This is a genomic window from Saccharobesus litoralis (genome assembly GCF_003063625.1).
GTDB classification, from domain to species: domain Bacteria; phylum Pseudomonadota; class Gammaproteobacteria; order Enterobacterales; family Alteromonadaceae; genus Saccharobesus; species Saccharobesus litoralis.
Genome location: NZ_CP026604.1, coordinates 461371 through 519041 on the forward strand (window position 1 = coordinate 461371; position 57671 = coordinate 519041).

The window sequence follows — 57671 nt, forward strand, 5'->3', positions numbered from 1 at the left end:
CTTTACTACCCAAGATGAATGTACAGGCTTGCTGTTTATTAATAACAAGTTAATAATTTGGGGAGATGAAGCGTACAACCAATACCTAAACAGTACATAGCTAATACATTAGATGCAATTAACTCAAGATAGCTTTACCAAACTCGTTAAACAACACCTTTTACTTGCTAAGCAATACCCCAACTTAACTGCGCAAGAGGTAAAAGCCGCTTTAACGGTTCAAGCTGAACAATGGCTTGAGTTGGTTTTGAACAATCCGTATGCGTTAAAACCTTTGCTATTAGCCCCAGCGCTTAGCACACCTAATATCAGTTATCGTGTGATTAAATCATGTACTACGCTGTCTATCATCAACCAATATCAACCAATTGCTAAAACCGAGTTAAAAGACCTTATTTTCTGTCTTTTAGTGCGTGAAATTGGTGCTGCGAGTCTTATTAATTCTGGCCAACTAACGCGCCAACATCTTGCTCAAGTCGCCATTAACCAACGTAAATTAGTTGGCCAATACGCACGAACGAGTATTGTTACGCCGTCGCAACAACAAATATTATCTAGCCTGTATCGATTAAATAAACGAGCCGAGTTCAATGACAATAGACTCAACCCGTTAGAAAACCTTTACTATTATTTAATTAAAGTGACTGATGTGCTGGCTCCTATATGCAAAGAAATTAAACCTGCACAATCGATTAACCAATTATTTCAGCGTTTGAGCCAGTCTGAAATCACCAGCCATAGCCATTTTAACAATCATTTGTATGACTCATTAAATAATCACTTTGCTACAGTTTACAAACTACCACCTGAGACGATTGCCAAAGGCCGCTTAACCTGTATTGAAGCCGAACGTAAAACCGCAATTGAAGATGGCTTATTTACATTGATTCTAGTTAATCAAAAACAAGCCTGGTTAGTAGCAGGAAAAAGTGCTGTAGCAAACCCAATAACCTTACTCAATATTGATAAGCGTTACTTAACAAACAAACAAAGCTCACCAACAAAAAATACCCTGTTTGGCACTGCGCCAGTATTACTTAAGTTAACTGACGCGATACGTGATTATTGTGAGCCTAACAAAACGGACTTTAAAGGCAAAAAAGCTATCGCCGATCTCTGTAGCCAAGACTTATCATTATTAAGCAATAAGAAGTGGATTGAGCGTTTAGCTTGTGTGACGGACTTACCGGCAAAACTGTGTCAATATGCCAACGAGTTTATAGTCGATAGTGAGCTGAAAATTAGTGACAGCAAACATGCGCTAGCTTATTTAGGTATAGAAACAGCGCAACATTGGTTAGATAGAAATTATATACATAGTATTTATCAACTGCCCTACTGCAGACATGCCGATTGGTTTAAAACTATTAACCAAAGCGCCTATAGTGTCGTCAACTTATTACCAAGCAAAGAAACCTCTAACCATGAACAAATTAAACTGTTAATTGACATAAGCTTTCTTGCTATTTGGCACTCTTCACCAAAGTTAGGTAACAAATCATTTAAAGGCTTAAACATCAATACATGCGTTATTTCAACAGTGTTCGAAATTGATCGTAATCAATTTATCGGTAATCTCACTCAGTATGCAACTGATAACCCCAACGTCACAACCTTAAGCAAAATATTAAAAGCACAATCGATAACGGCTTTGCGCTCGCCGCTGCATCAGCAATTGTACGCTTTAAATCAAGTCGCTATTTTAATGATTGTATTGGCTAATTTTAATTTACAAGCAAGTGACTTTGAGCAAATCATTGAATTAATACAAACGCTCGCCCACAGAGTTAACTTTCCTATTATCAATAAACAAGATATTGTTCTATCTATACTAGAAAAAAGTTATTCAAATATACCAATTCATTATTCGAGCTAAGTCCACTATTTTTGCTAAACTACAGTGGTTAACTTACGTAGGCTACTCCTTTACTTATTCTCCGCACTTCTTCGCTCTTTAATATATTTTTCAGCGACTTAACCTAGTTTAGCGGTAGCGACACACACATTTTAGGAAATAAAATATGACGAAAAGAATAACAGTAATTCCTGGAGATGGTATAGGGCCAAGTATCGTCGATGCCGCTTTGCAAATACTCGATAAAGTCGGCTGTGAATTTAAATACGATTTTTGTGATGCAGGCATAGCAGCTTTAGAAAATGAAGGTGAGTTGTTGCCACAGAAAACGTTAGATTTGATCAATCAAAATAAAGTCGCGTTAAAAGGCCCATTAACCACCCCTATTGGCGAAGGCTTTACTTCCATTAATGTAACCCTACGTAAAAAATTCAATTTGTACGCCAACATGCGGCCCGTTAAGTCGATCAAAGGTACCCGTTCACGTTACGAAAATGTTGATATAGTTACCATACGTGAGAATACCCAAGGGCTATACTCTGGCGAAGGTCAAATAATTAATGACGAAGACACAGTTGCAGAAGCAACAAGTGTCATTACGCGAGAAGGCGCCGAGCGCATTGTTAGATTTGCTTTTGATCTTGCAATTAAAGAAGGTAGAAAAAAGGTAACTGCGGTTCATAAAGCCAATATATTAAAGTCGACTTCTGGTTTATTTTTACGTATTGCCCGTGAAATTGCGGCTCTGGATAAATACAGCCAAATCGAATTTCAAGAAATGATTGTCGACAATGCTTGCATGCAGCTTGTTATGAATCCCAAACAATTTGATATTATTGTCACAACCAACCTATTCGGCGATATAGTATCCGATTTATGTGCAGGATTAGTAGGTGGACTTGGCATGGCTCCTGGAGCCAACATAGGTAAAGATATCGCTATATTTGAAGCTGTACACGGTAGCGCGCCGGATATCGCCGGTAAAAATTTAGCTAACCCAACTTCTGTCATTCTTGCTTCAGTTCAAATGTTAGAGTATCTAAACATGAACGACAAAGCGCAGAAAATCATGCAAGCATTAAAACAAGTGATTGAAAGTGGTGAAAGTGTTACGCGGGATTTAGGTGGCAAGGCAGGAACAACAGAGTTTACCCAAGCGGTATTGTCCAAACTCTAATTTACCCCCATTTTAATCTAGCCTCTACGTACTTGTTGAGGCTATTGGCTTTTCACTATAGTTTTGTATATTTTCAGGAACTTGGCAAATCCATGTTTAATATTGGGTCGCACGCATTAATTTGATAGCAGTGCTCACTTCACCTTGCTTCAAACTATCAACAATTGCACTGTGTTCATTAACAATGCTTGCTTCGTGCTTACCCGGCTGAAAATTAAGGCGCATGCGCATTACAATAGGCATCCAAATATTAAGCAGTTGTTCTCCCCCCGCCTCTTCCACTAAATATTGATGAAACTCAACATCTTTTAATGTTGCCTTTGCATAATCATTATCAATAAATGCTTGTTGTAACTCAGCCAATATAAAATCTAAACGATTAATTTGCTCAGCCGTTATTTCATCTTTTATTAAAGATAATGCGTAAATTTCAATTTTTTTACGCATTTCAAGTAGCAGTTTTTGTAATGATTTAGGTAAGATTTCGGCAACAGACACCCCTTTATTATTTTTAGATATGAGCAAGCCTTCTTTCGCTAATTGAACTAAGACTTCTCGAATAGGTCCTCGAGAAACGCCAAAACGCTCTGCTAATGCCTGCTCATTTAATTTACTTAAAGGCGTTAAAGCACCTGAAATAATGTCATTTCTCAGTTGCTGAGCTATTTGCTCTTTTACGGTTAATATGGGTGCCATTGTATTCATTGTAATCCTCCAGACTGTGCCTATTATCTATTGACACAATATTTTGTCAACATTTCACAGTTAATAATACAAAAGGCACAAAAAGCAAATTCAAGTTTTACCTATTTATCAACGGCTTAGTTATTTTAACTAAAATTTTACAATTTATACTTGATAATGTTAACAATATACACCAAACTATACTCAAAGGTTAAACGAGAACATAGAAATGAACTTAAGAATTTCAACTTTATTGCTTTTATGTAGCGTTGTAGTAAGTACCTATGCAAATACCGTTGTCACTTTCGCAACAGGTGTGAAAGGTGAACCAACAGATTTATATGAATATCAACTGTTAAAATTAGCATTAGAAAAAACCCGAAATACGCACGGTAATTTCACGCTAAATATTCACCCAAATATCGCAAACTTAAGCTACACAAGACTAAAAGTCGAAGTTGAAAATAACGCCTATGAGAACCTTATATATAAAGAGTCAGCATCAAACGAAGTGATTGACAATTATGCAGCGGTCCAATTTCCTGTTGACTTAGGGGCTGTTGGTTACCGAATAGGCCTAGCTTCAGAAGAATCAAAACAAAAACTAAAAAATATCAACAATAAACAAGATGTGATGGATGTCAGTATTATTCAAGGTCGTGGTTGGTTGGACGGTGAAATATTACGAAATCACGGATTTAAAGTACACGAAGGACGTTCAATTGAAGGGTTATTCTATATGGCAGCGAATAACCGTGCCGATATTTTCCCAATTGGTTCGTATGAATTAAAACGAGAGTACGATAAATACAAATATATTGAAGGGTTAACCTACGACGAAAGCATTTGTATTTACTACCCGCTACCTAAATTTTATGTCACAAATAAACAAAATACTAAACTTGCTCAACGAGTTTTAACTGGCTTACAAGCCGCTTATGCAACTGGTGAAGTTAGAGCGCTATGGGATCAATTCTTTTTAGAAAAAATAAAATTTGCCAACTTAGGACAACGTAAAATATTTAAATTCGACAACCCGATGATCAGTAAAGTAAGCCCAGACTACGAGCAGTACTTGTTAGATCCTCAGGCGCTATAATTTTGTGTGTGTGGCGTTAATTAACAACCTCTTTATGGTTAATTAACAGAAGTGTCACTGTGTGTTTGGCCGCTTAAATATAAATAAGCGGCCATTTTTTATTTTAGCGTTACCAATAAAGGATTGATGCAGTGCTATTAAAGCGATACCTCTGTTTTACCCTACCCCTATTTTTCCTAATCAGCTGTCAATCTACTCAAATAAAAAACATGAAGCTATCACCATTGAATTTTGAACAAGAAGTGATGTTATTGCAGCAGCAATATAACCCTGTAGTGCTAAGTGAAGGTAAAAGGCAACTGATAGTATTACCTGAGTTACAAGGGCGTGTCATGACCAGTACAGCAAAAGGCAACACGAGTCAGAGCATAGGCTGGATTAACTATGAGTATTTATCTAAACCACATCATGATAATAACGCAATTATTGGTGGGGCTGATCGTCTTTGGTTTGGTCCAGACGCCAGTCGTTTTTCTTTGTTTTTCGAACCGGGTGTAGAAACCACAGGTGAAAATATTCGTGTACAAGATGCAATGTCAACAGTTGGCTTTGAGACAACAAAGCAAACACAAACCCATATAAGCATGCAACAGGCATTAACCTTGATTAACTATCAAGGTTTTACATTTGAATTTGAGCTTGAACGAGAGGTTACCCTACTGTCAAAAACCCAAACAGAGCAACAATTAGATATTGATATTCCACCAACAATTGATTTTGTCAGCTATGCCACTAGCACTAAAGTCACTAATACCAGTCATCAGGATTGGAGTAAACAAACTGGCCTTTTTTCAATTTGGGATCTCGGTGCCTTTCACCCCAGCAATAGCACCACAGTCGTGATACCAATGACACAAAATCTTGATCAAGCGACTTGGTACTTTAGCGATGTAGTAGACAGTCATACGCGCATTAAAGATAAGGTGGTTTATTATAAAGCTGATGCCAAATACATGAATAAAATTGGTATTCCGCCACAGCATACTTTACCTTTGTTCGGTAGTTACGACGCTAGTCGTAACCTTTTAACTATCATAACCTTTGCCATGTCAAAAGAGCCACACGCGAGCTATGTTAACGCAACATGGGACTTTTCAGCCGATCCATACGCGGGGGAAATCATTAATGTTTTTAATGATGGTCCCAATGAGCAAGGTATACCATTTGGTCCATTTTATGAAATGGAAACAAGCTCGCAAGGACTAGAGCTAAAGCAAGGTCAAAGTCACTCACACCGACACAGTACCTATCATTTTATCGGCGAAGAAAATCAATTAAATTTGTTGTCTTCACAATTACTCGGTGTGGATATTTCAATGATTAAATCTATATTCAATTAACCTGCTGCCAATCCGTCCAAAGCGATTTATCTTCAAGTGGTGTTTCAGGCGGTAATAATGGATTACCAACATTGATAATACGCCTATTTTTCAAATTTGCTTTCTTAATATGCTGACCGTAATATTGATGTAATTGCTGCTCAATAAACCCATTATCAACTAGTTTTCGTAAACCCGTTTCTAATCTCTCTGCCAGATGAGGTGTTTTTTTAGAAACAAACATATAAAAAGGCGCAGGAATATAAATGGCAATGTTAGGTGCAACAGTTATATCCGGTAATTCATGCTGGCGTAGTAACACTTCATCGTAAATTTCGTGAATACCTCGTGGCACATAATCGTAGCGTTTAAGCTGGAGCATATTGAAAATAGCATCGTACGAAAAAGCATTAACAATATTGTAGTCTTGCGCAGCCATGACTTCATTAGTCGCCCAATTTCTGCGTAAACCCACGCGCAACTTTTTTAGTTCTTCCACTGAGGCAATATTAGAAAACTTAGTGAGATTATCTTTATGGATCAATAAAAGGCGGTAATTCAAAATACCTCTACGCAGCGGTATGCGGATGGGGATAGTACGACGCTCCCACTCTTGGGTTGTTAGTGCCATAGCAACATTAATATTTCGGCCTTCCTCTACTTGTTGTAACTTACGGTAATTAGGTAAAGAGTAACCTATGACTTGTACCTCATAATCACCAAATTCCATTTTTGTTTGATCAAGCGCTTCGTACATAATTGAGAACGTATATTCTGCTCTAATATCTCTTGAAGACGCGCCTGTATTCACTTTAATACGATCAGCGGCACATAATTTGAAGCAAACAATACAAACGAAAAAATAAAATAAATTTTTTAATCGAAAAAAATATAACATCAGTTGTACCCAATCATTCGATACTATTTATTTTTGCTTACAAAAATATTAGACCATCAAAAAACCATCTATAAAATTATAGAATGGGTTTTACCGAAAATCACCTTTGGATTTACCAATAATCAACAGGTAATAATTAAGCACTTGTTTTTACTGGGGATTTAATTTTTCAATAAAGAGGGGGACAAAATATTGTTAATTTAATAATGGGAAAATGGGTTGATAAAACAAATTGGCATTACAAAAATAAGACGATTAATTACCAAAAAGTTTTGCAAATTTACAACGATTATCGAATCAGACAACATTTCATCCATATGCTTAAGCATTTAACACTTGAACAAGACAAAGATAATTAACAGACAAGTTACGCCGAATTGAGTTTTAAAAAGAATGAGGTTTTAACAAAACTCAATGGTTAACAACGTTAAGGAAGTTAACCATGAAGCTGTAAAACCTCAATTATAGAAGCTATTACCAACAATGAATCGAGAACAAGGATGCAGGTACCTGCTGCGAAGGATGTTCAAATTCAATAATGAGTGTATCGGCACTGATAGGTTTTTCAAATGCCACATTATTAATTGTTTGATAGTTATCCGTTACTTCTGCAATTACGCTACCGTCTGCTAACTTAACACGGTAGTTTTGCACTGTATAAGGCATGCGTTTTTCAGGATGAACCATCAACACGGTTTCCAATGCATGGTCTGTATCAGTGTCAAAATATAGTTGTATGCCTGAAATCTCTTGCGGAGTTGGCCATTTGACAGTCAGTGTTGGCTGCTCGTCAGTTAAATCAGCAACCCAAGCATTAGCTTTTAACCATGGTCGTAAATGACCATTTGTTAAACTTTCCGTACTATAAGCTTGAATAGCAGGAGTCACAGTCATCGCTAAATTTTGTCCTTTAGGGCGACGTTCAGGAGTCCAAAACTCAAATTCATCTATCCCCGAATTAGCAGGCGCTTCTTGTTTACCTGTATTGGATACAGCCTTGTGCACTTTCTTAAATACGCTACAAGTACCTGTCAATAGCTGGTCTGTTGTTTGAACCGATATAGCTTCATTGCCTAATAAAGTCACAAATCCATACTGCTCACCTATATTGACATCAGAACAATCAAACTCAATAGATTGCTCTCCAGCCTGCAATTGCAACGTTTGTGATTTAAGCACCACTTCTGGCGTATAGTTAAAAGCTTTATCACTTACTCGTAACTCTAGGGTCAGCTCGGTCGCTTTTTCAGCGTTTACAATAAAGCTAAATGTCGGCGCCTTACCTGCATTAAACGGTAATAGTTGAGCGACAGGTTGAGCTAGGTTCAACCACTCATCACTTGCTGGTAAACGAGTAATTTCTAGCGTAGAAGATGCAGAGATTTTGGCATTTGAAATAATATTTGTCGAAAGGTCTAACTCTATTCCTGCCAAACCATGCCCTTTGCTATTGAGTCGATTTTGCAAGGTTTTCATATTGCTTGTTTCCAATATGTCTTTTGGCAACAAAGCTAAATCTTTACACATAGCCGCAGCTTCACCGACGGCTTGACCACCATGAGCACAGGTTATCATGACACGAGTCGAACCAAATGCCATATGCGTTGCACTGATTATTCGCCCTGCATAATATAAATTATGAATATCGCGACTGATAAAACAACGATACGGTATTTGGTATACCCCTTTGGAGTGAAATTGACTACAGGCTGGCTTATTTGAATAAACGCCTTCAGCGGGGTGAATATCGATTGCCCATCCACCAAAAGAAATCGCATCTTCAAATTGCGTTTGTTCCACAATATCACGCTGAGTTAGCATATACTCGCCTTCAAAACGGCGACTTTCACGCTTACCCGGTACGGTGCCAATCCATTCTAATGTTAAATCATCAACATCCTCAAACTCACCACTATTCTTGATGTAGTCCCAAATGCCATAAACAATTTTCCATAATTCCCATTTAATATCTTCTGTTTCATAAATAGTGTCACGAACACCGCCGTATTCAATCCACCAAAATTTACAACCAGAATCTGTTTCGCTTAAGTTTTTACAACGCGGTATTGCACCAATTTCTTCTTGCGTGTAGGCAAATGAAGGCGCCTTATACTCAACAGGAGCATCAGCTCGCTTGCTGTAAAAAAACAAGGTATGCCCTAATAGGTCGTCATTGGCCTCTTCTGGCGCCAACCCTTCATCGAATTCGTGTTTAGCTTCGGCACCAATTCTAAACGCGGCTCCTGCATTAAACGCAACTAAGCCATCACCGGTAGCGTCACAAAACAATGATGCGTTAACCTGATAATGGGTTGAATTTTGACTACAAAACGCATCAATACTTTTAATCGTGTGATCGTCTATTTTATTGACTTGGTAAGCCGCCGTGTTTAATAACAAAGTGATATTGGCTTCACTTTTTACCTTATCTAGTAAAATAGCATCAAATATGAGAGGGTTACCTTGATGATTTTGTCTAAGGTTATCTAACATAATCTCGTCAATTACCCCGCCTTCGCGAGACCAACGATTATTATTTCCCATGTGAGAAGTTGCACCTAGCGCCCATAAGCGAACTTCACTGGATGCATTACCACCCAATACTGGACGATCTTGAATTAACACTACGTTAGACCCTGCTCGAGCTGCTGATATTGCAGCGCAAACACCCGCTAAACCACCACCAGCAACAACAAAATCTGTATTTATTGTCTCGACTTTATTTTGTCGAGTTACCTGACTAAAACTTTGTTTAAACATACTTTACACCGAATTAAAATTTAGCTTCATTTTTCAGGATAAGAAGCAATAAACCACTTTGTATCTATAATTAAAACAATTTAACACATTCGTATCTATATTTAAAACATTTGATGAGTAAATCAGCTAATTTAAGTACAAGTCTGTACTAACTAGGTGAGTTTATTGGTATTATTAAAATTCAAGCGGGAACGAATTAATAAGTTTCCGGCAAATTCAAAGCTATATAATTGAAAACGTAATTAATCATGTCTGATGCCCCTAAAACGCAATTAAATCAAAGCTTAATTGATGGCATAGCCACCTTGCAGGAACTGGCTCTGTCTAGTAATCCCGTTGGTTGCCGCGAGCTCGCACGTCAATTACAAATGGATCCCACTCGTGTTAATCGCTTACTGCAAACACTAGAGCATATTGGTATAGCCCGAAAAACGGCCAAACGTAAGTACATGCCAGGCCCTGGAATGCACGTATTAGCAGCGCAAAGCTTGTTTGCATCAGGTTTAATCAATCATTGTATTGAGCCACTTGAAAGCCTAAAAAAATTCGGCCATATAGTTGCTTTAGGTATGCAATGGCGTGACCATATCAGCTATTTATATCATGCCCTGCCAGGTATGAGTTCTGACCAAGCTCTAGGCAGAATGGGACTATACCCTGCAAGTGCGGGCGGTATTGGCATGGCTATTTTTTCAACACTCACTGACAGCCAAATACGCGCTATTTATCAACACATGGATGAAATACCTGCCTATCCAGAGGGTATAGAAGCGTTACTAGCCGAGGTAAACAAAACTCGTGAAAACGGTTATGCATATGTCGAAACAGTTGAAAACACTCGTCAAACAGTAGCTGTGCCTGTGGGTAATCCTGCGTTTTGTGCTATTGGTGTATCGGGTTGGATCCCCGCAACCGCAGTTCCAGAGATTTATGCAGAACTTAAAATTGTCGCAGAGAAAATTGACGAACAGACTCTCTAACGCTTAGTTCAACAACTATGTACTCATCAAAAGTTAAAGGTTTTATTACAGGGGACGATACTATTTAGGAACATTTTAACAATAATAAGGAATTACGATGAGTACTTGTTCATTTTTAATTACACAAATCGATACTGAGTTCGTTAATGATGGTAGCCAAGGTTCGCCGTTAGTTTACGCTTATAATACAGCGAATATTGAATGGGGAGCCATATGTAACAAACCCAGTATCCCTGTAAATAACTTCCCTATACTCTATACAGACAGCCCCATACCGACTATTAGCTTTTTACAGGTTGCGACCTTACGAGGCCAATATCAACTTTATTGGAATGACGGTGTCGACGACCAAGCTATTATTTTGTTGCAAGATTTAACAAGCACTAAGCCTTATCCAAATAACCAAACAGCATTATGGACAGGGCCGAAAACTAATCAAAATTTTAAACTCGTCATTGACCAAACAGCGCCTGAAAATGAAAGTGGAATTAAATTAGTCGCTCTTTAACCAATACAACCAAGATCATTATTTATGATCTTGGTTTTCTTTTATTTTGTTTTACTGCTTTATATTATCTAGGTAAGCAAACCATTTCGATTACCCATTATTATTTGAATAAAAAACGTAACTACTCAGCGTGTTTATAAATAGAATTGAATTTCTCCCGCTGGTATAAAAAATTACCGTCATACCTGAGTATTCAGGTATCCAGCGCCTTTATTAAAGTAAACGGAGCTCACGTTTACTAAACAAAGTCACTAGATTACCGCATTCGCAGGTTTCTTGTTCCAGACGAAACCTAAGTACCTACGTCCTGTAGGCACGGCAAAGACGAGGTAATTAGCAATACTAAGGCGCGTAAAACAAATTACGCTGAGTAGATACTAAAAAAACAAAAAATGTCTCAACTTTGAAATTGTTGTTTACACTTTAAATAGGTCAACAAACAAGGTAGCAAAATTGAATATTGGCATTTACATCTATGACTATGCAGAGGTTTTAGATTTTTCAGGGCCTTATGAAGCATTTAGTACCGCCAGCCGTATTGAAAGCGAATCTTTAATACAAATTGCAGCCATTAAATCAACAAAACTCACTCGCTTGATGGCCAGTGAAACGGCTTCACCATTTAACCCAATACTCATTGCTGAGCAGGAATCAGCAGTTCGAGCCCGCTCAGGGTTTAAGGTGCTGCCTCATTACACTATTAAGAATCATCCAAAGCTTGATGTACTCATTGTAGTAGGTGGTATTCACGACAACGAAATGTCTAATCAGACTGTCATTAATTGGATTAAAGCCCAAGCAGAACAAGTTGAAATTTTGGCGACTGTCTGCACCGGTGTTTTTATTGTTGCACAAGCCGGATGTTTAGGTGATCACAAGGTAACAACGCATTGGCACGACATTGATCAACTCCAAAACGAGTTTCCGGATTTAAAAGTCATTGGCAATCATAGATGGGTAGACGAAGGAAAACTAGTGACATCTGGCGGCATTTCGGCAGGTATTGATATGAGCCTACATTTAATTGCTAGACTACATAACAAAGAGCTCGCAATACGCACGGCCAAAGAAATGGACTACCAGTGGCAAGATAGTGATTAAACAACCTTTATGTCTGCTGCTTAATGGCCCTTGCTGGGTTGCTTTCTCGCATAGGTATTATGGGTTATTGTGAAGTGATCATAGTCAGCGCTCATAAGCTTGATAACTTTTTGGCGTTTGCCCAACTAAATCACGAAAATCCTTAATAAGGTGAGATTGATCTGTGTAACCTAACCTCTCGACTAAATCCAAAATGTCCAACAGTCCCTGATCTAACATGGTAAGTGCTTGGTGTAAGCGATATTTGCGTATCAATAATTTAGGGCTAATGCCAAGAAAATGCCTAAAAGTGCGTTGGACAGAGCGGACCGATAGACCAAAATGATTAGCTAAACTGACAACACTGTCTATACCTTGATCACTTTTGATAACAGATAACATTGCTATTAATTGCGCTCTACTTCGCGAAACAGGCTTAGATAGAGGCAACAGTAATTTCTCAAGCAACAAAATAACTTGCTGATCACACAGAGTCATTTGCTCCTTAGTTTTAGCTGACGGTTCGCTTAACACATTAATTTCATGAATCCCTTGTATTTGCTGCGCGACTAGCTGGCTGTTAAATCCAAATTTAGCATCAGGTTTATCAACTTTATCCAGCCAATCTAGGCTGTTTAAACCTAAAGCGTCCACAAGCGCGCCAGATTGAAATTTGACCCCAACAATATATCCGCTACCTTGCATGATATATTGGTATTTTTTGCTTACTGGGCCCATTAATCTCATACCTGACACTCGGCTCGAATATTCAAACACAAGGTGGCTATTGGGATCCGGCAAATTCTCCTGTGCATGTTGGGTACCATCTAACAAGGACCAATTAACAAACCAATACTGCTCGACTAAGTTAGACAACGCATCGCTAGGTAAATAACGCCGTAACGTATAATGTTTATCACTTGTATGTTTGTGTAAAACACCCTTTACTTCAAGTGGATTAGTTTTAAACGCCATAACATTGTTGATTATCCATCATTAATCCAGTGTCGTGTTTTTACAATAGCTCTGTCAATATCAATGTTAAGCTTCAGCAACAATTCAAAAACAACAGGACATCATCATGCTTTCAGGTGAATTTCAAATTACGCACTGGCAAGAAACAACAGAAAAAACATTTAGCGACGGTCGTAAACAAACTCTGGCCAAAGTTAATCAAACTTATAGCGGAGACATAATTGGGACAAGTGAATTACTATATCAAATGCACTATTCCGCTAATGGTAATGCAATATTTATTGGGCTTGAAACCCTTACTGCGCAGATACAAAATAAAAATACTGAACTGGTAATTAAACATTGTGGAACGTTTAAACAAGGAATTGCCAGCAGCGACTTTGAAATTATTGAATGTCTAACTCAAGCCAATTTAATGGGTAAAAAAGGGCAATTCACCTCAACCTCAGAAGGTAAAGCTAATTATCAATTGCTCTAACTCACCAATATTTGTCGTTTAACCTTGGACATTATGTCGAATTTAAACAAAAACACGGTAAAGTGTGTTAACTTGATATTTAATTAATCGCTGCAAAAAATTAATATAAGGACACACACTTTTCCGATGAAAATCAAACCATTACATGGAATAGAAAACATAAATTTTGGTGACACTAAGCAACAAATCATCGATTTTTTAGGCGAAGCCGATTCGGTTCAATTATTTAGCGGCCAAGCGACACAAGAACAAAAGACGGCACAATCTGAAATTCATTATTATGCAAAACACGCACTAACTCTATATTATGACGGCGACTTAAACGCAAGATTATTTGGGATTTCAACCAGCCATGCGCAAGTACAATTCAAAGATATAAAGCTAATAGGGCTTACAGAACAAAATCTGCTAACGCAATTTCCTCAACTCGAACTTGACGCTACTGACGGCTTTTTTAAAAATTATGTTGATAAACCTAATGAGTTGACGTTTTTAGTACGTAGCGGAGTCGTCAAGCGCATTGATATTGCACCTAATTTAATCACATTTTTTAAAACTTATGGCGAATGTTATTCCGCTTAACGTTCAACTTGAGTATTGAATAAACTTAGTTAATTTATTACCCAATATAACCCGTTATTTTAACCACAGTTGTTGGCTTATTTACCTTTGTTCCACTTGGCCTTGAGTAATTTGATCATACCATGCACCTTTTCTATTCTAATCAAATTATTGCCCATTCTGCCTTTACTAACAAACCAATTTAAATTACCAATTTGACAAACCAATTATTATTGATAATGTATTAGATAACTATTGTTTATTTTTAAAGAGTTTTGTCATGTCAAGTAACACACCACTAACTGATTCTGAAATTAGTCAATTGTCTGATACGCTATTTTCTGCCCGTTCTCAAAAACAAGTGCTAGAGAGTTATCCCGGTAAAGTTCCTTCTACCTTAGAAGAAGCTTATCAGGTACAAGATTTATCTATAAAAAAAGCAACAGAACAAATTGTTGGTTGGAAAATTGGTATGGTCCCTCCTGAATTACGTGAGCAAATGCAATCAGAACGTATTATGGGACCTATCTTTAGCAATGTTTATCATTACGTTGGTAAAGCACATCAAGATGGTGAAAAAGTGGATCTTCCCGTTTTCGACGGCGGCTTTATTGCTATTGAAGCTGAGCTTGTACTTGAAATTGCACAAGATATTACACCAGGAAGTGTTGATACATCACAAGGTGTTGAGCACTTAGTGAAAAATGTTTATACCGGTATTGAAATTGCCAGCAGTGCGGTTCCCGATTTAAATAGCTATGGCCCTGCAGCAATCATTAGTGACTTTGGTAATAACTACGGTATGGTGGTTGGTAACCCTATTGAAGATTGGCAAAACGTCATTGCCAGAACACAAACGTCTTTATACATAGATGGCGAGCTGATAAATCAAGCACCAACTAACGGTGTATTAAATGGCCCAATGGCTGCGTTGGCATTTTTAATAGATTGTAGTGCGAAACGTGGTATCACACTGCCAGCCGGAACGTTTGTTTGCTCAGGCGCGATCACCGGCGTACATGAAACCCTAGTTGGGGCTAAATCAACTGCCGATTTTGCTGAAGCTGGTAAAATAAACTTGGAATTGGTTAGTTTATAATTGCGGCACCATAGGAAGCAAAACTAAGCATTTTGCTTCCTCATATTCTTCATAGCCTTCAAAGTAATTCTCTCTCCTTTTTAACCATACGTGCCACTATTTTCGTTCTTAACACTATTATGGCCGTTATGTGTATATTGAATGCGCTGTTCTTTCCATAGACAGTCCCCACAGATAGCCCACAAAATTTAGCAACAAAACTTTATCTTTTAACAACAACCGCTGTGTTTACCACCTTAACGTACCAGCATTTCACCTTATAATTATTATAAAATTCAAACTATTACTCGACTGGAACCAATTTGTCGCTATGCTGTCTATATAAAAACAATAAACATACAACCCTAAAACTGTATTTAAAACGTTGTATTAAGCAAAAAAGTAAAAAAACTAGGACAGCAAGGTAAAAATATGCAAAGGAACTTTTTCACAAACACTCCGCTATTACGTATCATCAGTGCTTTCGCATTGGCTTTTCTCATTTCATCCTGTGCCTTATCTCCGAAACAACAGGAAACGGTTAATTGGAATAAAACCATTAAACGCGTTTCGAGCGGTGTGATCAGTATCAATGTTGATGCGCCGATCAGCTTTGATGGCAAGTCCAACAGCAGTACTGAAGCAACAGGCTTTATCGTTGATGCACAACTAGGCTTAGTATTAACTAACCGCCATGTAGTGACGCCCGGCCCGGTAACGGCAACAGGGGTATTCGTTAATAACGAAGAGGTTGAATTAACGCCTATCTATATTGACCCTGTACATGATTTTGGCTTTTATCAATACCAACCTAGTGAATTAAAGCATATTCAACCCCATGAATTTACCCTTAACCCAAGTAGCGTTAAAGTAGGTTTAGAGATCCGAATAATTGGTAATGATGCTGGACAAAAAATATCGATCCTTGATGGTACGATTTCCCGCTTAGACCGTTCAGCTCCACTGTATGGTAAGTACAAATACAACGATTTTAATACCTTTTATATTCAAGCTTCGACAGCCTCTACAGGCGGATCGTCTGGTTCACCTGTCATCAATGCTCAAGGGGAAGTGGTCGCGCTGAATGCCGGATCAAATCGCAAATCATCCAATGCCTACTATTTACCGTTAGACGATGTCAGCAAAACATTAAGTAAATTACAAAACAGTCAAACGATAACGCGTGGTTCATTATTAACTACGTTTGAACAAACGTCATACGCTGAGCTCGTTCGCTTAGGGCTAACCCAAGAATTGGAGCAAGAATATCGCCAGCAATTTCCAGATGCCAAAGGGTTATTGGTGGTTAAATCTATTATCCCGCACAGTCCGGCTGCAGCAAAACTGGCTGTAGGAGATATTTTACTAAGTATTAATCAGCAAGCTATTGTCGACTTTGTCAGTGTCGATAACCAGCTCAATACGCATGTCAATCAAACGGTCAACATCAAGCTGCAAAGACAGAACGAACAAATCAATGTATCTGTACCGGTTAGCGATTTGAATCAGCTCACACCAAAAAGCTTCTTGTCATTCGAAAGCGGTATTTTTCACGATTTATCTTATCAGCAAGCACGCCATTTTAACTTACCATTAAAAGGTGTTTATATTGCCCAAGCCACTAACTCATTTAAATATGCTGGCGTAGCGGATCGCAGTGTTATTGTAGAATTTGCCGGTCAGACCATAGAAAACGTCGATCACTTTAAAAAAGTTATCTCACAGCTAAAAACTGGTGATAAAGTCCATGCTAGGTATGTCAGTCAACGTGAACCATCGGTTATCAGCTACGCGTTAATTGAAATTAATAAACGTTGGAATCAAACCAATTACTGCCAACTTAATTTAACGACTCATAGCTGGCCTTGCCAAAAAGTTGAGCAGCAAACAGCTTCTGCCGGTATTCAAATTGTAGATAGCTCAAATAGTTATGAAAGCTATCAAATGCCTTCTAGTGGCAATATGGCTGTTGATAAAATAAGTCCTTCTTTAGTTATTGTGCAGTATTTAAGTCCGTTTGCTGTTCAAGGCCGTGGTGCCAATACGCGTTTATTTGGCACAGGTGTGGTTGTAGACAAAGAAAAAGGATTAATTGCTATTAGCCGAACTACCGTACCGAGTGTACTCGGTGAAATCAAACTGGTGTTTAACAACACATTGGAAATTGACGGAAAAATTGAAGCCGTTCACCCAATCCACAATGTTGCCCTTATCTCGTACGATCCAGCGTTAGTTAACGGAAAAGTTAAACAAGCGAAGCGCGCTAAACATAAAGTCGAGCGTGGCGATAACGTGATCCAAGTCGGATTTAATTGGGATGGCGAAGTGGAATATCGAGCAACTCAGGTCGACAATATTCAGCCAATTTGGTTAAGTCTAGGTAAAGTACCTAAGTTCATGGATATGAATATTGAAGGCATTGACTTAGTAAACGCTAACGATGCAATAGATGGCGTATTGATTACTCCAAATGGTGAACTGGCTTCACTATGGCTTAACTTTGATCAGGAGATCTCAGGGGGCAGCTCCGCTGGCCGTGGAGTGAGTTTAGCCTTTGTCGATGAGCTCATTCAATTAGTTGAAACAGGAAAACCACTTTATTCACTGGAAATTAGCCTTTATCACATTAGCCCGGTTGATGCGATACGACGCGGTTTACCGCAAAAGTGGCTTGAAAAACTCAGTAATCAAAAGCAAAAGAAAGTATTAGTTGTTGACCGTTTCGCCGCCAGCTCAGACAGCGCAAACAAATTTAAACGCGGTGATTTATTGCTAGCCGTCAATAATCAAACCGTAACGCAATTTCGCCAAGTAGAAAAGTTGTCACAACAAGCCGAAGTGCAAGTCACCTTATTTAGAGACGGCCAAGTGATCACTGAGCAAATAACAACGACAGCGTTAACCGGTACAGATATTGACCGCGTACTATTTTGGGCTGGCATTACATTACACGAACCACACCGTGCAGCTAAAATTCAAAAGAGTGTAGAAGGTTCAGGTGTTTATATTGCTTATTATCGAAGTGGTTCTCCTGCTCGGCGTTATAAAGTCTTTCCTGTTCGACGCATTATCGAAGTAGATGGACAAACTATTGCCACAGTTGATGATTTTATTAAGGCAGTAAAAGACAAAAAACATCGCCAAGCAGTAAGAATTAAAACCATGGACACTAACAACAAACCTGCGGTTATCACGCTTAAAATGGATAACTTGTATTGGCCATTTTATGAATTACGCAAAACAGGTGATACTTGGCAACAAATTGATTACGCCAAAGAAAATAACTAATTGGCTAGACGAACGGTTGGCTGGTCGTGAAATAATAAAACCAAAAACGTTGAACGGTTGTATCTAAAACCATCTGCTTAACATCAGGTCAAAATTACATCGGCAAACCTTGTGTTTGCCGAATTAAATTCGACCCTACATAAAAGATCGTTTTTATTAATATTTATTTATAAGTAACTATTCAGCCTGTTTGTAAATAGAGCTAAATTTTTACCACAGGTATAAAAAATTACCGTCATACCTGAGAAATCAGGTATCCAGCGCCTTTGTTAAAGTAAATTCAACTCTGTGTACAGCACAAAGTCGCTAGATTACCGCATTCGCGGCAAAGACGAGGGTAAATAGCAAAACCATGGCCTGTAAAACCAATAATGCTGAATACTTACATTTATAAGCAATAATTTTTACCAACTATAAAGCTAAAAAGTCTCAATCGCCGCCATGGCAGATTTTACTTTGGCGCTATTAAAAAAGTTGACTAAGTCTTGCATTTGACGAGCTTGTTCTGCCATTGCCGAACTCGCCGCGGTTGCCTGTTCAACTAAGGCGGCATTTTGCTGAGTCATTTCATCCATCTGAACTACAGCTTGGTTAACTTGCACTATCCCTCGGCTTTGTTCATTAGCCGAATGACTAATGTTTTGTACTATGTCATTAACCTGACGCACGGTGTCAATGATTTCACTAAGCGTACGCCCTGACTCATTTACCATTTCAGATCCCTGAGCGACTTTAGTCACGCTATTTTGAATTAACTGTTTAATTTTCTTGGCTGACTCTGCTGAGCGCTGGGCAAGATTACGAACCTCTCCTGCTACTACGGCAAAACCTCTACCCTGTTCACCAGCTCGCGCGGCTTCAACCGCTGCATTCAATGCAAGTAAATTGGTTTGAAATGCAATTTCATCGATAGTGCCAATAATGTCGACAATTTCATTACTCGCCTGATTAATTTCATCCATCGCGTGGATCGCATTTTGAACCACTTCCCCGCCTTTTTCAGCTCGTTGTTGAGCTAGCCTAGAAAGCTGATTGGCTTCATCGGCATGGCTAGCACTTTGTTGTACCGATGAGGTCATTTCATCCATACTGGCCGCGGTTTCTTCCAAACTAGCTGCTTGTTGTTCTGTGCGTTGACTAAGGTTTAAATTGCCCTGAGCAATTTCATTAGCCCCATTACTCACTGACAAAGCTGATTGACTGATACCTTGGGTAATTTCAGTTAACTTTTGCGTTGTCATATTTGCGTCCTGCTTTAATTGTCCAAATGCGCCCTGATAATCTTTATCAATAGATTGACTTAAATCCCCCTGTGCCATCCCAGCTAAAACTCTACCGGTTTCATTGACAACATCTTGCGCAATCGCAACTAACTCATTTAACCCCGTACCTAATTTTAAGAAAAACGTTTCTTTATTTTGTAAATCAATACGTTGCTCTAAATCACCTCTTGCCGCAGCCGCGATCAAAGTATCAATTTCTTCTTCTATTGCCACCTCGTCTGTACGATCGAGCCACTCTAATACCGAACCAATTCTCTCGCCTGATTCAGTAAATACGGGGTTAGCCGTTAACTCAAAAGTCAGGCCATTAACAACAATTTCCGATTGATACTCAGCTGTTAATGATTGCAGTAATTGCTCCTGATGCGCAGGGTTGCGATGAAAAACATCAATGCTTTGACCAACTAAATTATCAATATCAAATTCAGGTAAAACCTGTTTTAACTTCTGTTGATTGCGCGTAAACATATTCATCATAGATTTATTTAGATAAACAATATTACGTTGATCATCAGCTACCATGGCATTTGTCGACACATTATCCAATGCAGCTTTGATCCTTGCATTTTCATCGGCAATACGCCGCTCAATAACTTGTCGAGCCAATTGTTTTGTTAAATCGCGCCATTCAATTACCGTCCCAATACGCTCGTTATCTTGATTAATGATAGGCGCGGCAGAGATAGCAAAGGTTAAATCACTCACTTCTACTTGTGTTTGATAAGTATTTTGTAAAGCCATTAGCATCTTATGTTGTTCGGCTACCTCACCGCTAAATAAATTAACGGGGTGTCCCAACAATTGCTTGGCATTAAACCCCTGAACGGCATTGGCTAACGAACTTTCAAGCTCCAGCATCATATGTTGTAATGATTGGTTGGTATAGATGACATTTAAATCGTTGTCGGCAACCATAACAGCCGTATTAGCCACATCTAATGATTGACGAATACGGGCATTTTCATTAGCTATTTCTCGTTCTTTTGCTTGTCGAGCGAGTTCCTGAGTTAAATCCTGCCACTCAACAACGGTACCGATCCGCTCGCCATCATCACTGGTGATTGGCGTTGCCGTAATTGATAATGTTAAGCCATTCACTTCAACCTTAGTCTGATAAGTATCAGTCAACTGGCTAATAATAGCTTGTTGATGAGCAGGCTCCGTATGAAACTTATCAATATGGCTGCCGAGTAACGATCGCGGATCAAAATCTTTTATCACTGATTGTAATTGGGGGGCAATATTTAACATCAAGCTATCAATCGAGTGATTGGTATATATAATTTCATTGTCGGCATTAGCCACCATCACAGGCGTATTGGCAACATCAAGTGATTGGCGGATGCGGGCATTGGCATATGCCGCTTCGCGTTCTTTGGCCTGCTGTGCCAATTCAGCCGTTAAATCATGCCACTCGACAACAAAGCCTAGCTTTTCTCCTTGTTCATTAAATATGGGGGCTATATTTACCTCTAACGTATTACCCGCAACCTCTATAATTTCGTTGTGGACTTGGGTTAAACCTTGTAATAAGGCCAACTGTTTTTGTGGCTGCCAACTAAATTGATTGAGTTGATAACCCTCTAATTGATTAACCTGAAAACCGGCAACTAACTGCGATAAAGCATGTGTCAGTTTACTCATTAATTTGGCCATTGACTTGTTATGATAAATCACCTGCAAATTATCATCAGCAACCATTACACTTGTACTGGCAACGTCTAGCGATTGGCGAATTCGGGCATTTTCATTAGCAAGAATACGCTCTTGTTGCTGTTTTAGTTTCTCAAGCTCTTGAAGTCTAAGCTCCTCTGTTTTATCTAGCCATTCATAAACAGTACCTAATTTCTGTTGATTTTCACCGATTATTTCAGCGGTATTAATAGACACTGTATATTCTCCAAATACCACAGCTGACTGATCCTGATGTGAAGTTTCTGAACTTGTATGAATAAGTTGGTTTATATTTGAACCAAGTAAATTTGCCGCGCTAAATTTAGATGAAAAAGCTTGGATCGCCGATTCAAGCTTTATCGCTAACTGAGAAAACGACTGGTTAAAATAAATGACTTCAGCTTGTGTATTAGTCAGCATAACTGGCGTATTAGCAGTATCAAGCGCTTGTTTAATGCGCGTTGTTTTTGCATGTTCTTGTGCAATTTGCTCGTATAACACTTCGATTTCATGACCTAACTGAGCGGTTTTACTACTGATTAAGGCAAATTCATCTTTACCTGCCATTTTAAGTTGACCTAAACCACTAAGTTGTTTACTCGCTACTTTTTGTTGTAATTCAGACACCAACTTAGACGCCAGTTGAGAACGGTTAATGATGTGACGACTAATACTAATCATCACAAACATCAGCAAACCACATATACTGACAAAGGCAATCGTCGTTTGTTGATTTAACGAATTAGCATGAGCTATGGTTTCACTTTCTAACCTAGCAATTTCTTGATTTAAAATACTCTCAAGATTGTGCACAGCACTGCGCATCTCACCTTTTAAACCTGAGTTACTATCTAAACCAACTTCTTGTGTCGCCTTGACTAAGTTTTGAAATTCTTGTTGGTAGGTAAATAAACCAGCAATCAAAGCTTGGCTGTTAGAGCGGTTAAGCTGCTTGATATCATCAACTGTCGCTAATATTTGCTTATCATGTCGGCCCAAGTATTTAATATCATTTCGCAGTAAAAAATCTTTTTCGTGGCGACGTAGCATAAGAATATCAACTAATAATTTGGCATTATTTTCAGCCTTAACACTGGCTTCGACTTGATGAATAGCAGCCCTTAATGCACCTCGTAATCCTGATTTTTCATCTAAGCCAATTGCCACATAATTTGCAGACATTTTGTCAAACGACTGATAATAACGATTAAATTGTTCAACGACTTTGTCTTCTGGCCATACTTCATCCAGTTCGCTCGCTAAGCGATCGATTTTCTGTAACTGTAGAGTTACTCCTTGACGCATATCTTGATGGCGCTTTTGATATTTAACAGAAAGCCGAGCTAAAAAATCTTTTTCATGTCGACGGAACATCAACATAGAAGATTCAATATCTTTTAAGTTTTGTACCAATGACTGATATTTAGCCTGCGCTTGTCCATTGCGCTCAACAAGAATAAATAATGTAATCAATGCCACTATAATTAAACCTGCCACAAAGTTCATGGCAATACGTAACGTCAAATTTTTCACTGCTATTCTCAACAACAAATGGATAAATTTGAGTATAGAAGGTAAAAATAATGTTACAAATACATGACACCAAATGATTGTTTTTTATACAAACTTAGCGATAACTACCTAGTTGTGTTTAGTTATTAATCTATCAATTTAATATATAGTCAAAGCGATCAGGTTTTAGGGGAAGCCGTCAAGCTTCGAGACCCCATGAGCATATGCTCTACTATGTGATTGGGGCTGCCTAAAGGGATTTAGGTAGTAGGACGACGCAGGAGCCAAAGTCGAGAGTAAGCGCTGACAATGAACCATAAGACCTGAGCGAGAAGACTATAGCACTGAAAATTTAACAGCCTCCTGAGTGTTCAATCCTCACTGCCACTTCAACATAGTTAAGCCAATATCCAGCGTAATATCATGACTAGAATGCAAACAGAAATGTCATTTATAAATAAAGCTTAGGTCAATTTAACTTATCAAATTATTTTCTATTCGTGACAAAAAACAGTCCTCCCTTTAACAAAAAAACAAAACATCAAAAAACATACCTCCAGTATAAAATAACCAACCCATTTAACTTTAGACAGCGGCATATTGTGGTGATAACATCAAATCAATATACAAATAAAAACATTTACATGTAAATATGCCACACCGTAAATTAACACATATCAGAATTATCGCGTTTACGCTGCTCACCGCATTGAGTTATCAAAGTCAGGCGCAAAGTACTGACCAACACACTGACCAACATTTTCAAGCACTTTTACAAAACAACAAAATATTAAAACAAGGCGAAAAGCAGTTTGCTATGCACTGTGCCGGTTGTCATAAAAAAGACTTAAGCGGGGCGGTTGGCTTTAACTTAAAAGATGGTGAATGGGTCCATGGTGGCAAACCATCTCAAATATTAGCTAGTTTACAAAATGGTTTTGACAAAGCTGGCATGCCTGGGTTTGCCCGTATATTGAGTCAAAGTGATCAAGAAGCCATTGTCGCTTACATTCTTTCAAAACGTGAAGGTTTTGAAAGCTTAACCTACAAAATTTACCAACTCGAAAGTGACGAAGATAAGTACTACGGCCAAAACGATTTAATCGCTAGCGGTAAACTCAACAAAAATATCGCGGATTTTGAATTACCTGAAATTAAGCACTACGCAATTGAATTTTCGGGAGATTTTCACGTTCCTCAAACAGAGAAAACTTACCTATTTGCTGAGCATGTCAACGGCTTAAATCTAACGCTTGAAAATAACGGCAAGCCAGTTGAATCCGAAGGCTGGAAAGGTATTGTTAAATGGCCTTTAAAATCGGGAAAACAACATCTAAAAATCACTTACATTGCAGGCAAAGAAGGTGCATGGTTACGCAACATCGGCTTTTATGTTGTAAACAAAGACATGTCCATCAAACTTTTTCCAGTCTCAACCAAGGCGTTAGCTGAAAGTAAAAAGAGTACCTATGATATTAAAGCTTTAGCTGGCTATGTGGTTCAACAAAAGAAAATAATCAAACTGCCGCCTTATTCCATGGCAATTGGCGCCCCTCAACAAGTGAACTATGCCTTTAATACCAGAAGCTGTGCCGTTAATGGCCTATGGCACGGCGACATGTTAAATATTGGTCCTAACATTGGAGGGCGAGGTAAAGATGGTAGTATTCCTTTAGGTGATTGGCTATATCACTATCCTCAACAACTCATGCCAACTTTAACCAAAGAGCAAACCTGCTCATTTATTAAATATCGTATTAATGACAACGCGCCTGAATTCACGTTTAAAGTTAACGATTTAACCCTTTCATTAACAACTGATTTTAGTCATAAAAATCAAGCCCGCTTTGTATATAGCGTGCTTGATAACCCGAGTAACCTAACACAAATTTCGTTTGTGTTACCTTCAGCTAAAGGATTAAGCCTCAGTAGCCAACAAGGTAAAGTGCAGCAGCAAACATTAACCGTTGATATTGCTTCTATTAAAAACTTTTCTATACAAATGGCTTGGACAGGAGCTAAACAATAATGAACAAAATTATCCAGCAAGCCATTGGCACTGTAACACTGATCGTTAGTTTTATCGCGAGTGCTCAAGCTCAAACAATTTATAAACCCGACGGCTATTCAATAGAGACAATTGATACCCCCAGCAACGAACGCTTCCATATTACCGGATTAGACACTGATAAAAATGGTGTCGTGTACGTTGCCACACGCTTTGGTGATGTTTGGCAATTAAAAGATAAGCACTGGTCTAAGTTTGCATCCGGATTACACGAACCGACAGGGCTGCTAGTAGAAGACGATGGCTCTATCCTTGTGGCGCACAAACCGCAACTAACACGGCTAGTCGATATCGACAACGATGGGGTTGCTGAAGACTATATTAATGTGGCCAGTGGTTGGGATTTTCATAATGACTATCATGAATTCAACTTTGGCCCAGTCAAAGATAAACAGGGTAATTACCATGGTACGTTAAACCTTGGCTTTCAGGGTGGCTGGGGCGGTTATCGTGGGTTTGCTTACAAAGTTACACCAAAAGGTGAATTTAAACCCTATTCTTGGGGCTTGCGCTCTCCTGCCGGAATCGGTATCAACCCTGAAGGTGAAATATTTTTTACCGATAATCAAGGCGGCTGGGTTGGCACATCTAAAATGCATTTATTAGAAGAAGGAAAGTTCTATGGTGCCCCTAACTCCTTACATCAAGCCCCTGGAGAAAATGGCCAGAATTGGCAAAAAAAGTATACCGTCGCCGACCTCGACCGCATGCGAGAAAAACCCATAATCCAAATGCCACACGGTGAAATAGCGAAATCACCCGGCAACCCAGAGTGGGATTTAACCCAAGGTAAGTTTGGTCCGTTCCAAGATCAAATTTTTATGCCTGATTTAACCATGTCTAATATCTTCCGTGTATTGCTAGAAAAAGTGAATGGTAAATACCAAGGAGCAGTCATCACTTTTATGAATGGTTTTCAAAGCGGAAATATTCGGGCTGAATTCGACAAAAATGGTCATCTTTGGATAGGTCAAACAGCTCGAGGCTGGGGAGCTGCGGGTAGTAAACCATTTGGCTTACAAAAAGTGGTATGGGACGGAACCAACCCATTCGAAATGCTAAATATCAAACTCACTAAAACAGGTTTTAGATTAAGCTTTACCGAAGAAATTGACGCTAATAGTTTTGTAGAGTCAAGTTTTAACGTTCAGCAATGGCATTATCATTACCACAAAAAATATGGTTCAGAAAAAGTCGACTTAACCACTATCAATATTAGCAAAATGCGTTTGTCGCCTGATCATAAGCAGATTGAAATCGATATGCCCTTAACGGCTGGTAAAGTAGTCGGCATTGATTTTTCTGGGTTAACCAGCAAAAGTCAACGCAAAGCATCATCAAGCAAAGTGTTCTATACGTTAAATCAAGTCTACAAATAATCACTAAAATATAGTCTTCTCGCTCAGGCTTTATGGTTCATTGTCAGCGCTTACTCACCCCAATCACATAATAGAGCATATGCTCATGGGGGTTCGAAGCTCGACGGCTTCCCCTAAAACCAGATCGCTTTGACTATACAAAAAAAATCAACGCCTGCTAATCACTAATTAGCAGGCGGATTCAGATACATATGTTGTTATAAATCAAATGATATTGAGCGTATCATAGGCAGACCTCAGTTGGCCTATTGATTCTTCTTGGGCGTTAACTAAACAGACTGTATCTATTAATGTTTTATTAATGCCTGAGTTGTCTGAAATAGACTGCATCGCATCAGGACAACCATGCTCATAAACTTCAATCAGATCAATGATGGTACGAATACCGGCCTTTCTAATTAAATTTGTCTCGTTCTTAAATTCTAAACACAATCGAGCCTGCGCCATCCAATCAACAATGACTCGCGGTTTATAGGAGGTTTTAATAATAACCTCGATCAAACTGGCGTGAGCTAAGTTTTGCACATTATCAATGCCCAGTTCCGTTAAGCGACTTTTATGAAAACCATTAATCCCTTCAATCATATCTAATTGCAGTTCATTAGCGCTATGTTTGCCACGCGCAAAAATATGACTAAGCCCTTCTCGCATAAACATAATGGCTCTTTCTGGAAACAGGCCAATAAAAAATGAGATCACTAAAAACTGTGCTTCAAACTCTTGTGCTTTATCTTGCATAAAATACTGGAAAACAACCGCAACCAACACACTGTAAATCATGCGCATCACGACACTGTAATAGGCGCCGGGTGGCAAATCTAATGTCATCATACGACGAAATATAAATTGAATTGCCCACACATACGCGCCAAGAAAAGCCATAGCCGCACAAACGACGTTGCGCTTAAATGCGTGGCTCATACCTAAAAAGTCTGCGTTGTCTACCCAAGTAATTCCGTCAAACAGTAACATTGCCGAATTAGACAGTAAAATTGTAAAAAATACGATGCAAATTAACGACACCAACAGTAGGGGTAAAAAGTAATCTGTTGGCTTGTGATCTTGATTTAAATGAAATGAAAAGGTATCCGGTAAATCATGGCTCTCAAATTGTTGCTTAAGGTTGGCAACTGACTCATGTTTTTTAGGTAAGCTAACTCGAATATAAGTAATTGCAGTTAAAGGTAAAAACAATACCAAAAAACAAATACTAACGCCTTCTTTCCAATCTTGATGACTACCTAGCGACGTCGTCATTAGCCCCCCGTAAAGCACTATACTTGCCACGAGTAAAATTAACGACCAAGCCCGTTTTAAATGGTTTATTTCTGAAAATGTATTGTCCATTTTTATTATTATAATTTATCAGCCACGCAATTTAACAATATTAAGCTAGGGTTAATAAAAAGACAATCCTATTACACTCCATTACACATACAGCATTGCTGATAAGTGCTTACGTTTTAATATGTCATCTAATTGCAACACAGATCCCACATAACCGCTTAAAACTTCGGCATACCATTAACATCAGATGTCAACTTAATTAAAACCACACCCCACTGTCACACTTTAATCTTACTGTCATCTTTCGTTAAAAAATAAGCCACACAAATGACATAGCATGCTCGCGAATTATTTGTGCCGATATGGGCAAAGGTAAACAGGAAATAACAATGAAAATGACAACAGTAGGTATGCTTACTACACTCGCAACTTGCCTAAGTTTAGCTGCGTGTTCTGGTGATTCACAACCTAACGAAGAAACGGCAACTGATAATATTTTGGCAAGCTATACCATTGAAAACCACAACGGATTATCACGCATTAGTGCCAAATTTAACTATGGTGGAATAAACGGCAAACCGCTTACTTATGAAGAACAGGACAAGGTTATCGTTGCCGTTAATAACACAGAAAAGCCTTTAAGCTATAACACCTTAGCTTATAGTAAAAAGCAGTACCAACCATTTAACAATGACGCCAATAACGTAGCGTATCAAGCTAATATCCAAATAGAAAAAGACCAACAAAAAGAGCCCATTAGCATGTCTTTGTATCGAGCACACGGTGAAGATGCTATTAACTCAAGCGTTGTACTACCTGAAGAGTTTAGTATTTACTCACCGCAATCGGGTGAGGTCTATGCCGCTAGCGAATCAATCGCGATAAGCTGGCAAGCACCACAAGATATTCAAGATAGTGAATTACGTTATGAGCTAAGCTGCCGCCAAACAAACGGCGAAATTATCTACTCAGGTGATGTTCAAACCATCCAGGACGACGGTAACTATAGTTTAGATATATCTAATCTGTCTGTTCTTTCGCACCAAGATTTAGATACACAGCGCCAATGTGATCTCAATATTCAGTTAGCTCGACCACAACAAGGTCAAGTTGATGAGGTATTTTTAGCCGGTAGTCAGATAACCGCTTATCAAGTCGAATCAATTAGCCGTTTATTAATAAACCCAACACAATAAATCAACCAAATAATCGACCAATAATCAAAGGAACCGAACAATCCAGTCGGTTCCTTTTTTATTAATTTCAGTATCTACTCAGCGTAATTTGTTTTACGCGCCTTAGTATTGGTAATTACTTCGTCTTTGCCGTGCCTACAGGACGTAGGTACTTAGGTTTCGTCTGGAACAAGAAACCTGCGAATGCGGTAATCTAGTGACTTTGTTTAGTAAACGTGAGCTCCGTTTACTTTAATAAAGGCACTGGATACCTGAATACTCAGGTATGACGGTAATTTTTTATACCAGCGGGAGAAATTCAATTCTATTTATATACACGCTGAGTAGTTACTAATTACATTTATATTGCTTTATTAACCTCCAACACTACAGAAGACACATGGCCTTGCGTATCAGGGAAAGTTAAGCGCACTTGGTTATTTTTCTTAAGTAAACTCATCGGCACTGGTATTTCAATTGCGCCAAAAAAATCTTTGCGATTCGCTTGATCATAACCAGCCCAGTCATTGGGCACTGTAACCGAAGAGCCATTAATCGTGACTATTGGTTGTTTCGATTTGTCATGCTTACGACCAATACTCATGCGCAGCAATGCTGTAGAATGCTGTTGCGAACTTGTGGTTAAATCCACTTGGTTAAACTTTATTGTGATCGGCTGATTAGCTTTAATGGGTTGTAAAAAGTCATCAGAATAATAAGTTTCACGTCGTAGTTGTGTATCTGCTTTAACGGTTTTATTAAACTGATATTGATAAACTACCGTTTCATACGGTGCTAGCTCAATCACGTTAGCCGCTAATTGCGATGAAGAAACATAACCAGAAACTTTTTTACTATCAACTTGCAACGTTGCAGGGCTATCGGTAGGTACAGCTAAACGCTTTAGCGTTAAATTTTTATATTGATAACCCGCGCCAGCGCCAACAGCTAAATTCACCGTTTTGCTTTCATCTTCAAGATTATTAAGCGCTATATACACCGTATCACCATCGACATAAGCCTTGGTTTGAATATCAGGATCGCTACTCTCTGTTGCTAAACGATTACCCTTTACCTCATTCCACAGTTGATAAAACTTAATTTTAGGGGTCGGCAGATAATTATTTTTATCTTTAGGATTAATAAACTCGTAACGATTGGTATTGGTGTTTAAGCGAATTTTAGCTGGATCTGGACGCCACAATGTAGCTGAATAGGGATGCCCCTCGTGAGTCGGCCAATACCATGTTGCATGCCCTGTAATAAATGGAATCGAGGTTAAAATACGTTCCTCCCTATCCAAAAACTCCATCAACATATGGTTGTATGATTTAATCTCTTGGCTAGCAATCGTTTCATCGTAAAAATATTCTTGGTCTTTTTTACTTTTCGCATTAGGTAACTTGGGTCTATCAATAATGCCGCCATATTCGGTTAATGCATGAGGTTTGACCTTGTCCCACTTCACCATTGAATAGGTTTCAATAATATCGATTATGGCTTGAGCATTACTGCCCGAACGTCGATTGGATTGCCCAGTTACATTCACCCCGTCGTATAAATGAAAAGAAAACGAGTCTATATAATCACCCGCTCTGTCCATAAACATTTTTTGGCGTTCTTTAAAATGATTAAAATCATTGAGCTCTAACGAAGGCCACGCCGAGCTAAAACCCATAACATACATATCCTTTAAAGCTGGACGTTTATCAAACTCTTTACCAATTTCTTTAAACCAATCACTCATGTGTTGGGTCATAACAAAATTTTTCTTTGCATCCCAACCACCAGGCACAAAATCTTTGGCATGCACAAAAGGTTCATTCATCGGTTCAAAAAACAACGGCCGAGATTCGTCCGTGTAATAGTATTCAAAATAATCAGCCGCCCAACGAGCACCTTCGACAATATTATCGTTTAAGTCCGTCACGACAGTGCGAGGGTGTTCAGTCATGACTGAACGATTACTGTAAGTCGATCGTAATTTATGATTATTAAAACTTTCTATACTTTTTTTGCCTTCAATCTTGGCGGTTTCTGTTGAAGGATAAGACTGTTTTAACGCTTTCGCCGTGCTCATCGGCCCCCAAAATTGACGCCCTACCCCAGCATTCAATTCATTGCGCATATAATCCACATCTTCAACATCATATAGCCAAGCATTAAACTGTGAGTCATGTTGATTAAAAAACTTTTGCCTATCTAACGTTAAGGAATCATCAAAATATTGCAAAGTATTGATATCGACTCTGACATTAACTGCATCGGCAGGGATCACCACAGGCTCAACAACCTCTTTGTGGTTATTAGTACCATTGGTACACGCAGCTAAAGCGAAAGGAATAAGTAAAGATGTTAATCGAAAGTCATTAGATATAGGCATAGCCAAACTCAAAGTTATTGTTACGTATTTGTAACTTATGCAAAAACACACAAATTACAACACAAATCACAATTAAACATCAAGTTTTATATTTAATTTAACCAATCATTTTCAGCAGAAATACTGCTCAAAAAAAGACGATTGGAAATAAAGAAAGTAAGAAAATTAACAATAGAAAGTGCTCTCAGATTGTTGAGGTTAAATTCAGGTTTGCACAGACTTGACGACTGTGGCGGTAAACTTGTACTTCAAAGAACAATTTAAAACACAAACAGGATCTTGGCGCTCTAATTGCTATGTCTTAATAACCTTGTATTACTGCGCAAGATTTTTCGCAATTTGCAACAGACAGACATAAAAGAGGCAAGCTATTATGAACAAACATCTGGGCGAAATTTGGCAAGTCGTTGACAGCCGCAACTTCGGTGGTATTGAAAGCCATATATTGCAACTCAGCCAAGGCTTACAAATCATGGGGCTAACGCCACGCGTGGTATTTTTGAATCATTATGGCGAGCATCCATTATTTCGCTTGCTGAAAAAAGCCAACATCCCCTATTTAGTGCGTAAAGCTTGTTCAATACAATCGCTAATTAAGACGCACCAACCTGCTCTAATCCACACCCATGGCTATAAAGCCGGCATAGTGATGCGTATAATAGGTAGATTAAGTGGTACGCCTGTTATTAGTACTTATCATGCTGGAGAAACACCAAAAGGCAAAGTATGGTTGTACGACTGGATTGATAGATATACAGGCCACTTAGCCAAATGGCGCTTTGCTGTCAGTGCCAGTATTCAACAAAAACTTCCTACCCATGCTGAACAAGCTAAAAACTTTATCAATAGTCGGCAACTGACCAAAGGCGATGGCCAACAAGTCGCCTTTGTTGGTCGCTTGAGTTTTGAAAAGGGTATTAATCAGTTAATCGCGATAGCCAAACAACTACCCCACGTTGATATCCATGTTTATGGCGATGGCCCCGCTAAACAACAATTGTTAAGCGCAAGATTAAAGAATTTACACTTACATGGACAACAACATCACATGCCTCATGTATGGCGACAAATAGGTTTACTCTTGCTGCCATCACTACAAGAAGGTTTGCCTATGGTTGCCTTAGAGGCCATGGCACGCGGCATTCCCGTAGTAGCCAGCCGAGTGGGCGCGTTGCCAGAGCTGATAACACATAAGAAAAATGGTTGGCTAATAAATGTTGGTGATATTCACGGCTATTGCCAAGCAATTATGCGCTGGCATGCCCTGCCCGCCATTCAACAGGCCAGTTTAAGCCGCAAAGCCAAAAAGGTGGTCGACACAGACTACTCTGTTGAAGCTGTGATGCCACATTTTATTCAAAGATACCGTCAGGCCATGTGTGGTTGAGATATCGAAGGCTAGGACAGGTTTTCTTTGCGCTGGCTTTGCGCTAAAACGCCACCTTATTATTAAGGTGGCGTTTTTAGTTGGGGTTAACAACAGCTTTGCAAAATGCAAAAAAACAACTTAGCAGTTTGCAAACATCAAATTAAAGAATACAAAAAACACATACAAAACAATCAGTTAAAACATTGGAACAGGCTTTGCTCTATGGCTATTAAACGTTAAACATATGAGATTGATTATGCCTGCAAATCCAGCAAAAATTTTATTCGTCCATTATGGCGAGCAAGTATACCGCGGCAGTGAAGTTTGTTTGATCAACTTAATCGCCAATTTGGATCGTAACTGTTTTGAGCCTGTCCTGTGGTGTAACTCGCCTGAGATTGCCGCAGTTGGCAAAAGCCATAATATCGAAGTGATCCGTAGCGACTTTAGTTTGTTGCTCGGCTGGCAAGCACCGCGTTTTAACGTTAAAGCATTTTGGCAACAGGTTCGCCAAGGTCAGCAAATTATTAAGCAGCACAACATTGATTTAGTACATTGCAACAGCGCAGCGCCAACTCAATGGATGGTTGCCGCCTGTCGATTAACTGATATTCCATTATTAAGCCATTTGCATTCGTCTTATCCATTACGTGATCGCATTACGCTCGGGTTACATGCCGCTAATAAAGTAGTTTGCGTTAACAACGAAATCAAAAAGCAACTGACTGACGATGGTATGCCAGACGAGCGCATTAGTGTTATCGCTAATGGATTAGACATGGACAAACTACAACGCATTTTTCCGATTGACGTACGCCAGCAGCTTAAACTGCAATACGATGATATTTTGCTGGCTTCAACAGGCTATTTAACCCCAGTTAAAGGCATGGATTTATGTATTGAAGCCGTGGCCGAGTTAGAGCACGTGCATAATATTAAAGCGCATCTCATGCTAATAGGCGATGGACCCGAATGGGACAACCTAGTAACACTTGCAACCAAGTTAGGAGTAAAAGATCGAGTCCATTTAATGGATAGCAGTGACTTGGTCACCAGTATGCTTTGGGACAATGCCGACATTTACCTTTCAGGATCAAGACAAGAAGCATTTGGTTTAGCCATTGCCGAAGCGGGTGTGGCGAATATTCCTGTCGTAGCGCCGCAAGTAGGCGGTGTCCCTATGATAGTCAAACATGAAAAAACCGGCTTGTTATATCCAGCGCAAAATGTCAAAGCAATGGCGACTCAAGTGGCTCGTTTAGTCGAGAACACTCAGTTACGTCACCATTTAGCTCGAGCACTTAAACAACATGTGGCCGATAATTTTACGATTGACCATTACACACAACATTTTGCCAGCACCTATCGTCAACTAATCCGCCAACAGCAACAAAACAAGCTTAAGCATGATTGGTCTATCAGTTTGACACCATTCAAACGATTAGCGTCTATTGCTTGGCGCCAATTCAGCCATCGATTAGGCAATATCCAAATTAAACAAGACAGTTAAACAAGACACCCAACAGCGATAGGAACCAAGCATGTTTAAATTCATTACCACACGCATTAAGTCAGTTTTTAAGCCTAAATCGCTAGCAACTATTTGGGTTTACGACCCCATAACATTTAATGGCGGCTCAAAGCTAGCGACGCAAAACGTTTTGGATTTAGTGGCAACGACCTCTTGTCATATTAAGGTACTAACCCGCTCGCCCGCTGATTGGCAAACATGGGCTACCCGTATTAACCATCATTGTATTAACCAGAATAGCGATTGCAACCAAGCGGCGACGTCTACCGTATCCATTCATACTCTTTATGAATTAGGTTACATAGCCAAATTTGAACAAGGGATCGGCTATTTTATTCGCCATGGTTTGCTCGCCACACAACTGATATTACGCAGACTATTCACCCATAAAGCAGAAATAATTTTAGCCACTTCGGGCCCAGGCGTTGACCTAGCGGCTTATATGCTTGACGCTTTTAATCGTATTATTGAGCCATCTTCATCAGCAACAAGCGGTGTCTTTCAATTAGTTCAAGGGCCTGTTGCCACAAGTAAAACCATAGCCAAATGCCTAACTCGTGCTCAGGCTCTATGCTATTTACCATCTTGTTTATCCAGTATTGAACAAAACATTGAAAAATCCGCTAACCCAGTTGTTCAAACGCAATTCGCGCAGATGAAGCAGCAAGGTAAATTATTCGAGCTCAATAATGGTATTAATCAACACAATTGGCCAAGCCCAACCCAGAACCATTGCCAGAGCAAGGGAAAAGGCCATGCTAGCAAGCCTATACGTATATTTTGGGCAGCCTCACTATTAAAATGGAAAGGCTTAGATACCTTACTAACCGCGTTGAATTTATTCACCGATAACGAAAGACCACAAGCGAGTATTTGTTTTATACGGCCAAAACAATGTGAATTGGCCGTTACACAAGCCCCACAGCCAATTAATCAAGTTACTTGGTTTGAACAACCCAAAAACTTAGATTCCATTCGCAGCCAACATCAAATATTTGTATCAACCAGTCAAAATGAACCCTTTGGCCTAGCCATTTTAGAAGCATTGGCTGCCGGACTAACCGTGGTGATCCCAGCTGATGGCGCATATTGGGATCAACAATTAACCCATGGTGAAAATTGTTTTAAATATAAAGCGAACGATGCGTTCGACTTGAAAGTCAAGCTTGAGGCCTTAGTCAACAATCCGCTGATTGTCGATGAAATTGGTAAGGCGGGACAAAAACTGGCTGCAAAATACCACGGAGAAGCAACCTACCAACCCGTTAGCCAAATTATCGTACAACAAATAAAAGGTAATCAACCACACGCCAACGCTGATCAGCAAACAAAAACAGATAATGTTAATGGCAATCTCCCTACCAGCCTTAAACAAACCCAGTTGTCCAAATAGGGAGAAGTCAATGCAATTGTTAAATCCTAAAAACGAGACTCAAACATGGCTGGCGAGCCGATTAGTTCAAATCAAATTGCCTAAGGCGTTAATACACACCTTAATGTATGGCGTTAGTATCGTGTTTATGAAAGGCTTATCGCTAATTTTACTGCCCTTTTTAACTCATGCGCTTAGCCAGCAAGAATACGGCCAATTAGAAGTACTAAGCAGTATCGCAATTTTAGGTAGCGTTCTCGCCGGCTTAGGTTTAGCTGAAGCTTTATTTCGTTTTTATGGATTGAGTAAAACCACTGACGAAGCACAAAGCCATGCCGCCCACTTACTATTGCTAGCCATATTGGTCGCCGCAGCTATGGCGAGTTTAGCTTGGGTTTGTTACCCACAAGTGCAATCTATTTTGCCTGGGTATTTACCCGCCAACACAGTGTTAATCGTTTTGCTCACCATATCACTCGAAGCCATTATCGCCGTTGCATTAGGCTGGTTGCGTTTACAAGATAAAGTGGGGCTATTTTGTACCTTAACCTGTGGTAGAGCGTTATTACAACTGCTACTCACCTTTTACTGGGTTGAGTTAGGACAGGGTGTTAACGGTATCGTTTTAGCGGGTTTTATTGCTGCTACCATTCAAGCATTTTTGTTGTTAATGCATTTTGCTAATGATCTAAACCGACACCTTGTAAAGCGCAGCATACTTAACTTTTCATTACTAAAATCTTACTTACAATATTGCACGCCCATTATGCTAAGCGGGTTAATTGCTTTTGGCTTGATGGGGGTAGACAAGTGGTTTTTAGCTAAGTATGCCGATTTAAATCAAGTCGCCATTTTAGGTGTTGCCAGTAAGTTTGCGTTAGCCACCGTTATCTTGTTGCAACCCTATACCATGTGGTGGTCGCCAAAGCGCTTTCAAGTATTACAACAACAAGGACAGCAACTCACTAGCCAATACATTGTTATCGGATTGGCGCTTTTACTATTCATCTGCGTGGTAATGGCTGGTGCTAGTCCGCTTCTAGTGCATTTTTTAGTGCCTGTTTCCTACCAAAATGTGGTGGCTATCATTACGCCTATGATTTTAGCCATGGCCTGCAAAGAAGCGGCAGAGTTAGTCAATATAGGCTGTTTTGTTGGCAAAACCAGCCACAGCCAAATGGCCATTAACGCATTTAGCGCTGGGTTATTCGTGTTGCTGTTATGGTGGTTAACCCCAAGCTTTGGCATGTTCGCTGTAGCATGGGGGTTATTGGCTGTGCAATGTACACGGCTAACCCTATTTTACTTAGTCAGCCAGACCTTTCTAAAGCTAAACTATCCTCTAGGTAAACTACTGCTAATTGGTACAATTAGTACTACGTTAGTCGTGTTACTCCCATATTTAATGACATTGGGTTACAGCGTAACCATGATGAGTCTATGCTTATTAAGTACTTCGACCTTAATTGCTTGGCTATGTGCTAAGGTTTTATGCAATCGAAATGATTTAACTACAGCAGGTTGAAGGTTGAGGCTTCATGTTCGTTAACTTAATTCTTCACCCTATAAAACCAGAGAACATGATGACTCAGATCTTAGCCAATTTACGAAAAAGCTTATCTAGCCCTGTCATTATTATGCTTTTGAGTTTGTTGCTGATAAGTCTAGCATGGCAATTTATTCCTCATCCGGCTGTTGTCGTGGCTGTTGGATTATTGCCGTTAGGCATAGTGTTTGTTTTACATTTTCCTTTTCAAATGGTCATGCTGTTTGTCGTGTTTTCTTTCTTTCGCTTACACGAAGTTTTTCAGCCTTTATACCCATTAAAAATCCCGCTGCTCTTGTCGCTTGCCAGTTTAGGGGCGCTCATTTGGCATATTGGGTTAACTAAAAAAATCAAACCCTACTGGACACGTGAGCTCACTTGGATGAGTGTGTTTTTTGTACTCGTGGTATTTGGCGTATTTATGGCGAGTAACCGGCCAATAGCGATTGCCTACTTTAAAGGTATTTACTGGAAAATTGCCATCATGACATTCGCAATTGCTTGGTTAACCCGCACAGGAAAAGACTTTTTATTTAGTGCACGTTTAATTACGTTTAGTGGTATTTGTGTTGGCCTAACGGCGCTGTATAACAAAGCGAATAATTTAGAAATGGTTGAAGAAACCCGAGTGACTATTGGCCGCTCAATCGGCTCAGTGTTAGGCGATCCGAATGATCTGGCTTTAGTGTTAATGTTCCCTGCCGCATTTGCGCTAGCGCTAGTACTAAATAAACAACTCGGGCGGGGTACGCGATTTATCGGTTTAATCGGTGCGCCGGTATTATTTATGGCCATTATCGCCACTCAAAGCCGCGGTGGATTATTGGGAATTTTAACCGTGTTTGGCATATTCGCTTACCGGCGTATACAAAACAAAGCCTTGTTTTTTATATTAGGCTCGGTGGCTGCCGTGCTACTGTATGCGGTAGCGGGAATTTCAGGCCGCGCTTCAGGTGGTGCCGCAGAAGAAGGGATTGACGCATCGGCAATGGGGCGCTTGTATGCATGGGAAGCGGCATTTGGTATGGCTGTCCATAATCCGCTTACCGGTGTTGGGCTTGATAATTTTTACTCCAATTATTACTTTTACAGCCCTCATTGGGACGGTTTAAACCATGCCGTTCACAGTACTTGGTTTGGCGTTTTAGCTGAAACCGGCTTTTTAGGATTAATTGTTTTTATTGGAATAATAGGCTGTTTAACGCTAAGTGCCTTGCGTACTCAGTCTATATTAGAAAAACGCGCTAGTGCTGGTGAAGCCATCCCTCCTGCTGTTATCGCCGTTAGCCAAGCGGTATTTGCAGGCTTATTAGGCACTATTGTATCTGCTACCTTTTTAACTCAGGGCTTTACTTGGCCAATTTATATTTTAGCAGCGTTAATTGTCGCGGTAGGTAATTGGGTAAAATTCAACCTTCATAATGAATGAAATGGCTTGCCACTAGCCATTTCACGCCAAAATCGTTAGAATCTGCCCACATTTTTACACCTAGTCAAACAAGAGCAGAATTCTCATGGGAAGAAGTTTTGAAAACCGCAAAGCGTCAATGGCAAAAACTCAAGGCGCTAAAACCAAACTTTACTCTAAATACGGCAAAGAAATTTACGTGATCGCCAAAAATGGAGGTACCGATCCTGACGGTAACCTTGCATTACGTCAGGTCATCACCAAAGCCAAAAAAGACCAAGTTCCTGCTCACGTCATTGAAAAAGCCATCGACAAAGCCAAAGGTACTGGTGGTGAAAATTACGAAAACACTCGCTACGAAGGTTTTGGCCCTGGCGGATGTATGGTGATTATTGACTGTTTAACCGACAACACTAACCGAACCATTAAAGACGTACGCAACTGCTTTACCAAAACTGACTCTAAAATTGGTGCCCCTGGTTCAGCTATTCATATGTTTGACCATCAAGCCGTATTCCAATTCAGCGGACAAGATGAAGAAGACGTGTTAGAAACATTAATGATGGCCGATGTTGATGTAGCCGATATTGAAACTGACGAAGAAGGTGTGATTACCGTTTTAGCCGACCACACTGAATTTTATAAAGCCAAAACAGCTTTAACAGACGCCTATGCTGATATTGATTTCAAAACAGAAGAAATCACTTATGTACCACAAACCAGTACAACCATTACCGGTGATGACGTAGCAGTATTTGATAAATTCATGAACATGTTAGACGATTGCGACGACGTACAAGAGGTTTATCACAACGCGGTTGTTGAAGACTAAACCTTAAAACAAGCTACGCAGTAAAAAAATTCATATAAAAACGGCGCTAACATTAGCGCCGTTTTTATTTATAGTCAAAGCGATCAGGTTTTAGGGGCAGGTTTCTAGTTCCAGACGAAACCTAAGTACTTACATCCATGTAAGCAAAGCCGTCAAAGCTACCGCATCCTTGCTCTCGCTCCTTACCTACATCCATGTAGGCAAGCTTCGAATCCCCATGAGCATATGCTCTATTATGTGATTGGGGTCGCCTAAATGGATTTAGGTGTTAGGACGACGCAGGAGCCAAAGTCGAGAGTAAGCGCTGACAATGAACCATAAGACCTGAGCGAGAAGACTATAAGTTTAGTGACTGGCTAAAACCTGACATGCTACCTGCTGTTGATTAAGATCCTCAATCGCATTCATCACACTGCTTGATGTAAATTTAAATCGATACGCAAGTTCACAGCCTGCACTCGCTAACGCCCTAGCGGTCCACACATTACAGGTATTAGTCGCGTGATATTCACCATTGGCTTGGTAAAATTGACTGTCGCCGTACAAGCCTTTACCTAGTTCTGTTAACTTTTTATTTTGCGCCATAGCAAAGCTATGCTCAATAAACGCCTTTAAACTAACTAAGTTAGCTTTGTTGATTTTTCTAGCCACAATTTTACTGTTTTTAAAGTAAAACTCTGGGTCACTATTAAAGCCAACGACATGCATAACGCTTTCGGTTGGCCAAAACAAAGCTTTTAATGCCAAACCAAAAGTAATTTCAGGCGCTTGATAAAACCCTGCATCCCCCCAACCTAATTCAAGATACTTGTAGTTGGCAAACCGAGTATGAAGTTCAGGTAAAATGGATTGAATAGACTGACGTTCGATAACTAAGCCAGTGTGCCAACCATGATCGGCGACAAATACAGTGATAGTACTGGCATTGTTTTTCACTTGTGTAATAGACGGCTCGACCACATAGGGACGATAACTGCAGGCCGATATAAAGACCACAATGCAGATACAAAAAATTCGTAAGCTAAGCATTAATCAATAAACTCAAGTTGGTTAGCTTATGGTGTTAAACTTGACCAAGCTCGCACTTTAACCCTATTTTCTTCTACCGGATAAAGCAATTTACTCATTTCGCCACTAGCTCGGATAGCCCTTAAACCGGTTTGCAAAGCAGTATATATGGCTTGACTGTTTGGATATTTTTTTGAAACGATATAATGGCGGCTTTGCGGAATGCGGACTTTAACCCCTTGAATTGGCATTAAATTTATTTTATTACAACTGTAAGGTAAGCCTTGACTGCCATTCATAACAAGTTCAACAAATAAAATATCACCCCGTTTCTTCGCCATCATATTACACATGTTGTCTATTTTCGATGAATGAATGGTCGCAAAACCCAGTTGATTAAGCGTTTTCCAATCTAGCCACCAACGCCGAGAACTAATAACTGAAAACTGAGTTAAGGCTGATAATAAACTTTTCCCTTGCTGCTGTGCCGTTTGCAAAACTTGTTCAACTTCAGCTAAACGAGATTGCTGAATATAAAAGCCTTTTTCAAACTCTTGGGCTTCAATAACCGCGTCTGATACATAAACAAGCTCATCTTGTTGTAAATCAGTAAACCAGACCGTTTCAGAAGACATAGCGACAGAGCCTTTTTTCGTCTCCAGCAAGGCTCGGGTATAGTTAGGCGTATGCCAAAAACTTAATTCTGCGTTTAAGCCACCAAGGTGTAAGGCTTTACAAATAAGTAGGAGTTCTATGGTTGCTCTGTGGGCATAAGGCGTTTGATAGTCATTCACGTCAAAACAAGATCGACCATCTAACAGCGAATCATATTCCTGCTGGTGATAGGGATTCGCCGCAATCACGACTTTATGCTGCTCAGCTATCGCTTGACGAAAGCAGCAAAGTATTACGACTAACAACAAGCATCGAATACACAACATAAGATGATCGATATAGGCTTTAGAAATATGAATATTCCCCAGCTTAACAGTTTATTTACAACTAAAGCAATAATCTATTTAATCCGGTGCCACAATCCGCACACCATCCTTATAGCCAGAGTTTTTTACCCCAGTAAATAAATCCAACGGCAAATGGCGTTGTGCGGTATTCAATACAGCATCACCAGAATTTGTAATCACCCTAGCGTTAACCAAGATCCCGCCCGATAAACGACTAAAAGACCCTTTAACTGTTAAACCGTCCGCATTACCACTGACAGATTCAAGCACATTTAACCCATATTGGCGTGACTCATGCACTAGCATTTCACGCAACAAGCTTTTAGCGCTGACTTGGCGACGACTCGAACTGGTTAAATCATTAAACTCTTCAACCCACACAGGTTTGCTCATGATTACACTGGCGGCACTACCATTAACTAAATCCATCACTAAAAAACGGATCTCTCGTGCTAAAAACTCATGATTTAAGGCTTGTTTTGACTGCTGTTGTTGGAAATTTTGCCGTGTTGACTGCAATAACATGCCACCTTGGTAGTTCATTGTTACCTCTGGCGCTTTAGGAACAATTTGACTACGCTGGGCATAAGGGCTAACGGTATACTGTGTTGATGGGGCTGACTGTGCTGTTTGCCTAGTATGAACTGGTTGAATCGGCGAAAATTGCTTGTCCGATTGAATAACCGCTGGCTGCTCACTATTTGCCGATTTATGGCGAGCTTTGCCCTTACCGCCAACATTATTTGGTGTGTAGTTTGAGCGTTCGGTATGGCCTGTTGCTGATGACTCTGGCACCGCCATTTGCATCATTCGCTGATTAGGACTCGACGGCATAGCATCATTGGTAACGGGCGCTTGCGGATCAGCTGGAGGATCGACTGGCCACGAGTTAGGAAAAAGTACAGCGCAGGCCGTTAAATTAACCAATAGGCCACTCACTACAAACATTACAAAAATATGGCTAAACCGCTTTAATTGCCTTTTGTGTATTAGCTTGTGAACAGGTTTGTGAATACGCATAAAACTAGTCATAATATTGACTCAAAATTTCCGGCTAAACTTATCTATTTATCGGCAGCAAATCTAATGCCAACAATATCAAATTTTTAAGCTTGATAGCCCCATCGTGGCATTATGCTTTGTTCAATATCTAAATGATCAAGAATACGAGCAACAATAAAATCGACTAAATCTTCAATTGATTGAGGATCATGATAAAAACCCGGTGCAGCAGGTAAAATAGTTGCTCCCAACTGTGAAAGTTTGAGCATATTTTCCAGGTGTATTGTCGAAAGCGGCGTTTCGCGCGGCACTAAAATAAGTTGCCCTCGCTCTTTAATCACCACATCTGCAGCACGTTCAATTAAATTATCGCTCGCGCCAGTGGCAATAGCCGATAAACTACCAGTAGAACAAGGACACACCACCATTTTTTTAGGCGCGGCCGAACCGGATGCCACAGGCGAAAACCATTCATCTTTGCCATAACAAAGCACTTGATTAGCTTTTGCGGCAAACTTATCCATTAAGTATTCAGCTAACTTGCTCGATGAACTAGGCAGCTTTTCTGTCGTTTCTGTGGCGAATACGACCTTAGCCGCACTCGATACTAACAAGTGAACTTGAAAGTCAGCCGCCAGCAAACACTGTAACAAACGTAATGCATAGGGAACACCAGACGCCCCTGTGATCGCCAACGTAATTTGTTTATTTCGTGGCCAAAATTTATCTGAATCTGTAGTCATAAAGTCAACATTTGAAACCTGTTGTACAATTTTAACATCTTTTGTATCTACTCAGCGTAATTTGTTTTACGCGCCCTAGTATTGTTAATTACCTCGTCTTTGCCGTGCCTACAGGACGTAGGTACTTAGGTTTCGTCTGGAACAAGAAACCTGCGAATGCGGTAATCTAGTGACTTTGTTTAGTAAACGTGAGCTCCGTTTACTTTAATAAAGGCGCTGGATACCTGAATACTCAGGTATGACGGTAATTTTTTATACCAGCGAGAGAAATTCAATTCTATTTATAAACACGCTGAGTAGTTACCATCTTTTTTTATTTAACCTAATAAACGAATTCGCCGACAGAAAAGTTCAGGCAAATATGGAGGAAATGTGGAAAGAAAGAATTTATTTTTCGAATGCGATATTTTCCGCAACCTTTACAACGCCCCTTCCCCAATTTATGCAGAATTTGTCATAATTAAACTAATAACCTAAATCACTCCATTACTAACTTCATCACAATTATGAAATTAAATAAAACCCTATGCGCGCTGCCCTTACTATCAACGCTCGCGTTACAAGGATGTCTTATCGAAGACTCTGAGCAAAATGCGCTAACGACTACTGTCAATTTAACGTTATCAACGTTGGCGGTAGAAAATCAGCACTTGTATGAACCAAATGATGAGCTGCAAGTTAATTATCGACTACACGCAGATAACTTACCTAACCCCCACAATGTCACGGTCGATTTTTACCTAGTGCATAATGAGCCAGAAGATGATAGCGAAGAAAATACCGAAGAATCTGAAGTTGAAGGCGACCACCTATTAGGTTCAGTAATACACGAAGCCATAGAAACGGGCGAGTTTGGCTATCACGCTGAGTTTACCATTCCGCGTGATTTACAACACGAAGGCCATTATTGGATTATGGCGGTCGTTGATCCGCAAGATGAAATTGTTGAAAGTAACGAACAAGATAACCACCCACACCCTGAAAACGAAGATCACGTTGCCGGCGAATTCCCATACGCTGAAATTGAAGTACAACTGCACCCTGGTCACGAATTCAAACTCACTAATATTGTGTTAGACGGTGATTCGGTCATATTGGACACGCCTGATCACCATGAAGGCACAGGGGATTTGCATTCAGATATTATTGGTCACATTGATGCCATTTATCATGGTACCAATACAGCTAAAGCCCGTTTTGAAGCAGAAATTTTAATTGACGGTGGCTTTCAACCATTAAAACTTTGGCATGCAGATAGTAAAACCTATACCGACAGCCAAGAAATTGAATTTACCTACAATGGCGAAGATCACTTTTTTGGATTTGACCTGTTTATTTCCGACGAGCAACGGGCCGCGCTTTATGCTAATTATGACGCTGACGCCTACAATAATGTGCTCATTCGTTACGATATCACCGACATTACCGAATCCGATGATGTTGAGCATGATTTAAATAACAGTGTTGTCATGAGCTACCCGCTTTACTTTTTTGAAGGTGAAAATACAGCTCAAATCAGTAGCAGCGCGCAAGTGACAGCCGCTGGCGTAACGTCAAATAGCCAAGAATATTCTTTATCTGGCGGTTTTGACAAAACCTATGGTGATAAAAAGAAAATCGCAACCTCGATGGACTTAGGAGGCTTACTTAAACTAGACAAAGAAAATCAAGGTGCTATTGCTGACGCGGGCGGTTCATTCAATGTGTATGTATTCAATAAAAAAGCGACACTTTTTCGAGTTGGCTTTAACGCGCAAGCCTTTACCGATGTCGCCGGTACTGGCGATGGCACGGGTTGGGGTTCAGAGCTAGTTCTATTTGGCTCAAAAATTATTGATGAATCTCACTATAAAACCGAGTTTATCAAAACTTGGAACAAAGAATGGGAAGAAGAACGCCAAATTGTTAGCTCGAGCTTTTTTGTTGGACCGATTCCCGTGGGTGTACGAGCTGGTGTAACAGGCGGTTTAGGTTTTGAATTTACCTTAAGGTTCGACGGGAAACTGCATGCCGAAGGTGATGTTGTCAGCAGTTATTTTGATATTTGGGCCAAAGGTGGCGTAGAAGCAGGCGTAGCGTCAGCAGGGATCACGGCTCAATTCAGAATTTTCGATGAATTACTGCGCTTAGACAGTGCTGCCGATTTAACCATCATTGGCCAAAATGGTGTCGATCCTAAAATTACTTACGAATTTGATCTCACCAACAAATTGGATGTGATCAAAGGTGACTTTGGACTATTTGCCGAAGTGCGCAGCGTTAAATGGTGTAAAAAGAAAAAATGGGGTATCAAAATTAAGTACCCTTGTGGCATCAAAAAAGACAATTATTACTACTGGTTCTATCGCACTAAAGGCTTATATAGCAAGAGCTGGACTATTTTCGCCAAAGACGGAGAAATTAACCTTTAGGTTAATTACCATATTAGTTGTGTTCACTTGCTGAATTTGACATACCAAAAGAGCGACTTGAGTCGCTCTTTTTATTTTTAGTACCTATTCAACTTGTTTGTAAATTGAGGGATTTTTCTACAATAGGTATAAAAATTACCGTCATACCTGAGAAATCAGGTATCCAGCGCCTTTGTTAAAGTAAACTTAGCCCGCATTTATAACACAACGTCACTAGATTACCGTATTCACAGGTTTCTTGTTCCAGACGAAACCTAAGTACCTACTTCCTGTAGGCACGGCAAAGACGAGGGTAAATAGCAAAACTATGGTTTGTAAAACCAACTACGCTGAATAATTACCCCATCTTCCGTACTTTAATCTCAAATGTTGAAAATTTAGCAAGTCACTTTATTGTGCGAAATAGATCACAAGCATTGAAGTAAAAGATCACCCTTATTCACGCTACAGATCACACAGTATTTCAAACAGCTTCGCTAAGATAACAATATCCTTGTCATTATATTTATCAGATCCATTAATGCCCCAAATCAAACAAGTCTCTATTCAATCTATGGATCACCTTGGTTTAGTCGCTGCGTTATTGAAAAAGTACAAAATTGCACAGCGAATTGACCTGATGCTGCCGATTAAATTGGATAAACGAACCAAGTCTACGTATGGGCAGCGGATCTGCGCGCTAATCCTGAATGGTCTTGGGTTCACCAATGCGACTTTGTATATGACCCCAGACTTTTTTAAAGACAAACCGATAGAGGCATTGATAGCGCCAGGGCTTTGTGCCGATGATATGAATGAGGATGCGCTGGGTCGATGTCTTGATAAACTGAATCAACACGGGACGACACGTTTATTTAGTCAGTTAGCTTTTGAAATTATTCAAGAGCATGGCTTATTAAGCACCAGCCATCATTTAGATAGCACCAGCTTAGCCTTATTCGGTGAATACAATGGTGATTGGAAGCATGCCCCAATACCTAAACAAGGGTATTCCAAAGACCATCGCCCCGACTTGAAACAAGTGGTTGTTAATCTCATTACCAACGGCCCAGCAGGACTTCCGATTTATTATGAAAGTTATGACGGTAATGCAGCAGACAAAACGATATTTCATGACAGCATTGCTTATATGCGTAACTTCATTGAAGAACTCAATAATAGCGAAGACATGTTATGGGTAGCTGATTCAGCGCTGTACAACACGAATAAGCTTCAAAATGCCAACGTGAATTGGCTGACACGCGTGCCAGCCACCTTAAACATAGTTAAGCAAAATAGTGCGAAAAGCGATGATGCTTTTGAATGGTGCGAATTAGATAACGGTTATCGTTACGCCAAAATTAACGATGAAGACAAAGACAGCCCGAATGAAAACTGGGTGCTATACAGCTCTGAGCAAGGTAAAGCTCGCCAACTGAAAACATTGGAAAAGAAAATCGATAACGCACATCAAGCATTAACTCGCGCATTGAAAAAAGTATCAGGGACATTGTATGCGTGTGAGCATGACGCGAGACAGGCACTTAAAAATACCGCTAAAAAAGCGAAGTATCACCAAGTTGTTGAACGCGAAATAGAGGCTCAATGGGGATACGAAAAACGAGGAAGACCGAAGCCAGAAGATAAAAAACTCAAAGGTTACCGGGTCATAGCAGACATTGTAGAAAACGCAGAAGCCATAGCCCAAGCGAAGCACCCACTTGGTCGATTCGTCTTAGCCACAAATAAAACGAGTTTAACACCCGCGCAAATGCTTAAGGAATACAAGCAACAATCTCAAGTTGAAAATGGTTTCAGGTTCATGAAAGACAAATCCTTTCAAAGCAATCGCATTTACCTGCAAAACCCACAACGGATAGACGCATTACTGATGGTCATGAGTTTATCGTTGCTGGTTTACAACTTAGGTCAATACGAATTGAGAGCGAGATTAACAAAAGAAGACGAAACCTTGCCCAATCAGTTAGGGCACCCCACGCAATCGCCTACATTACGCTGGGTCTTTCAAATGCTGCGAGGGATAAGTTATGTTGATTTAGGAACACAAGGCATTGGGGTCGCGAATATCAGTGAAAGAGAAGAGAAAATCATTCGCTTATTTGGCAAAGAAGCTTTAGATATATATCAACTGAGCTAGCCATCACTTGAAGAAAAATACACTGCTATGCGGTGGCATTTGTCGTGCGCGTAAAACAGGATAAGCTTATCGAACAAACAGATCTACTTAAAAATTTAGGGCCGCAACCACACAAAATATCCTGTATCTATAATTAAGTGCGGAAGATCGGAATTACTATTTTTCGCGCGGAATATTCGAACTAACAATGCTCGACTAATTCAGACACCACACTATGCAATTTAGCCGCCTTGACTGTTTTGCTAGCTTGATTCGTAGCATGCTCTGATTCCATAGATAAAGAATCAATCAATTCACCAACGACTAAATCGACATCGCCTTTTTTCGGGTACTTTTTATCATATGGCCACGCTTGATACGTGCCAGATAAACCAACGGGCACAATAGGCGCTGCAGTTTTTTCATGAATTAGCACTACACCTGATTTAAATTCATTTATTTGCCCCGTACGTGTACGGGTACCTTCTGGGAAAATAACAACGGCATGCCCTTCATTTAACAGCTTAATGGCTTGTAATATAGCCGCCCTGCCCCCTCGCTGTCGATCAACTGGATAAGCGCCCATATAACGAATAATACGGGCAAATAAAGGGGAACGAAAGTGCTCTTTTTTCGCTAGGTATTTAGGGCGACGGCGAGTATATCGCCCCAATAAAGGATACAGCATATATTGATCAAGATGACTGGCATGGTTGGCAATAATAATACAGCCCTTTTCTTTAGGTATATGATGCCAACCTTGAATAGACCGATAATAATGATTGAGAACCAGACTAAAAAAAGTCAATGTCCAATGCGTTTTCGGATGCTGCCAATAATGGATTGCCGCATTATTATTATGTGCCCACAGCCTTAACCTTTTACTTGGATTGATCACATGGGCAGAATCTGCCAATTCAAGCATAGGAATATCTAGCGTTGAATTACCATAAACACTAATTGATTGATAACACTCTTGAGATTTCGCTATAAAATCGCGTAAACACTCAGCTTTACGTTGTTTATCCACGTAATCCAGTATTAGTCCCGTTAGCTTGCCATTTTTCACTTGTAGCTCAGTCGCATAACAAGCCTTTGCGGACACCAGTGTTGCCAATGCTTGTACAACAGGGTTCCATGAAGCCGAAATAATAATAACATCCGTGTTATTCGCTTTGTGCTCTCGCAGTAAAGTATCAGCCTGCGGATACAAATTTCGCCATAAAAAAGGCAATACCTTGTCTTGCAATATGGCTAGCAACTTGTCTTGTTGCATACCTCGATAGCGCGAATATAAAAACTGATTAAATTTAGCTGGGTTAAGTTGGTACAACAAGAAAAAGACAGGGATCTGAATTAAAAATAACACCCGCCATAATATCCCACGAACCCAACCATAATAGTGAATTTTAAACAGATAAAGTTGTTGTAATGAATTGCTAGAAACCAGCGTACCGTCAAAATCGAAGCAAACTAATTTTTTATTTTGTATTAGCGCATGACTCATTTGTTTCTTATCCCTACTGAAGTTTAAGAAACCGCTTAACTCGACACGTTATGTAATTGATTACGTCCAAACGGCTTAACAAGTTAATAAATTAAATCCCCTTATGAATCTAACTTTTTAGAATAAACTCAGTCAAGTTAAACCATTCGCAACGATTTGCATTTTAAAGCCAGTGTGGGAGAATCCACGCCAATTTAGCTCCCTACTGATCTGTATGACGCAACCAGACTTTTTAATTCCCAAATCCAACGAATGTGAAAGGCTATTTCACGGGCGTGGTCACTTTTACCCTGATTTAGAGCATATTTGTATCGATTGGTTTGCGCCGGTTGTGCTCATTACCTTGTATAAACCAGTCGAACAAGTTTGGCTAAATACATTAGTCAGTCATATTCAAAGTCGTGTACATCAGTGCCAATCCATTCAAGTGCAACATCGCTATCAAAAAATGGCTCCGGTCGACGTCATGTGGGGAGACAAAATTGATAGCCTAACTGCCACTGAACATGGTTTAAATTACAAAATTAACCTAGCTAACAACCAAAACCATGGTTTGTTCTTAGATATGGCGAATGGCCGAAAATGGGTCATAGAAAACGCTAAAAATCGCCGTGTAGTTAATCTGTTTAGCTATACTTGCGCATTCTCGATGGCCGCTCATGCTGGGCAAGCTGATGCGATTATGAACCTTGATATGGCGAAGGCGGCATTATCGGTAGGTCGGGAAAACCACAAGCTCAATAAGCAAGCGCTCGATCATGTTAAGTTTGCCGGCGTGGATTTATTTAAATCTTGGGGCAAGCTGCGTCGCGAAGCAAAATTTGATTTACTCATTTGCGATCCGCCGTCATTTCAAAAAGGCAGTGTAAATATTGAGCGTGACTATAAAAAAATTATTCGTCGTATACCCGAGTTCATGCAACAAGGTCAAAGCTTATTAATGTTATGCTTAAATTCACCTGACTTATCCGTTGAATGGCTTAAACAACAAGTCGACGAGTTTTGCCCTGAGTGCGAATTTCAGCAACAATTAGCTAACCCCAACGTATTTAAAGAGGCAAACCCAGATAAAGGGTTAAAAGTACTCATTTATCGCTACTAGTTTTGCTGAGGAATCCAGAATGACAATCCGCTTTGCCACTATAGGCTCCAACTTTATTACTGATCAGTTTATCGATGCCGTTAAGCAACTCGACAATGCCACAGTGCACGCGGTTTATTCCCGTACTCAAGCGTCAGCAACAACATTTGCGGCTAAACATAATGTCGAGCATACCTTTACGGATTTAACCCAATTAGCACAAGCTAGTGACATTGATGCCGTTTATATTGCTTCACCTAATTCTTGCCATGCCCAGCAAGCCATCTTTTTAATGCAAGCAGGCAAACACGTTTTATGTGAAAAGCCATTAGCCGCTAATCAGCAACAAGTCGCCGACATGATCGCTTGTGCAAAAGCCAACAATGTCACCTTTATGGAAGCATTGTTGACCACCCACATGCCGAACTATCAAGCCATAAAGGCTATTTTACCGTCACTCGGGCCAGTGCATAGATACAGTTTTAATTATTGCCAATACTCGTCACGCTACGATAAATATAAAGCTGGTGAAAACCCCAATACCTTTAACCCTGAGTATGCCAATGGCTCATTAATGGATATGGGAATTTATACCCTTTATCCAGCAATTGAATTATTTGGTAAACCCGATGCTATCCAAGCAACTGGCATCAAGCTCGATTCAGGTGTTGACGGTTGTGGCGATATTTTACTTACCTATCACGACCAACAAATTATTGCCCATTGCGCACACTCGAAAATAAATCATTCCGCCTTTATTAACGAGATCCAATGCGAATCGGCGACTATTCAAATTCAACACCCTTCACAGTTACAGCAAGTCGTTGTTAAATACAAAAATGGCCAACAACAAGACATCACCCAGCCACAAAACAGCAATGTGTTGTTCTACGAAGTACAACATTTCGTTGAACTGTTAGAAAAAGGGGTTAAAGAATCTCCGGTTAATCACTGGCAATTATCGTTGGATGTCATGCAAGTATTAGATGAAGCGCGTAAACAAATCGGTATTCGCTATCCCAGTGATAAATAGGTTTAAGACTCGTAAATGAAATGCTTTTGTTGTGATGGACGATTCGAAAACAAGGAAATGGTGCATTTAGATACCAAAAACTATTGTCGTCCTTGTGCTATCGGGCTATTCGGTGACCTTGCTAAAAAGGCACCGCCAATTCCTGATGAAACAAATCTAAAAAGGTTTGAATCACATACAAAAGTCTTTTTCGCGTTAATTTCAGGCTTTTGGTTTTTCATATTTCTGTACGACTTAGTCACCGGAGTTTCGGCTAAAATCCGAACAAAATATAGCTCAGGTAAAGGCAAAAACGAGAGTCGTTAATCGCTTAAAGTCGTTGTTTACTCTATTAAAACAACTAAACTTAGCTATAATTCAATTACTTAAGATAACTCTTCTGCTCACCTAACTATGCGTATACCTCGTATTTACCACCCTAACCTGTTTGAAACTAATCAAACTATAACTCTATCGGATGATGCTGCTAATCATGTTGGCCGCGTATTACGAATGAAACCACAACAACAAATTGTATTGTTTAATGGTGACGGCTGTGATTACGAATGTACATTAACTGAAGTGTCTCGCAAAAAAGTACTAGCGCATGTCGACGCTAGCAAACCGCTGAGTAACGAATCGCCGCTCGCTATTCATTTGGGTCAGGTGATTTCCAGAGGCGATCGCATGGAATTCACTATTCAAAAATCAGTTGAGCTTGGGGTTTCTGAAATTACCCCCTTGTATAGCGAACGATGTGGTGTAAAGCTAAATGCAGAGCGCTTGGCTAAAAAAGTAGAACAATGGCAAAAAGTGGTTATCTCCGCTTGCGAACAGTCCGGCCGCGCTAAAGTTCCCACAGTGAATCCGGTGATTGAGTTGGATGAATGGCTGGCTAAACCCTTTAGTGGTACCCGCGTTAATTTACATCCGTATGCTAATCAAACCATGAATCAACTCGACATATTTGATGGTGCGGCCCAACTGTTAATTGGCCCTGAAGGTGGATTGTCAGATGAAGAGATTAGCGCCGCAGATGCCGCTGGGTTTAAAAATGTATTGATGGGGCCACGCATTTTACGCACCGAAACTGCCGCCCTTGCAGCCTTGAGTATGCTGCAATGTTTATACGGTGATCTTTAATCCTGTTAACCAACTAAATACCCAGTCGACAATATTAAAAAGCCGCCTTGTTAAACTCAATAAAGCGGCTTTTAATTAGAGCTTAGTGTGTTAGTAAGTTAATTCGTACCTGATGCGGAAGTTTCCTTTTGATCATTTACCAATCCAAGCTTTTGCTTAATAACTAAAATCAGTTGTTTTAAACGTTGACCAATACTATGCCCACCTAAATAGGCACAAGGCACTAGATACAAGGTCACGGTAGATGCAAATAAAACACCAAACGCCAACGAAATAACCATAGGTATTAAATATTGTGCTTGGGTACTGCGCTCAAACAAAATAGGTAATAAGCCAGCAAACGTCGTCAGTGAGGTTAATACAATGGCTCTAAAGCGATCAACTCCGGCTTGTTTAACCGCAGCAAACACATTAGCGCCTTTTTCTCGCAATTGTTTAATCCGCTCAAGTAATACTAAATTATCATTGACCACCACACCAGAACAGGCCAAAAAGCCAAAGAAGGACATCATACTAATATTGTGACCCAACAATAAATGACCAAATATCGCCCCCATAAAACCAAACGGGACTGCCAACAAGATCAGTAAAGGTTCGTAAACCGAGCGAAATGCAATAGCAAACAACGAAAACGCCACGAGAAACGCCAGCAAGAAATTCATTCTAAAATTGTCGCCAAATTGCGCCTGCGCTCTGGTATTGCCATCCGTCGACAACTTAAAACCCGGATATTTATCTTGCCATTGCTGGCTATAACTCGCCTGCATTTCTGTAACAATTACAGTACTATCAAAACCCTCAGCTAAATCGGCGGTGATAGTAATATTACGTACCCTATCTGTGCGCTGAATTTTACTGGTACCCGGCACTAAATGAATTTTCGCTACGGTATCTAACGGTACTTCAATACCTTGAGCATTACGAATTCGCATCTCGTCCAATGTATCTAAGGTTTGTCTATCTTCTTTAGGGTAACGCAGCATAACTCGCACATCTTCTTTAGAGCGCGGTATACGTTGTAATTCTTCTCCATAAAAGGATTGACGGATCTGGCGAGCAACATCGGCGGTCGTAATCCCTAAACTTTGTGCAAAAGGTTTAAGCTCGACTTCAACCTCTAAACGTCCGGTATCCAAATTACTGCGCACATTTTCTACGCCTTCGTACGCGGCAAGGGTTCGTGTAACATCATCAACAGCTGATTGCTGTACTTGCACGTCATTACTGCTTAGGTACAAATTCAATTGAATATCAGCTGCACCGCCACCGAAAGTAGAGACTAACGAGTAATTTTTAACTTCCGGCAATTCACCTATCTGCTGTTTGATTTTGTCGCGGATCACATGCACGGAAACATCGCGTTGTTCTGGTGGTGGCAACAAAATATCCATATTGGCATTATTGCCATTCGAGGTGGTATTTATCTCGTTAATGAAAGGCCGACCTCCGTTTTGCTCTAGTAACTCAGGGTCTTGGCTAACACGCGTAGCTGACTCCCTAAAGTGCTTAGCCAAATCGACAGAATAACGATACGGCGAACCTTCGGCAAACGATGCGCTAACGCGAATAAAAGGCTCTGGCACCTGCGGGAACATTTCACTTTTAATCCAACCTGCCGCAAACATCGACAAGGCAACAGCAAACACCATGATAAAGCCAAGTACCGTACTAAACTTTCGTTGTAACAAGGCAATTAAGGTTTTTTGGTAAAAACCGTTAGCAAAAGACTCCATCGCGCAGCTAAAGCGACTACGAATACGCTCAAGCATTTGCAAAACTTTAATTTGGCTTGGTTTCTCAGGTTTCATGTGTGATAAATGCGAAGGCAAAATCAGTAACGATTCAACCAAAGAGAACAACAAACAAAACATCACCACGAAGAAGATTGAAATGGTAAAAGGTTTAACTTCGGTTGGTACATCTGTCATAGGAACAAAGAAGATAATAGTACTCAATACCGCCAGTACCACAGGCGCTAATACCATACGTGTGCCCTTTACGGCAGCTATGCGCCCTTTTAGGCCTTCATGCTGACGACTATAAACGCTTTCACCAACAATAATGGCATCATCCACTACTATCCCCAGCACCATTAAAAATGCAAACATGGATAGCATATTCAGCGAAACATCAAAATGCGGTAGCGCCCAAATAGCACCGGCAAACGCGGTTACAATGCCGACCACCACCCATAAAGCGAGTAACGGGCGTAAAAACAGCATTAAAATAACAAATACCAAGGCTAAACCGCTCAATGCATTGTCTTTTAGCAAATTAAAGCGGCTTTCAAACACACTTTGAAACTCAAATGTGATCTCTAGCTTTAAACCCGCAGGCAAGGTTTTATTAAAGGCCTCAACATAGTCACGCGCACTTTGCGTACCGGCGAATAAGTCTGGGTCATCGCTAATTTTCACCTCAAACGCGAAAGCTGGTTCGCCTTTGTAAATAAACTCAACATCCTGCTCTGCAAAGCCATCATTAATATCAGCGACATCCGATAACAATAGTTGGCTACCATCAGGGCGACTGCGCACGACAATGTCAGCGAAATCTTCGCCCGTATAAGCTTGCGATCGGGTTTGAATTTGAATGCTACCTTGCTCGGTTTTAATGGTACCCGCAGGTACGTTAATCGACGAACGACGTACCGCATTTGCCACTTCGTCAAATGTTAAATTGTAGCGGCGTAAATTTTGTTCGGATATTTCGATTGCGACTTCGTCGTATTTCCAGTTATACATTTTCACTTCAGAAATACCCTCTAGCAACGGCATTTCATCACGGACTTGATAAGCGATACGTTTAAATTCACTTTTGCTGGCATCGCCTGATAAAACAAACCAAAGCAGCATATTACGCCACAATTGTTGGCGAATAACCGGTCTCTCAGCCGAAGGCGGGAAAGTATTGATAGCATCCACTCGCGATTTAATGTCGGCCAATACCGCTTTAACGTCATAACCTTCAACCACTTCAACTCGAACTTGTCCCCAATTTTGTTGCGCTGTAGAGGTAATTTTAAAAATACCAGCCAAATCGGCTATCGCCTCTTCGATACGAATGACAATCTGCTGTTCAACTTCAGTGGGGGATGCGCCCAAATACGTCATGCTGATGTTGACATAGTTAATATCAGGGCTAGGAAACACTTCCTTTTTAATCGAGTCAGAACCCGTAATGCCGCCAATTAATAAAGCCAACATGAGAATATTGGCCGCAATTGGGTTTCTCACAAACCATTGAATAACCGATATCATGACTCATCACCTTGTGCTTGCGCGACAGCGACTTCATCTTTTGCTTCTTTGTGCTGTTGGCTTTTATCTGCAATTAAAGGCTCAACAGCCATGCCTGGGGTTAAAATGGCATGTTTCTCCATCACAATATTGCCGTGCTGCTCATCTGGCAACGTGAGCCAAACCTGTTGCTTAGAACGGCGTAATACGGTGACAGGTTGTAATTGAATCTCATTATGCTGATTTAAGGTATAGAGATTACTGCGCTTAACTACCGTTTCACGCGGTAACACAACAACATTGTTTAAAGTTTTGCCGGTAATTTCGGCATTAACAAATAAACCCGGTGTAAGTGGCGCTGCATATTGCTTAGAAAATGGCTGTTCAACTTCGGCTATGGCGTAATACATACGAGACTGCGATTCGACATAGGCTTCTGCTCGCGTGATAATCCCCTGCCAGAATTGCATTTCACCCGCTACTATCGCCGATAGTTTAACTTGCGGTAAGTCTTGATTAAGTTTCTTTAAATCTGAAACCTGACGTAGTGGCAAATCAATCAACGCTAGCTGACTATCAGTTAAAGGTAAACGCACTTCAACCGCTTGCGTACTATATACCTTAGCCAATACATTCCCCGCTGATACATATTGCCCAATATTAACCATGACTTTTTCAACTCGACCAGCAAAAGGCACTGATATTCGAGTTCGATCTACATCAAGTTGAGCTAGCTCGACACTTGCTTGAGCAGACAATACCTGTGCTTGAGCTTCAGCTAATTGTGGCTGTCTCAAAAATAATTGATTGGCTTCTTTATTGCCTAAATCACGCCATTGTTGCTTGGCTTGTCTTGCGCGTCCTTTTTCTTCAGCTAACATCCTTTGAGCTTGCTTAAGTTGATATTTTGCGCGGGTCAAAGCCGCTTGATAATCACGATCATCAATTTGCAGTAATACTTGATAAGCATTAAAAAATTGACCCGCCCACATCTGTTCAGACACCGAAGTTACCACGCCTGAAACTTGAGAAATTAAATCGATTTTACGCTTAGCCTTAACTGTGCCTTGGCTTTGAGCGCTTAATTGAACTTGTTGTTTAACAATTGGCGCAACGGTGACTTGTGCTTTGGGTGGCTCTGCTAATTTATCGGGATCAGCTTGTGGTGTTGGTTTAGTCGCCATAATGGCCCCAATAACAACTGTGCCGATAACTAGAATGGTGGCGGGCAAATAAAGGCGTTTGAGATGAGTCACGTTGTCCCCTGCTTGTATTTTTAGTCCATGGTCTGACACCCTAATAATTTGATAATGTCAGCTTCAAACAAGCAGTATACTCGATAGCCCCAAAAGGTATGATCTTTTATAACGCACCACCTTGTCATTTCAACCTCATCCAAACATTTATTGTTAACAAAACACCTATTAAACTGCTTAAATTAGTTATGTGAATTTGATACTTACAATTTATTAATACCAATAACCTACCAACAACCAAGCCAGTTCAATCAAAGTGAAAAGATAACTATGTATTCTAAATTACTGCATTTAGGTCTTACCACTATTCAAAATACAAATCTTAACTAAAACAAGAAATTAGCTAATGTAAAAACTTGATTTATAGCCAAACTGAACCATGATTGTGTATGTGGAAAATAATAGTAAGGAAAGACTTATCTCAACCCAACCCATGCTTGGGAAAAATAAAAACTTAGGTGCAACATGAAACTACAAAGCCTTTTTATCATCGTTGTATTAGTAAATTTTTTAACTGCTGTTATCGTTTATAGTTTTAGCCAGTTAAGTTTAATCATGCTAAGCGTGTTACTCGTGGTTATTTGCTTGTCACTAGGTGCTTTATACAAGGTTATTAAACCCAACTTTAATGC

General features: G+C 39.9%; 41 protein-coding genes (2 of these 41 only partly in view). 27 read left to right on the forward strand and 14 right to left on the reverse strand.

The features are described 5' to 3' along the window. From C2869_RS01745 to C2869_RS01755, 3 genes are all read left to right on the forward strand, one after another. Positions 1 to 100, forward strand: the 3' portion of a protein-coding gene (locus C2869_RS01745) for a DUF3192 domain-containing protein (protein WP_108604917.1). The gene continues 278 nt to the left of window position 1, outside the view; the window shows 100 of its 378 coding nt (coding positions 279-378); its start codon lies beyond the left edge, outside the window; it ends in the stop codon at positions 98 to 100. Between the two features lie 12 nt (positions 101 to 112). Then, complete coding sequence (locus C2869_RS01750) at positions 113 to 1876, forward strand: hypothetical protein (protein WP_108601322.1); 1764 nt, start codon at positions 113 to 115, stop codon at positions 1874 to 1876. 145 nt (positions 1877 to 2021) lie between these two features. Then, entirely contained in the window at positions 2022 to 3032 is a 1011-nt protein-coding gene (locus tag C2869_RS01755) for an isocitrate dehydrogenase (protein ID WP_108601323.1), read from the forward strand. 96 nt (positions 3033 to 3128) lie between these two features. On the opposite strand, the gene C2869_RS01760 is transcribed toward C2869_RS01755, so the two are convergent. Beyond that, positions 3129 to 3737 carry a GntR family transcriptional regulator gene (locus C2869_RS01760; RefSeq protein WP_108601324.1) on the reverse strand — a complete coding sequence of 203 codons (609 nt, stop codon included), beginning with the start codon at positions 3735 to 3737 and terminating at the stop codon, positions 3129 to 3131. A gap of 208 nt (positions 3738 to 3945) precedes the next feature. Between C2869_RS01760 and C2869_RS01765 the strand changes: the two genes are divergently transcribed. Both C2869_RS01765 and C2869_RS01770 read left to right on the forward strand, forming a co-directional pair. After that, positions 3946 to 4815: a hypothetical protein gene (locus C2869_RS01765; RefSeq protein WP_108601325.1), complete on the forward strand. Its 870-nt coding sequence runs from the start codon at positions 3946 to 3948 to the stop codon at positions 4813 to 4815. 209 nt (positions 4816 to 5024) lie between these two features. Next, a complete protein-coding gene (locus C2869_RS01770) occupies positions 5025 to 6155 on the forward strand; it encodes a DUF6786 family protein (protein ID WP_108601326.1) in 1131 nt (376 codons plus the stop codon). Here the strand turns inward: C2869_RS01770 and C2869_RS01775 are convergent. Next, positions 6148 to 6945, reverse strand: a complete 798-nt coding sequence (locus C2869_RS01775) for a substrate-binding periplasmic protein (protein ID WP_159083986.1) — start codon at positions 6943 to 6945, stop codon at positions 6148 to 6150. The genes C2869_RS01770 and C2869_RS01775 overlap by 8 nt on opposite strands. Before the next feature lie 561 nt (positions 6946 to 7506). Further along, a complete protein-coding gene (locus C2869_RS01780) occupies positions 7507 to 9792 on the reverse strand; it encodes an FAD-dependent oxidoreductase (protein ID WP_108601328.1) in 2286 nt (761 codons plus the stop codon). 248 nt (positions 9793 to 10040) lie between these two features. Between C2869_RS01780 and C2869_RS01785 the strand changes: the two genes are divergently transcribed. From C2869_RS01785 to C2869_RS01795, 3 genes are all read left to right on the forward strand, one after another. Beyond that, the gene (locus C2869_RS01785) at positions 10041 to 10772 is read left to right on the forward strand and encodes an IclR family transcriptional regulator (RefSeq protein WP_108601329.1); all 732 of its coding nucleotides are present in this window, start codon (positions 10041 to 10043) and stop codon (positions 10770 to 10772) included. 97 nt (positions 10773 to 10869) lie between these two features. Next, the gene (locus C2869_RS01790; RefSeq protein ID WP_108601330.1) at positions 10870 to 11280 is read left to right on the forward strand and encodes a hypothetical protein; all 411 of its coding nucleotides are present in this window, start codon (positions 10870 to 10872) and stop codon (positions 11278 to 11280) included. 453 nt (positions 11281 to 11733) lie between these two features. Continuing rightward, positions 11734 to 12381, forward strand: a complete 648-nt coding sequence (locus tag C2869_RS01795; protein ID WP_108601331.1) for a DJ-1/PfpI family protein — start codon at positions 11734 to 11736, stop codon at positions 12379 to 12381. 84 nt (positions 12382 to 12465) lie between these two features. Here the strand turns inward: C2869_RS01795 and C2869_RS01800 are convergent, their stop codons facing one another. Next, on the reverse strand, positions 12466 to 13335 hold the full coding sequence (locus C2869_RS01800; protein WP_108601332.1) for a helix-turn-helix transcriptional regulator: 870 nt from the start codon (positions 13333 to 13335) through the stop codon (positions 12466 to 12468). A 106-nt stretch (positions 13336 to 13441) separates the two neighbouring features. Between C2869_RS01800 and C2869_RS01805 the strand changes: the two genes are divergently transcribed. The 4 genes from C2869_RS01805 to C2869_RS01820 all read left to right on the forward strand — a co-directional run bounded on the left by C2869_RS01805 (position 13442) and on the right by C2869_RS01820 (position 18740). After that, a complete protein-coding gene (locus tag C2869_RS01805) occupies positions 13442 to 13813 on the forward strand; it encodes a DUF3224 domain-containing protein (protein WP_108601333.1) in 372 nt (123 codons plus the stop codon). Positions 13814 to 13939: 126 nt separating this feature from the next. Next, positions 13940 to 14395, forward strand: a complete 456-nt coding sequence (locus C2869_RS01810; RefSeq protein WP_108601334.1) for a hypothetical protein — start codon at positions 13940 to 13942, stop codon at positions 14393 to 14395. Between the two features lie 259 nt (positions 14396 to 14654). Beyond that, a complete protein-coding gene (locus C2869_RS01815; RefSeq protein ID WP_108601335.1) occupies positions 14655 to 15473 on the forward strand; it encodes a 2-keto-4-pentenoate hydratase in 819 nt (272 codons plus the stop codon). A gap of 411 nt (positions 15474 to 15884) precedes the next feature. After that, positions 15885 to 18740, forward strand: a complete 2856-nt coding sequence (locus C2869_RS01820; RefSeq protein ID WP_108601336.1) for a trypsin-like peptidase domain-containing protein — start codon at positions 15885 to 15887, stop codon at positions 18738 to 18740. 419 nt (positions 18741 to 19159) lie between these two features. Here C2869_RS01820 and C2869_RS01825 read toward each other — a convergent pair whose 3' ends face one another. Continuing rightward, positions 19160 to 23230: a methyl-accepting chemotaxis protein gene (locus C2869_RS01825; protein WP_159083987.1), complete on the reverse strand. Its 4071-nt coding sequence runs from the start codon at positions 23228 to 23230 to the stop codon at positions 19160 to 19162. 631 nt (positions 23231 to 23861) lie between these two features. Here C2869_RS01825 and C2869_RS01830 point away from each other — a divergent pair. Next, on the forward strand, positions 23862 to 25238 hold the full coding sequence (locus tag C2869_RS01830; RefSeq protein ID WP_108601338.1) for a c-type cytochrome: 1377 nt from the start codon (positions 23862 to 23864) through the stop codon (positions 25236 to 25238). Next, positions 25238 to 26656, forward strand: coding sequence for a hypothetical protein (locus C2869_RS01835; RefSeq protein ID WP_199915616.1), 1419 nt, complete (start codon positions 25238 to 25240; stop codon positions 26654 to 26656). The genes C2869_RS01830 and C2869_RS01835 overlap by 1 nt, the downstream gene beginning before the upstream one ends. Positions 26657 to 26860: 204 nt before the next feature. Here the strand turns inward: C2869_RS01835 and C2869_RS01840 are convergent, their stop codons facing one another. After that, positions 26861 to 27913: a hypothetical protein gene (locus C2869_RS01840; RefSeq protein ID WP_108601339.1), complete on the reverse strand. Its 1053-nt coding sequence runs from the start codon at positions 27911 to 27913 to the stop codon at positions 26861 to 26863. A gap of 419 nt (positions 27914 to 28332) precedes the next feature. Here C2869_RS01840 and C2869_RS01845 point away from each other — a divergent pair, with 419 nt between their 5' ends. Continuing rightward, entirely contained in the window at positions 28333 to 29139 is an 807-nt protein-coding gene (locus C2869_RS01845; RefSeq protein WP_108601340.1) for a hypothetical protein, read from the forward strand. Between the two features lie 340 nt (positions 29140 to 29479). Here the strand turns inward: C2869_RS01845 and C2869_RS01850 are convergent, their stop codons facing one another. Next, positions 29480 to 31501, reverse strand: a complete 2022-nt coding sequence (locus C2869_RS01850; RefSeq protein ID WP_108601341.1) for a carbohydrate-binding protein — start codon at positions 31499 to 31501, stop codon at positions 29480 to 29482. Between the two features lie 373 nt (positions 31502 to 31874). Here C2869_RS01850 and C2869_RS01855 point away from each other — a divergent pair, with 373 nt between their 5' ends. The 6 genes from C2869_RS01855 to C2869_RS01880 all read left to right on the forward strand — a co-directional run bounded on the left by C2869_RS01855 (position 31875) and on the right by C2869_RS01880 (position 39559). Next, positions 31875 to 32888 (forward strand): glycosyltransferase family 4 protein, encoded by a 1014-nt coding sequence (locus tag C2869_RS01855; protein ID WP_108601342.1) that lies wholly within the window; start codon positions 31875 to 31877, stop codon positions 32886 to 32888. Positions 32889 to 33126: 238 nt separating this feature from the next. After that, entirely contained in the window at positions 33127 to 34380 is a 1254-nt protein-coding gene (locus C2869_RS01860; protein WP_159083988.1) for a glycosyltransferase family 4 protein, read from the forward strand. A gap of 31 nt (positions 34381 to 34411) precedes the next feature. Next, the gene (locus C2869_RS01865; protein WP_108601344.1) at positions 34412 to 35794 is read left to right on the forward strand and encodes a glycosyltransferase family 4 protein; all 1383 of its coding nucleotides are present in this window, start codon (positions 34412 to 34414) and stop codon (positions 35792 to 35794) included. Between the two features lie 10 nt (positions 35795 to 35804). After that, entirely contained in the window at positions 35805 to 37298 is a 1494-nt protein-coding gene (locus C2869_RS01870) for a lipopolysaccharide biosynthesis protein (RefSeq protein ID WP_108601345.1), read from the forward strand. Between the two features lie 13 nt (positions 37299 to 37311). Then, on the forward strand, positions 37312 to 38748 hold the full coding sequence (locus C2869_RS01875; protein ID WP_228710736.1) for an O-antigen ligase family protein: 1437 nt from the start codon (positions 37312 to 37314) through the stop codon (positions 38746 to 38748). Between the two features lie 85 nt (positions 38749 to 38833). After that, positions 38834 to 39559: a YebC/PmpR family DNA-binding transcriptional regulator gene (locus C2869_RS01880; protein WP_108601346.1), complete on the forward strand. Its 726-nt coding sequence runs from the start codon at positions 38834 to 38836 to the stop codon at positions 39557 to 39559. A gap of 345 nt (positions 39560 to 39904) precedes the next feature. Here C2869_RS01880 and C2869_RS01885 read toward each other — a convergent pair whose 3' ends face one another. From C2869_RS01885 to C2869_RS01900, 4 genes are all read right to left on the reverse strand, one after another. Further along, positions 39905 to 40588 (reverse strand): TIGR02117 family protein, encoded by a 684-nt coding sequence (locus tag C2869_RS01885; RefSeq protein WP_108601347.1) that lies wholly within the window; start codon positions 40586 to 40588, stop codon positions 39905 to 39907. Positions 40589 to 40614: 26 nt separating this feature from the next. Beyond that, positions 40615 to 41508, reverse strand: coding sequence for a hypothetical protein (locus C2869_RS01890; protein WP_159083989.1), 894 nt, complete (start codon positions 41506 to 41508; stop codon positions 40615 to 40617). A 78-nt stretch (positions 41509 to 41586) separates the two neighbouring features. Further along, complete coding sequence (locus C2869_RS01895) at positions 41587 to 42561, reverse strand: hypothetical protein (protein WP_159083990.1); 975 nt, start codon at positions 42559 to 42561, stop codon at positions 41587 to 41589. A gap of 74 nt (positions 42562 to 42635) precedes the next feature. Continuing rightward, positions 42636 to 43274: a flavin prenyltransferase UbiX gene (locus tag C2869_RS01900; RefSeq protein WP_108601350.1), complete on the reverse strand. Its 639-nt coding sequence runs from the start codon at positions 43272 to 43274 to the stop codon at positions 42636 to 42638. A 506-nt stretch (positions 43275 to 43780) separates the two neighbouring features. Here C2869_RS01900 and C2869_RS01905 point away from each other — a divergent pair. Then, positions 43781 to 45685, forward strand: coding sequence for a hypothetical protein (locus C2869_RS01905; RefSeq protein ID WP_108601351.1), 1905 nt, complete (start codon positions 43781 to 43783; stop codon positions 45683 to 45685). Between the two features lie 520 nt (positions 45686 to 46205). Next, complete coding sequence (locus C2869_RS01910) at positions 46206 to 47822, forward strand: IS1634 family transposase (protein ID WP_159083991.1); 1617 nt, start codon at positions 46206 to 46208, stop codon at positions 47820 to 47822. Between the two features lie 181 nt (positions 47823 to 48003). Here the strand turns inward: C2869_RS01910 and C2869_RS01915 are convergent, their stop codons facing one another. After that, positions 48004 to 49308, reverse strand: a complete 1305-nt coding sequence (locus C2869_RS01915) for an HAD-IB family hydrolase (protein WP_108601353.1) — start codon at positions 49306 to 49308, stop codon at positions 48004 to 48006. 214 nt (positions 49309 to 49522) lie between these two features. On the opposite strand from C2869_RS01915, the gene C2869_RS01920 reads away from it, so the two are divergent. From C2869_RS01920 to rsmE, 3 genes are all read left to right on the forward strand, one after another. After that, positions 49523 to 50410 (forward strand): class I SAM-dependent methyltransferase, encoded by an 888-nt coding sequence (locus tag C2869_RS01920; RefSeq protein WP_108601354.1) that lies wholly within the window; start codon positions 49523 to 49525, stop codon positions 50408 to 50410. A 19-nt stretch (positions 50411 to 50429) separates the two neighbouring features. Continuing rightward, positions 50430 to 51422 carry a Gfo/Idh/MocA family protein gene (locus tag C2869_RS01925; protein ID WP_108601355.1) on the forward strand — a complete coding sequence of 331 codons (993 nt, stop codon included), beginning with the start codon at positions 50430 to 50432 and terminating at the stop codon, positions 51420 to 51422. Between the two features lie 393 nt (positions 51423 to 51815). Beyond that, the gene (gene rsmE / locus C2869_RS01935; RefSeq protein WP_108601357.1) at positions 51816 to 52544 is read left to right on the forward strand and encodes a 16S rRNA (uracil(1498)-N(3))-methyltransferase; all 729 of its coding nucleotides are present in this window, start codon (positions 51816 to 51818) and stop codon (positions 52542 to 52544) included. 98 nt (positions 52545 to 52642) lie between these two features. On the opposite strand, the gene C2869_RS01940 is transcribed toward rsmE, so the two are convergent. Together C2869_RS01940 and C2869_RS01945 are read right to left on the reverse strand one after the other, a co-directional pair. After that, a complete protein-coding gene (locus C2869_RS01940) occupies positions 52643 to 55804 on the reverse strand; it encodes an efflux RND transporter permease subunit (protein ID WP_108601358.1) in 3162 nt (1053 codons plus the stop codon). Then, positions 55801 to 57039, reverse strand: a complete 1239-nt coding sequence (locus C2869_RS01945; RefSeq protein ID WP_108601359.1) for an efflux RND transporter periplasmic adaptor subunit — start codon at positions 57037 to 57039, stop codon at positions 55801 to 55803. Before C2869_RS01945 ends, C2869_RS01940 begins: the two co-directional genes overlap by 4 nt. Before the next feature lie 465 nt (positions 57040 to 57504). On the opposite strand from C2869_RS01945, the gene dctP reads away from it, so the two are divergent. Next, positions 57505 to 57671 carry the beginning of a TRAP transporter substrate-binding protein DctP gene (gene dctP / locus C2869_RS01950; RefSeq protein WP_108601360.1) on the forward strand. The gene runs 1888 nt beyond the window's last position, so 167 of the gene's 2055 nt are visible here — the first part of the coding sequence; its start codon is at positions 57505 to 57507; its stop codon lies beyond the right edge, outside the window.

What these genes read in the sequence shown, in the direction of transcription:
- C2869_RS01750 (WP_108601322.1), top strand. Translation starts at nt 113, where the DNA reads ATGCAATTAACTCAAGATAGCTTTACCAAACTCGTTAAACAACACCTT.
- C2869_RS01755 (WP_108601323.1), top strand. Translation starts at nt 2,022, where the DNA reads ATGACGAAAAGAATAACAGTAATTCCTGGAGATGGTATAGGGCCAAGT.
- C2869_RS01760 (WP_108601324.1), bottom strand. Translation starts at nt 3,737, where the DNA reads ATGAATACAATGGCACCCATATTAACCGTAAAAGAGCAAATAGCTCAG.
- C2869_RS01765 (WP_108601325.1), top strand. Translation starts at nt 3,946, where the DNA reads ATGAACTTAAGAATTTCAACTTTATTGCTTTTATGTAGCGTTGTAGTA.
- C2869_RS01770 (WP_108601326.1), top strand. Translation starts at nt 5,025, where the DNA reads ATGAAGCTATCACCATTGAATTTTGAACAAGAAGTGATGTTATTGCAG.
- C2869_RS01780 (WP_108601328.1), bottom strand. Translation starts at nt 9,792, where the DNA reads ATGTTTAAACAAAGTTTTAGTCAGGTAACTCGACAAAATAAAGTCGAG.
- C2869_RS01785 (WP_108601329.1), top strand. Translation starts at nt 10,041, where the DNA reads ATGTCTGATGCCCCTAAAACGCAATTAAATCAAAGCTTAATTGATGGC.
- C2869_RS01790 (WP_108601330.1), top strand. Translation starts at nt 10,870, where the DNA reads ATGAGTACTTGTTCATTTTTAATTACACAAATCGATACTGAGTTCGTT.
- C2869_RS01800 (WP_108601332.1), bottom strand. Translation starts at nt 13,335, where the DNA reads ATGGCGTTTAAAACTAATCCACTTGAAGTAAAGGGTGTTTTACACAAA.
- C2869_RS01805 (WP_108601333.1), top strand. Translation starts at nt 13,442, where the DNA reads ATGCTTTCAGGTGAATTTCAAATTACGCACTGGCAAGAAACAACAGAA.
- C2869_RS01810 (WP_108601334.1), top strand. Translation starts at nt 13,940, where the DNA reads ATGAAAATCAAACCATTACATGGAATAGAAAACATAAATTTTGGTGAC.
- C2869_RS01815 (WP_108601335.1), top strand. Translation starts at nt 14,655, where the DNA reads ATGTCAAGTAACACACCACTAACTGATTCTGAAATTAGTCAATTGTCT.
- C2869_RS01820 (WP_108601336.1), top strand. Translation starts at nt 15,885, where the DNA reads ATGCAAAGGAACTTTTTCACAAACACTCCGCTATTACGTATCATCAGT.
- C2869_RS01830 (WP_108601338.1), top strand. Translation starts at nt 23,862, where the DNA reads ATGCCACACCGTAAATTAACACATATCAGAATTATCGCGTTTACGCTG.
- C2869_RS01835 (WP_199915616.1), top strand. Translation starts at nt 25,238, where the DNA reads ATGAACAAAATTATCCAGCAAGCCATTGGCACTGTAACACTGATCGTT.
- C2869_RS01840 (WP_108601339.1), bottom strand. Translation starts at nt 27,913, where the DNA reads ATGACGACGTCGCTAGGTAGTCATCAAGATTGGAAAGAAGGCGTTAGT.
- C2869_RS01845 (WP_108601340.1), top strand. Translation starts at nt 28,333, where the DNA reads ATGAAAATGACAACAGTAGGTATGCTTACTACACTCGCAACTTGCCTA.
- C2869_RS01850 (WP_108601341.1), bottom strand. Translation starts at nt 31,501, where the DNA reads ATGCCTATATCTAATGACTTTCGATTAACATCTTTACTTATTCCTTTC.
- C2869_RS01855 (WP_108601342.1), top strand. Translation starts at nt 31,875, where the DNA reads ATGAACAAACATCTGGGCGAAATTTGGCAAGTCGTTGACAGCCGCAAC.
- C2869_RS01860 (WP_159083988.1), top strand. Translation starts at nt 33,127, where the DNA reads ATGCCTGCAAATCCAGCAAAAATTTTATTCGTCCATTATGGCGAGCAA.
- C2869_RS01865 (WP_108601344.1), top strand. Translation starts at nt 34,412, where the DNA reads ATGTTTAAATTCATTACCACACGCATTAAGTCAGTTTTTAAGCCTAAA.
- C2869_RS01870 (WP_108601345.1), top strand. Translation starts at nt 35,805, where the DNA reads ATGCAATTGTTAAATCCTAAAAACGAGACTCAAACATGGCTGGCGAGC.
- C2869_RS01875 (WP_228710736.1), top strand. Translation starts at nt 37,312, where the DNA reads ATGTTCGTTAACTTAATTCTTCACCCTATAAAACCAGAGAACATGATG.
- C2869_RS01880 (WP_108601346.1), top strand. Translation starts at nt 38,834, where the DNA reads ATGGGAAGAAGTTTTGAAAACCGCAAAGCGTCAATGGCAAAAACTCAA.
- C2869_RS01885 (WP_108601347.1), bottom strand. Translation starts at nt 40,588, where the DNA reads ATGCTTAGCTTACGAATTTTTTGTATCTGCATTGTGGTCTTTATATCG.
- C2869_RS01890 (WP_159083989.1), bottom strand. Translation starts at nt 41,508, where the DNA reads ATGTTGTGTATTCGATGCTTGTTGTTAGTCGTAATACTTTGCTGCTTT.
- C2869_RS01895 (WP_159083990.1), bottom strand. Translation starts at nt 42,561, where the DNA reads ATGACTAGTTTTATGCGTATTCACAAACCTGTTCACAAGCTAATACAC.
- C2869_RS01900 (WP_108601350.1), bottom strand. Translation starts at nt 43,274, where the DNA reads ATGACTACAGATTCAGATAAATTTTGGCCACGAAATAAACAAATTACG.
- C2869_RS01905 (WP_108601351.1), top strand. Translation starts at nt 43,781, where the DNA reads ATGAAATTAAATAAAACCCTATGCGCGCTGCCCTTACTATCAACGCTC.
- C2869_RS01910 (WP_159083991.1), top strand. Translation starts at nt 46,206, where the DNA reads ATGCCCCAAATCAAACAAGTCTCTATTCAATCTATGGATCACCTTGGT.
- C2869_RS01915 (WP_108601353.1), bottom strand. Translation starts at nt 49,308, where the DNA reads ATGAGTCATGCGCTAATACAAAATAAAAAATTAGTTTGCTTCGATTTT.
- C2869_RS01920 (WP_108601354.1), top strand. Translation starts at nt 49,523, where the DNA reads ATGACGCAACCAGACTTTTTAATTCCCAAATCCAACGAATGTGAAAGG.
- C2869_RS01925 (WP_108601355.1), top strand. Translation starts at nt 50,430, where the DNA reads ATGACAATCCGCTTTGCCACTATAGGCTCCAACTTTATTACTGATCAG.
- rsmE (WP_108601357.1), top strand. Translation starts at nt 51,816, where the DNA reads ATGCGTATACCTCGTATTTACCACCCTAACCTGTTTGAAACTAATCAA.
- C2869_RS01940 (WP_108601358.1), bottom strand. Translation starts at nt 55,804, where the DNA reads ATGATATCGGTTATTCAATGGTTTGTGAGAAACCCAATTGCGGCCAAT.